At 67.6% G+C, this 56564-nt stretch carries 51 protein-coding genes, 2 tRNA genes and 2 pseudogenes (1 of these 55 running past the window's edge); 23 read left to right on the forward strand and 32 right to left on the reverse strand.

What is annotated here, in order from left to right; all coding sequences use genetic code 11:
* From ACLBYA_RS19695 to ACLBYA_RS19705, 3 genes and pseudogenes are all read right to left on the reverse strand, one after another.
* Positions 1-430: pseudogene (locus ACLBYA_RS19695) on the reverse strand (hypothetical protein); the annotation flags it as partial.
* On the reverse strand, positions 376-777 hold the full coding sequence (locus ACLBYA_RS19700) for a hypothetical protein (RefSeq protein WP_447711125.1): 402 nt from the start codon (positions 775-777) through the stop codon (positions 376-378). The gene ACLBYA_RS19700 and the pseudogene ACLBYA_RS19695, both read right to left, overlap by 55 nt.
* A gap of 33 nt (positions 778-810) precedes the next feature.
* Complete coding sequence (locus ACLBYA_RS19705) at positions 811-963, reverse strand: hypothetical protein (RefSeq protein ID WP_447711126.1); 153 nt, start codon at positions 961-963, stop codon at positions 811-813.
* A 70-nt stretch (positions 964-1033) separates the two neighbouring features.
* On the opposite strand from ACLBYA_RS19705, the gene ACLBYA_RS19710 reads away from it, so the two are divergent.
* On the forward strand, positions 1034-2473 hold the full coding sequence (locus ACLBYA_RS19710; protein WP_447711127.1) for a hypothetical protein: 1440 nt from the start codon (positions 1034-1036) through the stop codon (positions 2471-2473).
* Positions 2474-2700: 227 nt separating this feature from the next.
* Positions 2701-3453 (forward strand): enoyl-CoA hydratase, encoded by a 753-nt coding sequence (locus ACLBYA_RS19715; RefSeq protein ID WP_447711128.1) that lies wholly within the window; start codon positions 2701-2703, stop codon positions 3451-3453.
* Here the strand turns inward: ACLBYA_RS19715 and ACLBYA_RS19720 are convergent.
* The 8 genes from ACLBYA_RS19720 to ACLBYA_RS19755 all read right to left on the reverse strand — a co-directional run bounded on the left by ACLBYA_RS19720 (position 3450) and on the right by ACLBYA_RS19755 (position 12844).
* Entirely contained in the window at positions 3450-4637 is a 1188-nt protein-coding gene (locus ACLBYA_RS19720) for a dihydrolipoamide acetyltransferase family protein (protein WP_447711129.1), read from the reverse strand. The genes ACLBYA_RS19715 and ACLBYA_RS19720 overlap by 4 nt on opposite strands.
* Entirely contained in the window at positions 4634-5665 is a 1032-nt protein-coding gene (locus ACLBYA_RS19725; protein WP_447711130.1) for an alpha-ketoacid dehydrogenase subunit beta, read from the reverse strand. The genes ACLBYA_RS19720 and ACLBYA_RS19725 overlap by 4 nt, the downstream gene beginning before the upstream one ends.
* 1 nt (position 5666) lies before the next feature.
* Entirely contained in the window at positions 5667-6734 is a 1068-nt protein-coding gene (gene pdhA, locus ACLBYA_RS19730) for a pyruvate dehydrogenase (acetyl-transferring) E1 component subunit alpha (protein ID WP_447711131.1), read from the reverse strand.
* A 94-nt stretch (positions 6735-6828) separates the two neighbouring features.
* Positions 6829-7641 carry an HpcH/HpaI aldolase/citrate lyase family protein gene (locus ACLBYA_RS19735; RefSeq protein ID WP_447711132.1) on the reverse strand — a complete coding sequence of 271 codons (813 nt, stop codon included), beginning with the start codon at positions 7639-7641 and terminating at the stop codon, positions 6829-6831.
* Positions 7641-8138, reverse strand: coding sequence for a MaoC family dehydratase (locus ACLBYA_RS19740; RefSeq protein ID WP_447711133.1), 498 nt, complete (start codon positions 8136-8138; stop codon positions 7641-7643). The genes ACLBYA_RS19735 and ACLBYA_RS19740 overlap by 1 nt, the downstream gene beginning before the upstream one ends.
* Entirely contained in the window at positions 8135-9319 is a 1185-nt protein-coding gene (locus tag ACLBYA_RS19745; protein ID WP_447711134.1) for an acyl-CoA dehydrogenase family protein, read from the reverse strand. The genes ACLBYA_RS19740 and ACLBYA_RS19745 overlap by 4 nt, the downstream gene beginning before the upstream one ends.
* Entirely contained in the window at positions 9316-11298 is a 1983-nt protein-coding gene (locus ACLBYA_RS19750) for an ATP-binding protein (RefSeq protein WP_447711135.1), read from the reverse strand. Before ACLBYA_RS19750 ends, ACLBYA_RS19745 begins: the two co-directional genes overlap by 4 nt.
* Before the next feature lie 7 nt (positions 11299-11305).
* Positions 11306-12844: a carboxyl transferase domain-containing protein gene (locus ACLBYA_RS19755; protein ID WP_447711136.1), complete on the reverse strand. Its 1539-nt coding sequence runs from the start codon at positions 12842-12844 to the stop codon at positions 11306-11308.
* Between the two features lie 66 nt (positions 12845-12910).
* Between ACLBYA_RS19755 and ACLBYA_RS19760 the strand changes: the two genes are divergently transcribed.
* Together ACLBYA_RS19760 and ACLBYA_RS19765 are read left to right on the forward strand one after the other, a co-directional pair.
* Complete coding sequence (locus ACLBYA_RS19760; RefSeq protein WP_447711137.1) at positions 12911-13519, forward strand: SACE_7040 family transcriptional regulator; 609 nt, start codon at positions 12911-12913, stop codon at positions 13517-13519.
* 45 nt (positions 13520-13564) lie between these two features.
* Entirely contained in the window at positions 13565-14299 is a 735-nt protein-coding gene (locus ACLBYA_RS19765; RefSeq protein ID WP_447711138.1) for an MmpS family transport accessory protein, read from the forward strand.
* Here ACLBYA_RS19765 and ACLBYA_RS19770 read toward each other — a convergent pair.
* Positions 14296-15591, reverse strand: a complete 1296-nt coding sequence (locus tag ACLBYA_RS19770; protein ID WP_447711139.1) for an MFS transporter — start codon at positions 15589-15591, stop codon at positions 14296-14298. The genes ACLBYA_RS19765 and ACLBYA_RS19770 overlap by 4 nt on opposite strands.
* A 34-nt stretch (positions 15592-15625) precedes the next feature.
* On the opposite strand from ACLBYA_RS19770, the gene cmrA reads away from it, so the two are divergent.
* Positions 15626-16432 (forward strand): mycolate reductase, encoded by an 807-nt coding sequence (gene cmrA, locus ACLBYA_RS19775; RefSeq protein ID WP_447711140.1) that lies wholly within the window; start codon positions 15626-15628, stop codon positions 16430-16432.
* On the opposite strand, the gene ACLBYA_RS19780 is transcribed toward cmrA, so the two are convergent.
* Entirely contained in the window at positions 16429-18021 is a 1593-nt protein-coding gene (locus ACLBYA_RS19780; protein WP_447711141.1) for a helicase HerA-like domain-containing protein, read from the reverse strand. The two genes, cmrA and ACLBYA_RS19780, sit on opposite strands and share 4 nt — an antisense overlap.
* Positions 18022-18102: 81 nt before the next feature.
* Between ACLBYA_RS19780 and orn the strand changes: the two genes are divergently transcribed.
* From orn to ACLBYA_RS19795, 3 genes are all read left to right on the forward strand, one after another.
* Positions 18103-18732: an oligoribonuclease gene (gene orn / locus ACLBYA_RS19785; RefSeq protein ID WP_447711142.1), complete on the forward strand. Its 630-nt coding sequence runs from the start codon at positions 18103-18105 to the stop codon at positions 18730-18732.
* A 46-nt stretch (positions 18733-18778) separates the two neighbouring features.
* A tRNA-His gene (locus ACLBYA_RS19790) sits at positions 18779-18851 on the forward strand.
* Between the two features lie 106 nt (positions 18852-18957).
* The gene (locus ACLBYA_RS19795) at positions 18958-20079 is read left to right on the forward strand and encodes a hypothetical protein (protein ID WP_447711143.1); all 1122 of its coding nucleotides are present in this window, start codon (positions 18958-18960) and stop codon (positions 20077-20079) included.
* Here the strand turns inward: ACLBYA_RS19795 and ACLBYA_RS19800 are convergent.
* Positions 20076-20831: an SDR family oxidoreductase gene (locus ACLBYA_RS19800; RefSeq protein ID WP_447711144.1), complete on the reverse strand. Its 756-nt coding sequence runs from the start codon at positions 20829-20831 to the stop codon at positions 20076-20078. The two genes, ACLBYA_RS19795 and ACLBYA_RS19800, sit on opposite strands and share 4 nt — an antisense overlap.
* Positions 20832-20958: 127 nt before the next feature.
* Here ACLBYA_RS19800 and ACLBYA_RS19805 point away from each other — a divergent pair, with 127 nt between their 5' ends.
* Together ACLBYA_RS19805 and ACLBYA_RS19810 are read left to right on the forward strand one after the other, a co-directional pair.
* Positions 20959-21645 (forward strand): DUF899 domain-containing protein, encoded by a 687-nt coding sequence (locus tag ACLBYA_RS19805; RefSeq protein ID WP_447711145.1) that lies wholly within the window; start codon positions 20959-20961, stop codon positions 21643-21645.
* On the forward strand, positions 21642-22118 hold the full coding sequence (locus tag ACLBYA_RS19810) for an SRPBCC family protein (protein ID WP_447711146.1): 477 nt from the start codon (positions 21642-21644) through the stop codon (positions 22116-22118). Before ACLBYA_RS19805 ends, ACLBYA_RS19810 begins: the two co-directional genes overlap by 4 nt.
* A 34-nt stretch (positions 22119-22152) precedes the next feature.
* Here the strand turns inward: ACLBYA_RS19810 and ACLBYA_RS19815 are convergent, their stop codons facing one another.
* Entirely contained in the window at positions 22153-23373 is a 1221-nt protein-coding gene (locus ACLBYA_RS19815) for a L,D-transpeptidase (protein WP_447711147.1), read from the reverse strand.
* A gap of 161 nt (positions 23374-23534) precedes the next feature.
* Between ACLBYA_RS19815 and ACLBYA_RS19820 the strand changes: the two genes are divergently transcribed.
* From ACLBYA_RS19820 to ACLBYA_RS19830, 3 genes are all read left to right on the forward strand, one after another.
* Positions 23535-23607 (forward strand) — tRNA-Lys (locus tag ACLBYA_RS19820).
* Positions 23608-23887: 280 nt separating this feature from the next.
* Positions 23888-24265: a hypothetical protein gene (locus ACLBYA_RS19825; protein ID WP_447711148.1), complete on the forward strand. Its 378-nt coding sequence runs from the start codon at positions 23888-23890 to the stop codon at positions 24263-24265.
* Between the two features lie 342 nt (positions 24266-24607).
* A complete protein-coding gene (locus tag ACLBYA_RS19830) occupies positions 24608-24790 on the forward strand; it encodes a hypothetical protein (protein ID WP_447711149.1) in 183 nt (60 codons plus the stop codon).
* Here the strand turns inward: ACLBYA_RS19830 and ACLBYA_RS19835 are convergent.
* Positions 24777-25004, reverse strand: coding sequence for a DUF3618 domain-containing protein (locus ACLBYA_RS19835; RefSeq protein ID WP_447711150.1), 228 nt, complete (start codon positions 25002-25004; stop codon positions 24777-24779). The genes ACLBYA_RS19830 and ACLBYA_RS19835 overlap by 14 nt on opposite strands.
* Positions 25005-25095: 91 nt before the next feature.
* On the opposite strand from ACLBYA_RS19835, the gene bcp reads away from it, so the two are divergent.
* Positions 25096-25569: a thioredoxin-dependent thiol peroxidase gene (bcp, locus tag ACLBYA_RS19840; protein WP_447711151.1), complete on the forward strand. Its 474-nt coding sequence runs from the start codon at positions 25096-25098 to the stop codon at positions 25567-25569.
* Between the two features lie 6 nt (positions 25570-25575).
* Here bcp and ACLBYA_RS19845 read toward each other — a convergent pair whose 3' ends face one another.
* Both ACLBYA_RS19845 and ACLBYA_RS19850 read right to left on the reverse strand, forming a co-directional pair.
* A complete protein-coding gene (locus ACLBYA_RS19845; RefSeq protein ID WP_447711152.1) occupies positions 25576-25869 on the reverse strand; it encodes a hypothetical protein in 294 nt (97 codons plus the stop codon).
* A 63-nt stretch (positions 25870-25932) separates the two neighbouring features.
* Positions 25933-27285: a M20/M25/M40 family metallo-hydrolase gene (locus tag ACLBYA_RS19850; protein ID WP_447711153.1), complete on the reverse strand. Its 1353-nt coding sequence runs from the start codon at positions 27283-27285 to the stop codon at positions 25933-25935.
* Positions 27286-27418: 133 nt separating this feature from the next.
* Between ACLBYA_RS19850 and ACLBYA_RS19855 the strand changes: the two are divergent.
* The 3 genes and pseudogenes from ACLBYA_RS19855 (at position 27419) to ACLBYA_RS19865 (ending at position 30242) form a co-directional block, all read left to right on the forward strand.
* A pseudogene (locus ACLBYA_RS19855) lies at positions 27419-28071 on the forward strand (transposase).
* A 168-nt stretch (positions 28072-28239) separates the two neighbouring features.
* Positions 28240-29082 carry an SDR family NAD(P)-dependent oxidoreductase gene (locus ACLBYA_RS19860; RefSeq protein ID WP_447711154.1) on the forward strand — a complete coding sequence of 281 codons (843 nt, stop codon included), beginning with the start codon at positions 28240-28242 and terminating at the stop codon, positions 29080-29082.
* Positions 29083-29264: 182 nt separating this feature from the next.
* On the forward strand, positions 29265-30242 hold the full coding sequence (locus ACLBYA_RS19865; RefSeq protein WP_447711155.1) for a hypothetical protein: 978 nt from the start codon (positions 29265-29267) through the stop codon (positions 30240-30242).
* Positions 30243-30350: 108 nt separating this feature from the next.
* Here the strand turns inward: ACLBYA_RS19865 and ACLBYA_RS19870 are convergent, their stop codons facing one another.
* Positions 30351-30770, reverse strand: a complete 420-nt coding sequence (locus ACLBYA_RS19870) for an organic hydroperoxide resistance protein (protein ID WP_447711156.1) — start codon at positions 30768-30770, stop codon at positions 30351-30353.
* A gap of 98 nt (positions 30771-30868) precedes the next feature.
* Here ACLBYA_RS19870 and ACLBYA_RS19875 point away from each other — a divergent pair, with 98 nt between their 5' ends.
* Entirely contained in the window at positions 30869-31327 is a 459-nt protein-coding gene (locus ACLBYA_RS19875) for a MarR family winged helix-turn-helix transcriptional regulator (RefSeq protein ID WP_447711157.1), read from the forward strand.
* 530 nt (positions 31328-31857) lie between these two features.
* On the opposite strand, the gene acpS is transcribed toward ACLBYA_RS19875, so the two are convergent.
* The 4 genes from acpS to ACLBYA_RS19895 all read right to left on the reverse strand — a co-directional run bounded on the left by acpS (position 31858) and on the right by ACLBYA_RS19895 (position 42977).
* Complete coding sequence (acpS, locus tag ACLBYA_RS19880) at positions 31858-32247, reverse strand: holo-ACP synthase AcpS (protein ID WP_447711158.1); 390 nt, start codon at positions 32245-32247, stop codon at positions 31858-31860.
* A gap of 29 nt (positions 32248-32276) precedes the next feature.
* On the reverse strand, positions 32277-41510 hold the full coding sequence (locus ACLBYA_RS19885; protein WP_447711159.1) for a fatty acid synthase subunit beta domain-containing protein: 9234 nt from the start codon (positions 41508-41510) through the stop codon (positions 32277-32279).
* Between the two features lie 583 nt (positions 41511-42093).
* Positions 42094-42837 (reverse strand): MerR family transcriptional regulator, encoded by a 744-nt coding sequence (locus tag ACLBYA_RS19890; RefSeq protein ID WP_447711160.1) that lies wholly within the window; start codon positions 42835-42837, stop codon positions 42094-42096.
* Positions 42828-42977 carry a hypothetical protein gene (locus ACLBYA_RS19895; protein WP_447711161.1) on the reverse strand — a complete coding sequence of 50 codons (150 nt, stop codon included), beginning with the start codon at positions 42975-42977 and terminating at the stop codon, positions 42828-42830. The genes ACLBYA_RS19890 and ACLBYA_RS19895 overlap by 10 nt, the downstream gene beginning before the upstream one ends.
* Before the next feature lie 72 nt (positions 42978-43049).
* On the opposite strand from ACLBYA_RS19895, the gene ACLBYA_RS19900 reads away from it, so the two are divergent.
* Positions 43050-44330 (forward strand): MFS transporter, encoded by a 1281-nt coding sequence (locus ACLBYA_RS19900; protein ID WP_447711312.1) that lies wholly within the window; start codon positions 43050-43052, stop codon positions 44328-44330.
* On the opposite strand, the gene ACLBYA_RS19905 is transcribed toward ACLBYA_RS19900, so the two are convergent.
* Complete coding sequence (locus tag ACLBYA_RS19905; RefSeq protein ID WP_447711162.1) at positions 44327-45580, reverse strand: low temperature requirement protein A; 1254 nt, start codon at positions 45578-45580, stop codon at positions 44327-44329. The genes ACLBYA_RS19900 and ACLBYA_RS19905 overlap by 4 nt on opposite strands.
* Positions 45581-45646: 66 nt before the next feature.
* Here ACLBYA_RS19905 and ACLBYA_RS19910 point away from each other — a divergent pair, with 66 nt between their 5' ends.
* Entirely contained in the window at positions 45647-46354 is a 708-nt protein-coding gene (locus tag ACLBYA_RS19910; protein ID WP_447711163.1) for an IspD/TarI family cytidylyltransferase, read from the forward strand.
* On the opposite strand, the gene ACLBYA_RS19915 is transcribed toward ACLBYA_RS19910, so the two are convergent.
* The 8 genes from ACLBYA_RS19915 to ACLBYA_RS19950 form a co-directional block, all read right to left on the reverse strand.
* Positions 46338-46940 (reverse strand): 2-C-methyl-D-erythritol 4-phosphate cytidylyltransferase, encoded by a 603-nt coding sequence (locus ACLBYA_RS19915; RefSeq protein WP_447711164.1) that lies wholly within the window; start codon positions 46938-46940, stop codon positions 46338-46340. The two genes, ACLBYA_RS19910 and ACLBYA_RS19915, sit on opposite strands and share 17 nt — an antisense overlap.
* A 5-nt stretch (positions 46941-46945) precedes the next feature.
* Positions 46946-47968 (reverse strand): patatin-like phospholipase family protein, encoded by a 1023-nt coding sequence (locus ACLBYA_RS19920; RefSeq protein WP_447711313.1) that lies wholly within the window; start codon positions 47966-47968, stop codon positions 46946-46948.
* Positions 47953-48621, reverse strand: a complete 669-nt coding sequence (locus tag ACLBYA_RS19925; RefSeq protein WP_447711165.1) for a hypothetical protein — start codon at positions 48619-48621, stop codon at positions 47953-47955. The genes ACLBYA_RS19920 and ACLBYA_RS19925 overlap by 16 nt, the downstream gene beginning before the upstream one ends.
* Positions 48618-49463 (reverse strand): hypothetical protein, encoded by an 846-nt coding sequence (locus tag ACLBYA_RS19930; RefSeq protein WP_447711166.1) that lies wholly within the window; start codon positions 49461-49463, stop codon positions 48618-48620. The genes ACLBYA_RS19925 and ACLBYA_RS19930 overlap by 4 nt, the downstream gene beginning before the upstream one ends.
* Before the next feature lie 129 nt (positions 49464-49592).
* Positions 49593-51050 (reverse strand): FadD3 family acyl-CoA ligase, encoded by a 1458-nt coding sequence (locus ACLBYA_RS19935; protein WP_447711167.1) that lies wholly within the window; start codon positions 51048-51050, stop codon positions 49593-49595.
* Positions 51047-52237: an amidohydrolase family protein gene (locus tag ACLBYA_RS19940; RefSeq protein ID WP_447711168.1), complete on the reverse strand. Its 1191-nt coding sequence runs from the start codon at positions 52235-52237 to the stop codon at positions 51047-51049. The genes ACLBYA_RS19935 and ACLBYA_RS19940 overlap by 4 nt, the downstream gene beginning before the upstream one ends.
* A gap of 125 nt (positions 52238-52362) precedes the next feature.
* Positions 52363-53904: an AMP-binding protein gene (locus ACLBYA_RS19945; RefSeq protein ID WP_447711169.1), complete on the reverse strand. Its 1542-nt coding sequence runs from the start codon at positions 53902-53904 to the stop codon at positions 52363-52365.
* A 69-nt stretch (positions 53905-53973) separates the two neighbouring features.
* On the reverse strand, positions 53974-54507 hold the full coding sequence (locus tag ACLBYA_RS19950; protein ID WP_447711170.1) for a VOC family protein: 534 nt from the start codon (positions 54505-54507) through the stop codon (positions 53974-53976).
* 174 nt (positions 54508-54681) lie between these two features.
* On the opposite strand from ACLBYA_RS19950, the gene ACLBYA_RS19955 reads away from it, so the two are divergent.
* The 3 genes in view from ACLBYA_RS19955 to ACLBYA_RS19965 are tightly spaced (each overlapping or abutting the next) and all read left to right on the forward strand, a layout consistent with a single transcriptional unit that may run on beyond the window.
* Complete coding sequence (locus ACLBYA_RS19955) at positions 54682-55401, forward strand: hypothetical protein (protein WP_447711314.1); 720 nt, start codon at positions 54682-54684, stop codon at positions 55399-55401.
* A complete protein-coding gene (locus ACLBYA_RS19960) occupies positions 55398-56132 on the forward strand; it encodes a hypothetical protein (protein WP_447711171.1) in 735 nt (244 codons plus the stop codon). Before ACLBYA_RS19955 ends, ACLBYA_RS19960 begins: the two co-directional genes overlap by 4 nt.
* A protein-coding gene (locus ACLBYA_RS19965; RefSeq protein WP_447711172.1) for a cytochrome c oxidase subunit 3 crosses the window boundary here: on the forward strand, positions 56129-56564 show its 5' portion. 152 nt of this gene lie beyond the right edge of the window; only the first 436 of its 588 coding nucleotides appear in the window; its start codon is at positions 56129-56131; its stop codon lies off the right edge, out of view. Before ACLBYA_RS19960 ends, ACLBYA_RS19965 begins: the two co-directional genes overlap by 4 nt.

Below are 56564 nucleotides of genomic sequence, written 5' to 3' on the forward strand. Positions count from 1 at the left end.
CCGCAGCACGGCCACCCCCGCCACCACCGCCTGCCGCGCCGCCACCGCCGGCGCCGCCGCCCGCTCCGCCGGCACCACCCGCGCCACCACCGGCAGCGCCACCGCCGCCCGCACCGGCACCACCCGCACCGCCACCGGGGATCGCGACCGCGGCGGCATCCTCAAGCGGAGCGCCGACAGGACCCGCGGCGGCCGCGCGTGCGGCCGCGTCGTCGAGCACGCCGGCAGCCGGGCCGGCGGCTCCGGGAACACCGGCGCCCGGAGCACCCGCTCCGCCCGAACCCGCGGCAGCAGCCGCGTCGACCAGGGCCGCGGCCGGTCCATCGCCGTTGAGGCCAGTACTGGCCAGCAGCGGGCCGACACCCGCGGAGTCCATCAGCGGCGCACCGCCCGACGCATCGGCCAGTGGTGCACCGAGTGCCGACGGCACGCCGGCTCCTGCGGGTGCGCCGCCACCCACCGGAGCACCGCCACCCACCGGAGCCCCACCACCAACGGGAGCCCCACCACCGACCGGAGCACCGCCACCAACGGGAGCGCCACCACCGGCACCACCGGCCGCGGGGGCCCCACCACCGGCAGCCCCACCAGCCGGGGCACCACCACCAGCGGCACCGGCCGCGGGGGCTCCGCCACCTGCTGCACCACCGGCTGCCTCACCGCCACCTGCTGCGCCACCACCGGCGCCTGCGCCACCGGCGCCGCCACCGGCGCCGCCACCGGCAGCGCCGGCACCACCGGCCGCACCGCCACCCGCGGCACCACCACCTGAAGCACCGCCGCCACCCACGGCCGGGGCAGCCGCCTGGACTACTGCGGCACCCGGTGCCGCGGCCGCCGCGCCGGCATCGACAACTGCGGCCGCCGGAGCGCCACCCACCACCGCGCCGGGAGCACCGCCACCGACGACACCACCGGGCGCGCCGACGCCCGCGGGAATGTCGATGCCAGGAATGCTGACATCGGGCACATCGATGTCGATATCCGGCAGGGAAATCTCTGCAGGCGGACCCGCAACCTGGACGGGGGGCGCGTGCACCTCAACGGGTGGAGCAGCCACCTCGATCGGCGGGGCATGTACCTCAACCGGCGGAGCGGCCACCTCGATGGGAGGTGCTGCGACCTCCGCCGGCGGCAGCGCGACCTCCACCGGAGGAGCAGCCACCTCGACGGGCGGCACGGCGATTTCGACGGGCGGAGCCGCGACGGCCAATTCGACCGGCGCACCGGCGACACCGCCGCCTTCGACAACACCACCGGCGGGGACTGCACCCGCTGCGCCGCCGCCGGTTCCACCACCGGCAGCGCCACCACCACCTCCGGCACCGCCACCGGCACCGCCACCGGCAGCGCCACCACCACCTCCGGCACCGCCACCGGCAGCGCCACCACCTGCTCCACCGGCACCGCCCGCGCCCGCACCACCGGCACCGCCGCCAGCAGCGCCACCACCGGCACCACCTGCGCCACCTGCGCCACCTGCGGCCTCCCCGCCACCGACTGCCGCGGCCGGGGCAACCGCATCCCCGCCACCGATAACCGGCGCAGCGGCAGCCGCCGGCGCCGCGCCCGCTCCGGCACCATCAATCACCGCAGCGGCAGGCACCGGTACCTCGACAATGGGTGGCGCCACCGCGGCGGCATCCACGATCGCACCTGCCGGGGCACCAACACCCGCAGCATCGACCAACGGCGCACCGCCACCGGCGGGACCACCAACACCTGCGGCGTCGGCCAGGGGCGCGCCGGCTCCGGCACCTTCCCCACCACCGGCACCCGGGGCTCCACCCGGGCCTGCGTGCGCAGCGGCGTCGGCCAGCGGTGCACCCGCCGGCGCCGCCGCAGCAGCGTCATCCACAACTCCTGCCGCAGGCCCGCCTGCTCCGCCCGGGCCACCGGCCCCAGCCGGCGCTCCGACACCCGCGGCATCGATCAGCGGCGCGCCGGCGGCGGCCGGGCCGCCCGCACCTCCGGCACCACCCACGGGCGCACCGCCACCGGCACCACCGGCACCACCAGCTCCAGCGCCGCCAGCTCCAGCGCCTCCCGCTCCGCCAGCGCCGCCCGCACCGGCACCACCGGCACCACCAGCGCCCCCGGCACCAGCGCCACCTGCTCCGGCAGCGCCAGCCGCGCCCGCGCCACCGGCGCCGGCAGCCCCGGCTCCCGCTCCACCAGCAGCCCCGCCACCGCCCGCACCGCCACCGGCGGCACCGGCCGCCGGGATTGCACCTGCGGCGGTGGCCGGCGGCACCACAACGGGTGTGGCCGAACCGGTGAACGGCGCGACGATGCCTGGCAGCGCCTGGCCGAGATCAGGCGGTGTCGCAGCCAGCTGCTGGACCATGCCCACGCAGGGAACGCCACCCGCACTCGACTGCAACGCAGGTTGGGCCTCGGCTGTCGCAATCAGCAACAACGGCGGCGTGCACAAAGCCGCCGCAGCAAAGATGCTGACAGCCAAACGATTTGACTTACTCACCATGTCATCCCCAAGCGTTTCTATATTGACGTCGCAGTCAGAGAAGAAGGTAAATGACACGGATGAAACTCCCCGGCGCGGCAAACGGGACGGTTACCGTTCCGATGCAAAGGAGATCCGAGCCTGTGACAGAACCCGGGCAAACCCGCAGCACGCTGCCCGAACACGCGTCCCTACCTCGAGGACACGGCGACGACACCCATCCGTAGCCTGAGGTCATGTCTGATCTCGTCCTCGTCGACATCGCCGACCACGTCGCCACCATCACCGTCAACGACCCCGACCGACGCAACGCGGTCACGGCTGAGATCTCCGCGGCCCTGCGCGCCGCGGTCGAAGCCGCCGAGGCAAACGCCGACGTACACGTGGTGATCGTGACCGGGGCGGGTAAGGCGTTCTGCGCCGGCGCCGACCTGACCGCCCTCGGCGCGGCCGCCGAGGACGGACTGCGCATCATCTACGACGGCTTCCTGGCCGTCGCCAATTGCACGCTGCCGACCATCGCCGCCGTCAACGGCGCCGCTGTCGGCGCGGGACTCAATCTGGCGCTGGCCGCTGATATCCGAATTGCCGGTCCCGCAGCACTTTTCGACTCACGATTCCAGAAGCTGGGCATCCATCCCGGCGGCGGCGCCACCTGGATGCTGCAGCGCGGGGTCGGGCCCCAGGTGGCGCGGGCTGCACTGTTGTTCGGCAAGCGCTTCGACGCCCAGGAGGCGGTCCGCTACGGTCTGGCCCTCGAGGTCGCCGATGACGCGGTCGCCGCGGCCCGCGAACTCGCCGCCGGCCCGGCCGCCGCGCCGCGCGAGGTCGTGATCGCCACCAAGGCCTCGATGCGTGCGACGGCCAATCCCGGGTTCGTCGACAGCGACCAGCACGCTATCGCCGTCGACGTGGAGATCACCCCGCAGGCGCGATCCATCGAATCGCCGGAATTCCAGAGCCGCCTCGCCGCGGCCAAGAACCGCTAGAGATCGGCCAACGCCAACTCGGGTGCCTCGACCAGATCACGCAGATCGGTCAGGAACGCCGCAGCCTGCGCGCCGTCGGCGATGCGATGATCGAACGCGCAGGTCAGCTCCATCGTCGGGCGCGCCACCACGGCACCGTCGACGACGACAGCGCGTGACTTGAGTGATCCCATGCCGAGAATCGCCGCCTCCGGATAGTTGATCACCGGCACACCCGCGTCCAGGCCCAGGGCACCGAAGTTCGACACGGTGAACGTCGAGCCCATCAGTTCGGCCGGCCGCAACCCACCACCGCGGGCACCGTCGATCAGGCGCGTCACCTCATCGGCCAACGCGCGTGTGGTGCGCTGCCCGGCGTCGGCGACCACCGGCACCAGCAGCCCGCGCGGGGTGGCCACCCCGATACCCAGGTGCACCGCCGCATGCTGGTGGATGCGCGGCCCGTCGGCGGTGTCCACCCAGGTGGAATTGAGCAACGGGTGACGTCCCAACACGGCCACCAACAGTCGCAGCGTCAGTACGAAAGGGGTGACCGCAAGCCGCGTGGCGAGCCCTTGCAGGGCTGAGCCGTCGACCACCACCGATGCGTGCGCATCGGGAATCCTGCTGCGTGACAGACTCATCCGCTTGGCCATCTCGGCCTGGACCCCGCTGAGCGGCGCCATGTCCGGGGTCGCCGACGCTGCCAACACATCATCGCGGGTAACGATCCCGTCCGGGCCGGTCGGGGCGACGGCGGTGATGTCGACCCCGTTGTCGCGGGCCAGCTTCCGGGTCGATGGCTTGGCCCGGGCCCGCCGGGAGCTGTCCATACGGTCGTCCGCGCCGTAGCCGACAAGAACCGCGCCCGAGTTCGATACCCCCGCGATGCGCACCAGAACCGCCCCGACGTCGAGGGTATCCCCGACCGCCCCACCCAGTTCGGCGATCCGCCCGGCATGCGGGCTGGGGATCTCCACCTCGGCCTTGTTGGTCTCCAACGTGCACAGCACCTGGTTGAGCTCGACCGTGTCACCGACGGCCACCGACCAGCCCGTGATGGTGGCTTCCTCCAGCCCCTCGCCGAGGTCGGGCACCCGGAACTCGAAAGAATCGGTCTGCGCACCAGCGTGTTCCGTCGCCGCACCAGCGTGTTCCGTCGCCGCACCAGCGTGTTCCGTCGCCGCACCAGCGTGATCCGTCATTGCCCCATCACCTTCTCGACACAATCCAGCAGGCGGTCCACCCCGGGCAGCCACAGCTTCTCCAACCGGGCCGGTGGGTACGGGGTGTCGAATCCGGTTGCGCGCAACACCGGAGCCTCCAGGTCGTAGAACAGCTCCTCGGAGATCCTGGCGGTCAACTCGGCACCGAATCCCAAGGTGCGCGGTCCCTCATGCATCACCACACACCGCCCGGTGCGCCGCACCGACTCGGCGATGGTGTCGAAATCGAGCGGGTTCAGTGTGCGCAGATCCACGATCTCGACGCTGACATCACGTTCAGCGGCCAGCTCGGCGGCATTGGCCGCGGTGTCGACCAGCCCACCGTAGGTGAGTACGGTGACATCGGTTCCGCTGCGGCGCACCGCGGCACGTCCGAACGGTAGTGGCGCGGACTCGGTGTCGACGGTGCCCCGGGTCCAGTACCGCCGTTTGGGTTCCAGGTAGATGACCGGGTCCCGGCAGGTGATCGACTGGCGCAGCAACCAATACGCGTCCGCAGGCGTCGACGGCACCACCACTTTGAGCCCGGCGGTGTGCAGCCAGTAACTCTCGGTGGATTCCGAATGATGTTCCACCGCACCGATCCCACCGAAGGACGGTATGCGCACAGTGACGGGCATGTCGACATCACCGTGGGTGCGCATCCGGTACTTGGCCAGATGACTGACCATCTGGTCGAAGGCCGGTGCGGCGAACCCGTCGAACTGGATCTCGGGCACCGGGACGAACCCTCGGACGGCCATCCCGATCGCGATCCCGATGATCGCCGATTCGGCCAGCGGGGTGTCGAAACAGCGCTGGCCGCCGAAGGTTTCGGCAAGACCATCGGTCACCCGGAACACCCCGCCGAGCAGGGCCACGTCCTCGCCGAACACCAGCACCCGATCGTCGGCGGACATCGCGTCGTGCAGTCCCTGATTGATCGCCTGGGCCATGGTCAGCGTCAGCAACGACGGGCGAGGCTCGGGGAAGTCCCCCATCGGCGGCCGCTCGATGATCTGCGTCATCTCAGGACTCCTTCCCCAGTTCGACCAGTAACTCGTCACGTTGGCGGGCCAGTTCGGGGGTGATGTCGTGGTATACGGTGTCGAAGACCTCGGCGATATCCGGGTCGACCGCGCCGACCAGTGCGGCGCGCAGGTCGGTGCGCATCCGGGTGGCCTTGGCCGCCACCCGTTCTGCGATCCGGTCGGTGAGCACACCGGCGCCGCGCAGATACGTGTCGTACCGCGCGATCGGATCACGCGCGGCCCACTGTTCGACATCGGCCACGGCGCGATACCGGGTGGGGTCATCGGAGGTGGTATGCGGACCCATCCGGTAGGTGAGCGCCTCGATGAAGGTCGGCCCCCCGCCGTCGCGGGCGCGCTGCGCGGCCTCGGCCATCACCGCGAAACAGGCGAGCACATCGTTGCCGTCGACGCGCACCGCAGGCATGCCGTAGCCGGCGGCGCGGTCGGCCAGCGAGGCCGCCGCGTGCTGGTGGCTGACCGGGGTGGAGATGGCGAACTGGTTGTTCTGGATGAGGAAAACGGTGGGCACCGCGAACACCGCGGCCAGGTTGAGTGCCTCGTGGGCATCACCCTCGGAGGTGGCGCCGTCACCCATGAACGCCACGGTCACCGAATCCTCGCCGAGGCGTTGGGCGGCCATCGCCGCACCGACGGCGTGCAGGCCATGGGTGCCGATCTGGATCGAGATCGGGGCCACGCACTTGTCGGTGAACGACAACCCGCCGTGCCAGGACCCGCGCCATACCGCGCCCATCTGCGCCGGGGTGATACCCCGGACCAGAAACGCGCCGAGTTCGCGGTACTGCGGGAACAGCCAGTCGGTTTTGCGCAGGCACGCCGCCGCGCCGATCTGGGCGGCCTCCTGCCCGCGACAGGAGGCGTACAACGCCAGCTCACCCTGGCGCTGCAGGTTCACGAACTCGGTGTCGAGTTCGCGGGTCAGCACCATCAGTTCGTAGAGCCAGGTCAGGGTTTCGGGCGGGAGATCGCGTCGATAGCGCGTCTCGGCGGTCGGGGCGCCGTCCGCACCGACCAGTTGCAGGGGTGCCGAAAGACCAGCCATACCGCCTCCTTGAGGTGGGCGGCATGTTCGGCCGCCGTTCCGCGAGGTGCTCGGCACGGTGGCGGTCGGCGCGACCCCTGGTCAGGGGTGCCGGCTAGTGACCGGGGTGAGGCGCAAGCTGGACGATCCGCTCCGCCCGCCGCAGTACCGGGGCATCCACCATTATGCCCTCGAACGCGAATGCTCCCCGGTGGTTTGCCGCAGCTGCCAACACGTGTCGCGCCCAGTCGACCTGTTCACCGGTCGGCGAGTAACCGTCGCGGATGACGGTGACCTGGGTCGGGTGCAGCGCCACCTTGATGTCGAAGCCGACGGCGACGGCGTCATCGGTCTCGACCCGCAGCCCGTCGAGATCCTTGATGTCGATGTACACCGAGTCCAGCGCCAGCTTCCCGTGGGCCTTGGCCGCCAGCAGCGACTGCGAGCGCACGTGTTTGGCGACATCCCGGTAGGAGCCGTCCGGCAAGCGGTTGGTGGTACCGCCGAGCGACCCGAACAGGTCCTCGGCACCCCACATCACGCCGATGGCGTTGGCCGCGGTGGCGGTCTCGGTGACCTTGAGCGCGCCCAGCGGGGTTTCGACGATCAGCACCACCTCCAGCGGTGCCAACTCGGTCACCTGCTCGACGGCCTCGCACTTGGGCAGCATGACGGTGCGGTAGGCGGTCCGTCCCAGCGCCTCCAGGTCCAGGCGCTGGTCCTCGGTGCCGTGTGGGTTGACCCGAATGACGGTGCGGGACGGATCAAGCGGAGTGCTTACTATTGCCTCACGGGCCGCGGGCTTGTCACCGGCGCCGTCCTCCAGATCGAGAATGACGACGTCGGCCGCGGCGGCCGCCTTGGCGAATCGCTCCGGCCGGTCGGCAGGGCAGAAGATCCACGCCGGTCCGTTGTTCGCAAGCGCCACTAGCCCTCCTGAGGCTTTTTGCGCACCATGGTCTTTCGTGACGCGGTCGCCACGATGTCGCCGTGCTGGTTGCGGCCGACGTGCGCGAACGTGACGATACCTTCGCCGGGGCGGCTCTTGGACTCCCGCTTCTCCAACACCTCGGACTCGGCGTAGAGGGTGTCGCCGTGGAACAGCGGCTTGGGGAAGGCGATCTCGGAGAAGCCGAGGTTGCCGACGATGGTGCCCTGGGTCAGCTGGGTGACCGACAGACCGACCAGCGTCGAGAGGGTGAACATCGAGTTGACCAGCCGCTGGTTGAACGGCGGCAACGCATCGGAGAACGCGGCATCCAGATGCAGCGCCTGGGTGTTCATGGTGAGCGTCGTGAACAGCACATTGTCGGCCTCGGTGATGGTGCGGCCGGGCCGGTGCAGGTACAGCACCCCGGCCTCGAACTCCTCGTACCAGAGCCCGCGCTGCTCGACGACTTTCTTGGCTCCCTCGGCGCCCGTCACAGATCCAGTCCCCGCGCGATCAGCATCAACTGCACTTCGGTTGTCCCTTCCCCGATTTCGAGAATCTTGGAGTCACGGTAGTGCCGCGCCACCGAATACTCGTTCATGAAGCCATACCCCCCGAAGATCTGGGTGGCGTCACGGGCGTTGTCCATGGCGGCCTCGCTGGCTACCAGCTTGGCCACCGACGCCGCCTTCTTGAACGGCTTGCCCGCCAACATCAGTGCGGCAGCGTCATAGTAGGCGGTGCGCGCCACGTGCGCGCGAGCCTCCATGCGCGCGATCTTGAAGGCGACGGCCTGATAGCTGCCGATCGCGGCGCCGAAGGCCTCGCGTTCCTTGGCGTACTTCACGCTCTCATCGACGCAGCCCTGCGCGGCGCCGACCGACAGCGCGGCGATCGCGATCCGCCCCTCGTCGAGGATGCTCAGGAAATTCGCGTATCCACGTCCCCGCTCGCCCAGCAGATTTTCCTGCGGCACCCGCACGTCGTCGAAGCTGAGCGGGTGAGTGTCCGAAGCGTTCCAGCCGACCTTGTTGTAGGCGGGTTCGGCGGTGAACCCAGGGGTGGGCACCGGCACCAGGATGGCCGAGATCTCCTTCTTGCCCCGACCGTGTCGCACGTCGTCGCGGTCCATACCGCCGGTCACGGCCGTGACCGTCACCAGCTTGGTGATATCAGTGCCCGAGTTGGTGATGAACTGCTTGCTGCCATTGATAATCCAGTCCGACCCGTCCTGTCTGGCGGTGGTCCTGGTCGCCCCGGCATCACTGCCGCCGCCGGCCTCGGTCAGCCCGAAGGCGCCGAGCGCTTGACCGCTCGCGAGCAGTGGCAGCCACTGCTGCTTCTGCTCCTCGGTACCGAACCGGTAGACCGGCATGGCGCCCAGCGACACCCCGGCCTCCAGGGTGATCGCCACGCTCTGGTCGACCTTGCCGAGTTCCTCCAGGGCCAGGCACAGGGCGAAGTAGTCGCCGCCCATACCGCCGTACTCCTCGGGGAACGGCAACCCGAACAGTCCCATGTCGGCCATCCCCCCGACCACTTCGTAGGGAAAGCTGTGCTCGGCATCGTGTTTGGCGGCGACCGGCGCCACCACGCTGGTGGCGAAATCGCGGACGGTCCTGGCCAGTTCGGCGTACTCGTCGGGCAACGCGCCAGTCGACAGATAGTCAGTCACTCCTGAGTCTCCTTGTTTGCAGCGGTGATTCGGGCCAGCGGCTGGCCTACCTTGACCTGGTCGCCGACGGCGACGAGTACCGCGAGGGCGCCGTCGACGGGCGCCTTGAGGGCGTGTTCCATCTTCATGGCCTCGACGGTGACGACGACGGCCCCGGCGGTGGCCTCGGCGCCGTCGGCGACGGCCACCACGGTGCCCGGCATCGGGCTGACCAGTTCGGCATCGCCGGCATGCTCGTCGTCGGGACGGACCGGCGCTTCGCGCACCTCGCGCACCTCGACGGTGCGGTTCGGGCCGGCCAACCAGATGTGGGCACCGTCGGTCGCGACGATGTATTCGGTGCGCACCCCGTCGAGGACGAGGGTCAGGGTGCGGCCGGTTCGGCTGGCGCTGATCTGGTGGGTGCCGCCGTGTTCGACGCTGGCGGTGGCCGATTCGGGTGTGCCGGACAAACTGATGTGCTCGGTGCGCTCACCCGCGGTCAGCCGGGCGATGACGGGCGCGTGCGCCCCGGTCCGCCACCCCGACGGTTGGGTCCACACGTTGTCATCCGCGGCAGCCCACACGGTCAGCCAGCGGACGGCGGCGGCGGCGATCAGCTCCGCGTCGGTGGGTTGCGGGGCGCGGTAATCGGGCAGTCGACGATCCAGCAGTCCGGTGTCCAGACGGCCCGCCTGCACATCGGGATCGGCGAGCAGAAAGCGTAGGAAGTCGACGTTGGTCGTCACGCCCAGGACGGCGGTCTGGGCCAATGCACGGTCGAGCCCGCGCAGTGCGGCGTCCCGGTCGGGAGCGTGGGCGATCACCTTGGCCAGCATCGGGTCGTAATCACTGCCGACCACCGTGTCCGGGTAGATACCCGAATCGACCCGCGCGCCAACGGCCTCGATGACGTCGAGCACCCTCCCACCGGTCGGCAGGAATCCGGTGCCGGGATCCTCGGCGTACACCCGCGCCTCGATCGCATGCCCGGTCAGGGTGATGTCGGACTGACCGATGTCCAGACGCGCGCCGGCGGCGATGCGCACCTGCTGTGCCACCAGGTCCACCCCGGTGACCATCTCGGTCACGGGGTGTTCCACCTGCAGGCGGGTGTTCATCTCCATGAAGAAGAACTCGTCGGGCCGGTCGGCGGAGACGATGAACTCGACGGTGCCCGCGCCGCTGTAGTCGACGCTGCGGGCGGTGTCGCAGGCGGCCGTCCCGATACGCGCCCGGGTGGCCGCGTCGAGCAGCGGTGACGGCGCCTCCTCGATGACCTTCTGGTGTCGGCGCTGCAGGCTGCATTCGCGCTCGCCGAGGTGGATCACGTTGCCGTCCCCGTCGGCCAGCACCTGGACTTCGATATGCCTGGGATTCAACACGAACCGCTCCAGGAACAGGGTGTCGTCGCCGAAGGCCGACGCTGCCTCGCGCCGCGCCGAGGCCAGCGCGGCCGGTAGCTCGGCCGCATCGTGCACCACCCGCATGCCCTTACCGCCGCCACCGGCCGACGGTTTCACCAGCACCGGGAAGCCCACCTCGGGAGCACCGGCGATCAGGTCCTCGTCGGTCAGGCCCGGACGCGAAATCCCCGGTACCACCGGGACATCGAAGGCTGCGACGGCCGCCTTGGCGGCGATCTTGTCCCCCATGGTCTTGATCGCGGCAGTCGGAGGGCCGATGAACACGATGCCCGCGGCCTGCAGAGCGGACGCGAAATCGGCGTTCTCCGCCAGGAATCCGTAGCCCGGATGCACCGCTTGCGCACCGGTCCGGCGGGCGGCCTCGACGATGGCGTCGATGTCGAGGTAGCTCTGCCGGGCCGCCGACGGACCGATCCGCACGGCGGTGTCGGCCTCGGCCACGTGGCGTGCGCCGGCGTCGGCGTCGCTGTACACCGCGACCGATCGGATCCCCATCTCGCGCAGGGTGCGGATGACCCGCACCGCGATCTCGCCTCGGTTGGCGACGAGCACGGTGTCAAAGAACTGTGTCATATCGAGCTCACATTCTGAACACGCCATAGGACACCGGCCCCAGCGGAGCCTGTGCGACAACTGAAAGGGCCATTCCCAGAACAGTTCTGGTGTCGGCCGGGTCGATGACGCCGTCATCCCACAATCGGGCCGTCGAATAGTACGGGTTGCCCTGCTGCTCGTACTGGGCACGGATCGGCGCCTTGAACGCCTCTTCCTGCTCGAGGGTCATCTCGCCACGCACCGTCGCGAGCACCGAGGCGGCCTGTTCGCCGCCCATCACCGAGATGCGGGCGTTGGGCCACATCCACAAGAAGCGTGGCGAATACGCCCGGCCGCACATCGAATAGTTACCGGCCCCATAGGATCCGCCGATCACGACGGTCAGCTTCGGGACCCGCGCGCAGGCCACCGCGGTGACCATCTTGGCGCCGTGTTTGGCGATGCCGCCGGCCTCGTAGTCGCGCCCGACCATGAACCCGGAGATGTTCTGCAGGAACACCAGTGGGGTGTTGCGCTTGTCGCAGAGTTCGATGAAATGCGCACCCTTGACCGCCGATTCACCGAACAGCACACCGTTGTTGGCGACGATGCCGACCGGGTGGCCGTGGATCCGGGCGAACCCGGTGACCAGCGTGGTGCCGTATTCGGCCTTGAACTCCGCGAACTCGCCGTCATCCACGACGCGGTGGATGACCTCGTGCACGTCGTAGGGCACCCGGGCGTCGACGGGCACCACGTCGTAGAGCTCGGATTGATCGGCCACCGCCTCGACTGTCGGCCGCACCTCCCAGGGCGGGTCCAGCCGCGGCGCCAGGGTGCCGACGATTCGCCGCACAATGCGCAGCGCATCACGGTCATCGGCGGCCAGATGGTCTGTGACGCCGGAGATCTTGGAATGCAGGTCACCGCCGCCGAGCTCCTCGGCGGTCACCACCTCGCCGGTGGCGGCCTTCACCAGCGGCGGCCCGCCCAGGAAGATGGTGCCTTGGTTACGGACGATGATCGCCTCGTCGCTCATCGCCGGGACATAGGCACCGCCGGCGGTGCACGAGCCGAGCACGGCCGCGATCTGCGGGATACCGGCCGCACTCATGGTCGCCTGGTTGTAGAAGATCCGGCCGAAGTGATCACGGTCGGGGAACACCTCGTCTTGGTGCGGCAGGAATGCGCCGCCGGAATCCACCAGATAGATGCACGGCAGGCGGTTCTGCGCGGCGATCTCCTGGGCCCGCAGGTGCTTCTTGACGGTGATCGGGTAGTACGTGCCGCCCTTGACCGTCGCATCGTTGGCCACGACCATGCATTCACGCCCGGACACCCGCCCGATACCGGCGATCATGCCCGCACCCGGGCATTCGTCGTCGTACATGCCGTCGGCCGCCAGTGGCGCGACGTCGAGAAAGGGACTGCCCGAATCCAGCAGGGTGTCGACCCGGTCCCGGGGTAGCAGTTTCCCGCGTCCGACATGACGTTCGCGCGCCCTGTCGGATCCACCGCGCGCGGCCACGGCAAGTTTCGTGCGCAATTCGGTCACCAGGGCGGTGTGTGCCTCGCGGTGTGTCATTGCCGAACCCGTTCCAGTTGAGTTAATGATGATTAACTCGTACGATGTTAATTGGCATTAACTCGAATGTCGAGGGGGAACACCTTGTCCGCTGAGAGTGCACGCAGCAGAGCAAAATCCGATCGTCGGACCCAACTCATCGCCGCCGCTGAACGACTGGTGGCCGAGCACGGCTACCTGTCGGTGCGGCTTGAGGATATCGGTGCCGCGGTGGGCATCAGCGGGCCGGCGATCTACCGGCACTTCCCCAACAAGGAAGCACTGCTGGTCGAATTGCTGGTCGGCATCAGCACGCGGCTGCTCGACGGCGCGCATGCGGTACTGGCGCAAACCCCCCATGCCGATGCGGCACTCGACGGACTGATCGAGTTCCATCTCGACTTTGCGCTCGGTGAATCGAACCTGATCCGCATCCAGGACCGCGACCTCAGCCATCTGCCTGCGGCGGCCAAACGCCAGGTGCGCAAGGCGCAGCGGCAATATGTGGAGATCTGGGTCGACGTGCTGCGCCGGATCGATCCTGCCCTGGACGAGGCCGACGCGCGAGTGCAGGCGCACGCAGCATTCGGGCTGCTCAACTCCACCCCCTACAGCCTCAAAGCGCCCAGCCGGACGCACTCGTCACGGCCGGTGCTGCGGGCGATGACCGTTGCCGCCCTGACCGCCGTGCGCTGACCCAATCCGAGGGCACGCGGGTACCGTGGGGCTCATGAGGTGGGCATGACCGAATATCCACGGCGGGACGAACCGACCCAACGGTTCGATGGTGGCTATTCCGGCTATACCGATCCTGCGTACGCCGGCCAGTCCCCGTACGGCATGCGTCCCACCGAACCGATGCCCGCCTACCCCGCGTACGGCTACGACCCCTACACCGGCCAGTACGGGAGCCCGCCCCCACCGCCGCCCGGCGCCCCCGAACCACCGGAGCCCCCGCGCACCCCGCGCTGGCTGTGGATCGTGGCCGGCATCGCCGTGCTCACCGTCATCGGGCTCGTCATCGCCCTGGTGATCGTCAACAGCTCCCAGCAACAGACCGTCGTCGCCCCGGTGCCCTCGCTCAGCGAACCGGCCGAACCGACCGCACCGCCGACCACCACCCGCCGCCCGACCACCACGACCACCCCGCGCCCGACCGTGCCGCCCGCCACGACACCGTCGACCACCGCGCCGTCCACCACGCCGGGGGCCACCGAGCCGGTGACCTACAACGTCGACGGGCAGGGCCGGGCGATCAACATCACCTACGTGGACAACGGCGGCGTACTGCAGACCGAGTTCAACGTGCTGCTGCCGTGGAGCAAAGAGGTGGCGCTACCGGAGCCGGCCAAGCAGTCCGCCAGCGTCAGCATCATCAACGTCGGCCGCGAGGTGACCTGCTCGATCAGCATCGACGGGGCGCAGGTGCAGCAGCGCACCGGATCGGGCCTGACGATCTGCAGCCCGCTGGGCTAAACCCGGCGCGGTGTGCGGACCCCGAGCATCAGCACCAGGCCCAGCGCCAGTACCAGGCACAGCCCGCCCATCCCGGCACGGTCGGTGCCGAAGATGCCGATGAAAAGCGCGAACAGCCACGGCGCCAGCGGTGCCGCCGCCCGCCCCGTCGTGGTGTACAGGCCGAAAGCGATGCCCTCCTTGCCCTCGGTCGAGATCCGCAGCATCTGCGTGCGGGCCGCCGACAGCGTCGGGCCGATGCACAGGCACAACAGCAGGCCGCACACCCAGAACGCCAGCGGGCCCGACAGCGTCATCAGGGTCAACCCGATCACGATCATCGCGCTCAGCGCGCACACGATCACCGGCTTGGCGCCGAACCTGTCGTCGAGGTGGCCGCCGACCACCGCGCCGACTGCGGCCACCAGGCAGGCGCACACCCCGAACAGCAGCACGCTGGCCGGCGAGATGCCGTACACGCTGACCCCCAGCACGGCACCGAAGGTGAACACCCCGGTGAGCCCGTCCCGGAAGATGGCGCTGGCGATCAGGTAGTAGACGACGTTGCGGTCGCGGTTCCACTCGTACTTCACCTCGCCCCACAGCTTGCGGTAGGAAGCGAAGAATCCGACCGGGCGGTGTGCCGCGTCGGCCGGCGCGCTCGGCGCGGTCAACAGCAGCGGGAGCGCGAACACGACGAACCAGACCGCGGTCAGCAGCATCGCGGCCCGCACGTTCTGCCCGTCGTCGGTCGGCAGACCCAGCAGGCCGCCCTCGCCGGACATGAACCCGGCGTAGACCAGAAGCAGCAGGCCGACGCTGCCGCCGTAACCGACGGCCAGCCCCGCCCCGGAGATCCGCCCGGAAGTCGCCGGGGTGGACAGCTGGCTGAGCATCGCGTTGTACGGCACGGTCGCCAGGTCGTTACAGGCCGCGGTGAAGGCGAGCAGCGCCAGCCCGGCCCACAGATACGTGTAATCCGTTCGGATGAAACTCATACACGCCACCAGCACCACGACGGCGCCGGTCAGCAGCACCAGCGCCCGGCGCCGCCGGTGCGGTGCGTCCACCCAGATACCGGTCACCGGCGCCAGCAGCGCCACCACGATGCCGGCCGCGGTCAGCGCCCAGCCCAGCCAACTCGACGGTGTTGTCGCCCCCGGCAGCCCGGCACCGACCCCGTCGGTCAGATACACCGAGAAGACGAAGGTGACGACGATCGCGTTCACCGCGGTCGCGCCGCAGTCGTAGAGGACCCACGATCGGACCTGGGACCGCCGGGCCGTTACGGGCGCCGACCCGGGGCTGCTCATGGCCGCCACCCTAATGGTCCCTACGATTTCTTCCATGCCCGTACCTGCTCCGCATCCCGACGCCCGCGCGGTGGTCACCGGCGCCTCACAGGGCATCGGTGAAGCGCTCGCCTTTGATCTGGCCGGACGCGGCCACCACCTGATCGTCACTGCCCGCCGCGGTGACGTGCTCGACGATCTCGCCGCCCGCATCACCGCGCGCCACGGTGTCACCGTGGAGGTCCGCGCGGTGGATCTCGCCGACCCGGCCGCCCGCGATGTGTTGTGCGCCGAACTGGCCACCCGCAACATCTCGATCCTGTGCGCCAATGCCGGCACCGCCACCTTCGGGCCGCTGGCCAATCTCGACCCGGCCGGCGAAAAGGCCCAGGTCCAGCTCAATGCCCTTGCGGTGCATGATCTTTGCCTTGCAGTGCTGCCGGGCATGTTGGAACGCAAGGCCGGCGGCATCCTGATCTCCGGCTCGGCGGCGGGCAACTCGCCGATCCCGAACAACGCCACCTATGCGGCAACCAAGGCATTCGCGAACACGTTCAGCGAGTCGCTGCGCGGGGAGGTCAAGAAGGACGGCGTGCACGTCACGCTGCTGGCGCCCGGGCCGGTGCGCACCGAACTGCCCGATGTGTCCGAGCAGTCCCTGGTGGAACGGCTGATCCCGGATTTCCTGTGGATCAACACCGAGTACACCGCCAAGGTGTCCCTGGACGCGTTGGAAGCCAACAAGATGCGCATCGTACCGGGTCTGACGTCCAAGGCGATGTCGGTGGCCAGCGGGTACGCACCGCGGGCGATCGTCACGCCGATCGTCGGTGCGGTCTACAAGAAGCTCGGCGGCGACTAACGCCGCCGGCGCCGGCCGGTGCCGAAGATGCTTCGGGTGATCTCGCGGCCGATCACCGTGCCGGCCGAGCGCATCGCACTCTTGAACGCCGGACTGGCGGCCATCTTGTCCAGGAAGCTGGGCTCGGCGGTGTCGCGCGCCTTGACCGAGCCGCCCGCGGTGGCCGCACCCTCGACCGGGGGCAGCGGCGGCGGCAGGTCCGGGACCGGCGTCGGTGCGGGCTCGGGCGGGGCCAGCCGGGCGTTGAGCCGCTCATAGGCCGACTCGCGGTCGATGGTCTGCCCGTAGGTGGCCTGTAGCGGGCTGGCCGCCGCCGCAGCCTTGATGGCGTCGGGGCCGATGGTGTCCATCAGCGAGCGCGGCGCCCGCATCCGGGTCCATGCCACCGGGGTCGGCGCACCCTTCTCCGAGAGCACCGTCACCACCGCCTCGCCGATGCCCAGCGACGTCAGCGCCGACTCCAGGTCGTAGATCTTGGTCTTGGGGTAGGTGCGCACCGTCTTGGACAGCGCCTTCTGGTCGTCGGGGGTGAACGCACGCAGCGCGTGCTGCACCCGGGCTCCGAGCTGGCTGAGCACATCGTTGGGCACATCGGTGGGCAGCTGGGTACAGAAGAACACCCCGACGCCCTTGGAGCGGATCAGCTTGACGGTCTGTTCGACCTGGGCCAGGAAGGCCTTGGAGGCGTCGTTGAACAGCAGGTGCGCCTCGTCGAAGAAGAAGACCAGCTTCGGCTTGTCGAGGTCCCCCTCCTCGGGCAGCGTGGTGAACAGATCGGCCAGCACCCACATCAGGAATGTCGAGAACATCACCGGCCGGGCCGCCTGGGCACCGAGTTCCAACAGCGTGATGACACCGCGGCCCTGCGCGTCCAGGCGGATCAGGTCCTTTGGCTCAAGTTCGGGTTCGCCGAAGAAGGTGTCCGCGCCCTCGGCCTCCAGGTTCACCAGGGCGCGCAGGATCACCCCGGCCGTCGTCGTCGACACCGCACCGAGCGCCTTCAGTTCCGGCTTGCCCTCATCGCTGATCAGGTACTGGATGACCGCCCGCAGATCCTTGAGATCCAGCAGCGAAAGCCCCTGCTGGTCGGCGAAGTGGAAGATCAGGCCCAGCGTCGACTCCTGAGTGGCGTTGAGCCCCAACACCTTCGACAGCAGGATCGGACCGAAGCTGGTGATCGTGGCACGCACCGGAACGCCGATACCGTCGGTGCCCAGCGACAGGAACTCCACCGGGTAACCGGTGGCCGTCCAACTGTCGCCGGTATCGGTGGCGCGCTGCGCGGTGCGGTCGCTGTTCTCCCCCGGCCGGGACAGGCCGGACAGATCGCCCTTCACATCGGCCATCAGCACCGGCACGCCGGCGGCCGAGAGCTGCTCGGCCATCACCTGCAGCGATTTGGTCTTACCGGTGCCGGTGGCGCCGGCGACCAGGCCGTGCCGGTTGACCATGGACAGCGGAATCCGCACCGCAGCGGCCGGGTCGACGACCCCGTCGACGACCACGGTGCCTAGTTCCAGCGCCTGCCCGGCGGCCGCGTAACCTGCGGCGATCTGCTGTGCGGGGGTCTGCGCCGATTCGGAGGTCATCTGCCAGACCTTACTGAACCGGACCCCGTCGGGGCGGGTGCAGGCAGCCAATAGCCGCGGGTGGGAATACTGTGGATCGCTGTGCGCGAAGAACTGGTGTGGATCGACTGCGAGATGACCGGGCTCGACCTGAAGTCCGACAAGCTCATCGAGATCGCAGCGTTGGTCACCGATGCCGACCTCAATGTCCTCGGCGAGGGCATCGACGTGGTGATCCACGCCGACGCCGACGATCTGTCCGGCATGGTCGAGGTGGTGGCCAAGATGCACCGCAGCTCCGGGCTGGACAAGGAGGTGCTGGCCTCCGAGGTCGACCTGGCCACCGCGGAGACGCTGGTGCTGGATTACATCCGCAGCCACGTCAAGAGCGCGAAAACCGCTCCGCTGTGCGGGAACTCGATCGCCACCGACCGCGGTTTCATCGCCCGGGACATGCCCACCCTCGACGAGTACCTGCACTACCGGATGATCGACGTCAGCTCGATCAAGGAACTGTGCCGGCGCTGGTACCCGCGGATCTACTTCGGCCAACCCGAGAAGGGCCTCGCCCACCGCGCACTTGCCGATATCCACGAGTCCATCCAGGAACTCAAGTACTACCGGCGCACCGCGTTCGTGGCCGCGCCCGGCCCCACGACCAGCGAAATCGCCGCCGTCGCGGCCGAGCTCGGCCCGGCGGGCAACGATCAGAAGGAAACCGATTCGGTGTAACGCCGGTGATGCGGTTAAGATCGTCAACGCCGCGCGAGCGGTGATGGTGGCTGTAGTTCAGTTGGTAGAGCACCAGGTTGTGATCCTGGCTGTCGCGGGTTCGAGTCCCGTCAGCCACCCCGATATCGGGAACGCCGTCCACGGATGTGGGCGGCGTTCTCGCATTTCGGCGCGTTTCCCGGAATTTCCAAGAATCCGCCAAGCCTCCGCAGCATGATTTGGCACGTGGGGACCTCCAAGACCGTCGCCGGCCTGGCGTGCGCGGCACTGTTGTCGGCCGGCTGCGCCACCGCGGTCTCCGGCGGTCCCCCGGTTGCCGTCGACACCCCGACCGTGCTGATCGACCACAATGTGCCCTGGTCCGATGTCGGGGCCGGGTGGACGCTGGCCACCTGGGCCGAGACCGACGAGAAGACCACGCTGACGTTGGTCAGTCCCACCGGTGAGCGGCATCCGATCACCGAGGTGTCGGGCCAGCGGCGGCTGACGGACTGGTCCGGCGACGGAAAACGCGCCCTGTTCGCCGCGAACGACTACGACTACGGCACCACCACGCTGACCGAGATCGATCTGCGCACCGGCGCCACCGCGACCATCACCCTGGAAGGCAGGCAGACTGCCCGCTACACCCGCCCGACGGGCAAAGCGCTGCTGGTCACCGACGAGGACGCCACGACGCTGCGCCGCGTCGACCTGACCGGCATCGAGCAGCTCAGTTACGCGACCGACCGGCTGGGTGCGGCGGGCCGGTACAACGGTCACCACCTGGCCAGCATCGACGGCACCCTGCTGGTGCTCGGGGCCGGTAAGGGGTTGGCCGTGGTGGGCAACAACGGCCGACTCCGCGACCATCTGCCGCTACCCGGCCCGAACACCAACTGCGTACCGGTGCGCTGGTGGAGCACCGGGGCCGTGCTGACCCGTTGCTCCGATGCCGAGCTGATGGGCACCCAGTTGTGGCAGGTGCCGCTGGACGGCACCACCCCCGCGGCGCTGACGGCATTCATGTCCGGCCGCGGCGACCAGTACGGCGATATCGCGGCCTGGCGGTTACCGGGCGGCGCGTTCGTGCAGTCGCTGGGCCCGTGCGGTGCCGCGGAACTGACCCGCGTCACGCCGGACCGGCGCACCGAGGTGCTGCATGTACCCGGTGTCGCCGGCGACCAGTCGGTGGTGGTGGTCGGCGCCGCCGGTGGCACGCTGCTGCTGCGGGTCACCCAATCCTGCGGCCCCGGAGTCGCACTGGTGGCCTACGACCCGACCGCCGCCCGGTCCCGGGTGCTGCTGGGACCGCCGGTCACCGGTGGCGGGGTCACCGCGGCGCTGGCGTTCGGCGACGATCGTTAGGAACGCCGGATGCGGGGGGCCAACTGCACGATCTCGGGCACCACGGTGGGATTGAGATACGCGGTCGACACCAGCGAAACCAGGGTGTTGGCAACGTCATTGAGCGCCGACATGTGCTCGGGCAGCTGCCCGTGCGCCGTCCACGACTTGAACAGCTGGGACAACAGATCGCGGTCCGCGCCGCGCAGGATCTCGGTGTTGTCGGTCGGGCCGATACCCACCCGCATCAGCGACAGGTCGGGGTGTTCGCTACGCCACGAGTGCAGGATCTCGTCGAGTGCGGCCTTGCTGGCGTTGTAAGCGGCCGCCCCCGCGTGGGGCCGGCCGACATCGTGGCTGGACGCCACGACGACCACACCGTTGTCCGAGAGGTGCGGTGTCGCGGCACGCAGCACGTTGTTCGCGCCGAGGGCGTTGACGTTGAAGGCGTGCAGCCAAGTGGCGACATCAGTGTCCTCGATATAGGCCAGCGGCGCGACGGTACTGGTGAACACCACGGCGTCGAGTCCGCCGAGACCCTCGACGGCGGTGTCGATGACCCGTGGGATCGACGCCGGGACCTCGACATCGAGTTCGTGGGCGGTACCGCCGATCTGCTCGGCCAGCCTGGTCAGCAGGTCGGTGCGACGGGCCGCGACGGCGACCTTGGCCCCGCGCTCGGCGGCGCGGGTGGCGACCGCGTGCCCGATACCCGACGAGGCGCCGACGACGAGGAGCCGCAAACCCGCGACATCGGAACCTTCACCACTCATGTCGTGTCCATCCCGCTTTCTGTGTGTTAGGTCACCCTTTGTTCCGTCGGACAGTACCGCGCGCGATGAGTTCCGGACGCACCGTGGGTCAGTACAACGACCAGATGTTGTGGAAAAGGAGACTGCGATGACCGGGAAACCACCTGTGGTGGACGAGGGCGTGTGGCGCACGGCTCTCGACGATCTACGGCGCCGCGAGAAGGCCGCCACCCGTGAGCTCGATGCGATCGCTGCGCAGCGGCGCCGACTGCCGATGGTGCAGCTGCCCGAGTACACGCTGACCGGGGCCGACGGGCCGGTCCGGCTGGCCGACGTGTTCGACGGCCGGTCCCAACTGATCACCTATCACCACATGTGGAACGACGGTGCCGAGTGGCAGTGCGGTGGCTGCACCGGTTTTACCTCGCAGTTCACCCGGCTGGAGTTCCTGGAGAACTACGACGCGCGGTTCGTCATCGTGACCAACGGGCCCATCGACGAGGCGCTGGCCTACCGGGAGAAGGTGGGCAACAAGATGGACTGGTACTCCGCCGCCGGCACCAGCTTCGGCGCCGACATGGATGCCGCCCCGGGTGAGGGCTTCGCGGTCAATGTCTTCCTGCGTGACGAGGACACCGTCCATCGCACCTGGCACACCAATGGTCGCGGCACAGAACAACTGAGCCACAGCTTTCCGCTCATCGACCTGCTTCCGTGGGGTAGGCAGGAGGAGTGGCTCGACTCGCCCGAGGGGTGGCCGTCGCGGCCCACCTATTCCGGCTGGCTGGACAGCCCCGATATCGCCCGCGCCTATGGAAAGGATGCCGCCAAATGAGCAGCACCATCGCGCGTTTCATCGTCACCCGCACCATCCCGGCGCCGCCGAGCGCGGTCTTCGCGGTGCTGACCGACCCCACCCGTCATCAGGACACCGAACCCGGCGACTGGGTGCGCGATGCAGTCAGCACCGATCGGATCACCGCGGTGGGCCAGATCTTCGTGATCAACATGTTCCTGGAGTTCGCGGGCGGCCATTACGTGATGCACAACCTGGTGACCGATTTCGAGCCGGACCGCACCATCGCCTGGTTGCCCGGTCAGCTCGATGAGTCGGGCACCCATCAGCCCGGCGGCTGGTGGTGGCGTTACGACCTTGCCCCCAATGGTGACGGCACCGATGTCACCATCACCTACGACTGGACCGATACGCCGCACAGCTTCCGCAATCAGGTTGGCGGCATGCCACCGTTCCCGCAGCAGTACATCGAGGAATCCCTTGCCGCCCTGGAGCGTTCAGCGACCCAATAATCGAGAGCGTTCGGCGACCTAGGATCGCCGAGGGTTAGGTGCTGGCGTTGCCGGCCTTCCACTGCGACCACGGGATGTTCCAGTCGCCGAGGCCGTCGGTACCGGGCAGCGGTGATCCGACGGTGCCGACCACTTCGACAATGTCACCGCGCTTGGTGTTCTCGTAGAACCACAAGGCGTTTGCGGTGCTGACATTCAGGCAGCCGTGGCTGACATTGCTGTAGCCCTGGCTGCCCACCGACCACGGGGCACCGTGCACGTAGATACCGCTGTAGGACATCTGCGTGGCGTAATCCACCTCGGTGCGATATCCGTTGGGCGAGTTGACCGGAACGCCGTAGGTCGACGAGTCCATCACCAGCTCGGCGTAGCGGTCACCGATGATGTAGACGCCGGTGTTGGTCGGTGAGCTGTCCTTGCCCATCGAGATCGGCATGGTCTTGACAACCTCACCGTTGCGCCGGACCGTCAATGTCTTGGTCGCATCGTCGGCGACGGCGATGAGCTGGTCACCGATGGTGAAGTTGGTGCTGACGTTCTCCTGCCCGAACAGTCCGTCGCCGACCTCGACACCGTAGGTGTTGACGTCGACCTGGACCTTGGTGCCCGGCTTCCAGTATTCAGCCGGCCGCCAACGCACCTCGCGGTTGTTGAGCCAGTAGAACGCACCGTCGACCTTGGGTGTCGTGGTGATTTTGATCGCCTTCTCGGCCGCCGCGCGGTTGGTGATGTTCTCGTCGAACCGGACGGCGACAGGCTGGCCGACGCCGACGACCTCACCCTCGTTTGGCAGCAGGTAGGGCATCGTCAGGTTCTGCGGCGAGTGCGTCTCGAACGACATGTGGCTGGTGGCCGCCCCGGCCAGGCCCTGCGAGCTCGCGGTCAGGGTGTAGCTGGCGTTGTAGTCCAGCGGATCGGTGGTCGACCACGTCAACCCGTCCTTGCTGAGGGCGCCGGCGACCTGGTCGCCGTTCTCGTCGACCAGGGTGATCGGCCCCAGCACACCGCCCTCGGTGCTGACCGTGACGGGCTCGTCGACGGTGACCCCGACGGCGCCATCGGTCACGGTGGCGGTCAGCTTGGGCACCAGCAGGTCGCCGTAGGGGGTGCCCTTGTCGGCGATCGTCTTGGGCTGTTCAGTGGCCTGTTGGCTGCTGCAGGCGCTCATTGCCAGCGCAGCGATCGCCGCCAAGGCGATCGCGGTCGACCACGTCTTTGCCCGGCGCGCGCCCACCCTCGGCGAATCCAGCACCATCTACTTGCCCCACCTCATGACACGGACCCACAGGGGTCGCAGCTTCTTGGCGATAGTCTAAGGGAAAGTCCCGACACCGGTCGCCTCGTCGAGGCTCAGAAACCCCCGCTGTCATGCGGATTTCACCTCTACGCGCCTCGGCTGTTATTGTTTCTCCCGCCGCGCCGTTAGCTCAGTTGGTAGAGCAGCTGACTCTTAATCAGCGGGTCCGGGGTTCGAAACCCTGACGGCGCACTGCAGACGCCCCCTTCATCGAAGGGGGCGTTCGCATTTTCCGACGCGAACAGATTCGTCGATATCTCCTGCGCAGAATGCCGCTTCATGACACGATCACATCTACGCAGCAAATTGGTGACATCCGAATTTAATTTGCATGTTCGTTAATTAGTCCAGGCGTCTTTCTCCGTTCGTTTATCGACTGTTGGACATCAACCGACAGTGAACACAAAACGTCCGCCGGGGTACCGAGAGGGAACGACGTCAAATGACATCCCATCGCACCCCTGCGCGCCGAGTGACCTTGCCACTGCTCATGATTGCCTGCGCCACCGTCAGCGCGTGCGGCGTGCGCTTCGAGGCCATCGCGGCGCCACCACCCCTGCCTGCGCCGTCCGCGATGCCATTCGTCACCGCGGAGCAAGCCAGCCTCATATTCACACCGTGTATTCGAGAGGGCGCCCGGTCGCACGCAGTTTCCGAGATCAGCAATCGACTCCTGGGCAAAGATCCATTTGCCGTCGATTGCGGCCACCGTGCGAATGTGGTGGCACGCCCGGAGCCCGTACCCAACCCGCACATCAACGCCGACATGGTGGTCACCGACGAATTGGTCAGTGCGGTGCTGACCGGCACCGGCGAATATTGGCATCAACCCGTCATCGGGCCCGCCTGACGAACGTCACGGGTGCGGTTTCAACGGTTCTCGGGTAACGCAGAATTCACCAGGAATGGTGGCAAACCCTGCTGCACCGATGTTAGCGTTGCGATCGACGTTGACGTCAATTTGCTAGCCAACCAGCCTCTTCGCTTCGGCCAATGTGCTGAGATCGCGCTCTCTGGACGAGTTCAGTTGTGTGACTGGATCAAAATACCCAGACCTACACGCCAAATCTGCAGGTAGATTCAAGATCCAGAATTGACCGCAGATCGCCCAGGCGTGCTACTCTCAAGTTAGCTGTACGCCTCAAGGTCTGGCGACAGCAGTCCGTCGGGGGCCGAAACGAGGTATTAGCTGATGTCAGCCGAGAGCGCATCGAGGTTCGGGGCCGCAATCCCCGATGGTGCCGCGCCCGGCGACGGCGTGATCGACGTCATCAGCTGCAGCCGCCTCGGCCGTACCGCAAACCCGCCGACCCGATCGTTCACCGATTGGCTGCGCCCGCGGCGGCGACGTCTCGATACCGTCAGCGGCGCCTGATCCGACGGATCACCAGCACCACCACGACCGTTCCGACGCCCGCCAGCGATACCAACACCGGCGGCTTGGTCACGAATGCCACCACCTGAGTCTTGACATCGTCGGCGATCCGCTGCGGGTTCGCGCGCACGGCCAGGGAGTCCACCGTTGCGGCCAGCTGATCGCGAGCCTGGTCGATGTCCTTCTTGATCGCGTCGGGATCCCGATCAGCCACTGTGTCCTCCAAGTCGTCGGCGTACCGAATTACCCTAGAGCAGCCGGAGCCGACCACGCTGCCCCGGTCGAGAAGAAAGGCGTATCCAGGCATGGCACAGACCCCGCGGTTGGCAGTCGGCGACAAGGCACCGGCCTTCAGCCTCCCCGATGCCGACGGCAACACCGTCAAGCTGTCCGACTTCAAGGGCCGCAAGGTGATCGTGTACTTCTACCCGGCGGCCTCGACGCCTGGCTGCACCAAACAGGCCTGCGATTTCCGCGACAGCCTCGCCGAACTCAACGACGCGGGCCTCGACGTCATCGGCATCTCCCCCGACAAGCCGGAGAAGTTGGCCAAATTCCGCGAAGCCGAAGGACTGACCTTCCCGCTGCTGTCGGACCCGGACAAGAAGGTGCTGACCGCCTACGGCGCGTTCGGTGAGAAGAGCATGTACGGCAAGACCGTCACCGGTGTCATCCGGTCGACCTTCCTGGTCGACGAGAAGGGTGTCGTCGAGGTCGCCCAGTACAACGTCAAGGCCACCGGGCACGTCGCCAAGCTGCGCCGCGACCTATCGGTCTAGCCGACATCACGGATTCCGTAGGTCGTGTCGCGGAGCTGAATAGGTCCCCGCGCTCACCTCGGCGGTGATCGACTCGATCAGGCCAACGGAGGCGGACCATCCGCGGACCTGCTCGGTGGTCCTCCACTCGTCGCCGCGTTCGATTTCGATTTCCCATCGCTGTAGGGCGCACAGCTTTGCGAGGATCGACAACGGCAACAGCGCGATGAGCGGCGCCTCGATCAGCGCGGCGACAAAAAGGACCAATCGGTCATGCCGCGAGGAAAAGGACAGCCTACCAACGGCGTTGATCTTGTCCAACCTGGGTATCCATCAACGGCGCACGGTCCACCAGGCGCCGTCCGGCGACTGCGCGGCCTGCCATCAGCCCAGTTCAGGCGCGGGTACGGACGCGCCCAGCGCTTCCAGGAACAACGCCTCGGAGACTGCGGCCCGCTCCAGCACACCCAGGTGCAGGCTCTCGTTGATGCTGTGTGCCTGGGTGCCGGGGTCCTCGACACCGGTCACCAGGATCTTCGCCTCCGGGAAGGCCGCAGCAAACTCGGCGATGAACGGGATGGAACCACCCATGCCCATATCGATGGGTTCCCGGCCCCACGCGACCTCGAAGGCCCGTCGCGCCGCGTCGTACACCGGGCCGCCGGCGTCGATCGCATAGGGCTGCCCCACATCGCCGGGTGTCACAGTGACCCTCGCGCCCCACGGAGCGTGGGTTTCCAGGTGTCGTGTGAGCGCCGCCAGGTGCGCCCGGGCATCCCCGCCGGGCGCCACCCGCATGCTGACCTTCGCCCGCGCGCTGGGCACCAGCGTGTTGGACGCCTTGTTGATGGGCGTGGTGTCGATACCGATGACGGTGATCGCCGGGCGGGCCCACATCCGTTGCACCACCGGACCCGAACCGATCTGTTGCACCCCGTCGAGCAGACCGGCGTCGGCCCGCACCCGATCCTCGGAGAACTCGACCTCGGCGGCGCTCGCCTCGTACAGACCCGCGACCGCGACGTTGCCGTCGTCATCGTGCAGGCTGGCCAGTAGCCGGACCAGGGCGCTCAGCGCGTCCGGCACCACCCCACCCCACAGCCCCGAATGCAGCCCGTGGTCCAGCGTCGCGACCTCGACCACACAGTCGGCCAGCCCGCGCAGCGACACCGTCAGCGCGGGAATGTCCACGCTCCAGTTGTCCGAATCGGCGATGACGATGACATCGGCGGCCAGCAGATCATGATGTGCGGCCAACAACGCCGTCAAAGATGGCGAGCCGGATTCCTCCTCACCCTCCACGAACACCGTCACCCCGACCGGCAGATCACCGGAAAACGCCCGGATGGCCGCGAGATGTGTTGCGATACCGGCCTTGTCGTCGGCGGTACCGCGTCCGTAGAGCCGGCCGTCCCGTTCGGTCGGCTCGAACGGCGCCGACTGCCACTGCCCCGGATCGCCCTCGGGTTGCACATCGTGATGGGCATATAGCAGTACCGTCGGTGCACCCGCCGGAGCCGGGTGGCGGGCGATGACGGCCGGTGCACCTCCGGCCTCGACCGTACGGATATCCGCAAAACCGGCCTCTGACAACAGTTTCGACGTCAGCTCCGCGCTGCGGTACACCTCGGGTCGCCGTGCCGGATCGGCCCACACCGACTCGATGCGGACCAGGTCCTCGAGATCGGCCCGCACCGAGGGCAGCAGTTCGCGGACACGTGCGGCGATATCACTCATACCCCAAGGCTAGCCCGGATTTTTCGCGCAATGTTGTGATTTTCGGGGTGTAGATACGCGAAAGCGCCTGTCCTGCAAGGAATAATTTGACTTCTCTACGGTTCAATCGTTCCCACGGGAAGGCACTTCGCAAGTGAAGAGTATCGCGACCGCATCACGGGTGAAAGTGTCGGCGGATGGCCACGGGGTCGTGTCCCAGCCGGGATGGGTATGTTGCGTGAGCTCGCCGACCGAACCGGGCTATCTGGGCAGGTCAGCGCCGCTTTGGCGGATACCTACCGCGGCCCGTGGGTGTATGCCCCCGGTGATGTGTTCGCGGATCTGGCTGCGGCAGCGCAGTTGCGGTTCACCGACACCGACGGCATGCGGGTCACCGCGTTCATCACCGACACACCGCCCGGTGTCGTGGCAGGCCAAGTCGCCGGCCTGGAACTACGCCACCGCCAACACGCCCGCGTCGAAGACCACAGCGGCGAACTCAAGAACACCGGCCTGCGCAACCTGCCGTGCCATTCATTTTGGGCCAACGCCGCCTGGCTGGAAATCGTTCTGACCGCCGCCGACCTGGTGACCTGGGCCCGCCTGATTGGCTTCGCCAACCACCCGAGCCTGGCCCGCGCCGAAATCAACACCTTCCGCTACCGGGTCCTGCACGTCGCCGCCCGCATCACCCGCATCACCCGCCAACTGCGACTACGCATCGATGCCACCTGGCGCTGGGCCGCCCAGATCGCCACGGCCTGGCAGACCATCCGCACCCGCCTTTGGATGACCGACAGCCCCTGACCAACCGACCACAAAAAGCTCACTGGCCCCAACTCGAGCTCCATCGGCGGACTCTCGCCGAATGTCGGTCAAGTTCCGCCGAATGCGCCGTATCTGGCGGTGTCCTCAGGTGGTGTTCGGCACAGATTATGGATAAGGACACTCCGTCAACAGTGAGGAAGAAGAATCATGACCTGGCCCAGTGGAGAAGCCGCCTTCGTCACCGGAGCGGCCTCGGGTATCGGACTCGGGATCGCCAAAGCGCTCATCAGCGGAGGCGCGAAGGTCGCCCTCGCAGACCTCGACGCTGACAAGCTCGCGACGGTCGCCGAGGAACTCGGCGGCACCGGTGCCACCGTCGTCGCAGTCCCGCTCGACGTCAGCAGCGAGGACCAGTGGCTCGGTGCAGCCGATCGCGCGGAGGCCGCACTCGGTCCGATTTCGATCCTGGTCAACAACGCCGGCATCGTGACGAACGCACCCATCGTCGACACAACCTCGGAGCTTTGGCATCGCCACTTCCGGGTCAACGTCGACGGTCAGTTCCTCGGCGTCAGGACGTTCCTACCTCGCTTCCTGGAGCGCGGGGGTCGGGCCCACATCCTCAACACCGCTTCCATGGGCGCCCTGATGCCCATTCCGGGAGTCGGCGCCTACTGCGCGTCGAAGTTCGCCAGCATGGGCCTCTCCCTCACCTTGCGCGAGGAACTCAAGGCCACTGCCGTCGACGTATCGGTTCTCACCCCGGGCACTGTGGCGACTGGTCTGACGTCGGCCGAAGCGTCGGGTGACCGGCCCGCGGGCGCGGACCCGGACCGGGTCGGCGAGCAGGTGGTCGAGGCGCTGCAGGCCCAGCGATTCCTGATCCCCACGCACGGCGACTACGAGCCGCTCGTCGCCGGGCTGCATCGCGAGATCGAACAGGCCTTCGCCGACACCGACGACCGGCACGGCCCCGATCCGTCGCTGCAGCTGATCCTCGCCGGTTCGGATCCTCTCGACGAGATTCTCCGTCAGGAGGCCGAGCGCTAACGATCGCCCGCCCAGCGCACACAGGGAGTCACGCCTGCGTCTGTCGGATTCGGCAGTTCGCTATGATCGGAATTCCCACCGTGGTCGGCCAGGTGTCCAGTGTGGCGGAATAGCTTGGCCGCACTGGGCACCTGATGTCGGCCCAGGGGCGGTATGTCGCAGTAGCAGCACCTGGAGCACAGATGTACGAACTCGTCGGCAGGCTCCCCGTCCTGGACCCGGAATCGAACGAGACGCTCAAGGTCATCGCATACTTCGACACGCTGGCTGTCGCCAGGGTCAGCTTCGACGGGCTGCTGCATGGGGCAGCGGCGCTCGCCGGTACCGTCGCCGGTGCACAGCGGCACGGCCGAATCAGCAGGTACGACGCCACCGGGCGCCGGCTCGATGCCGACGAGACGGGCCCGCGATCCCCCGAGCGCAGCTGCGGCAGCGCGCGTGTATGGCTCGAGCGCAACGGCGCGCTACACACCAACGACGAGATCATCGTCGAGCGGCTCGCCTTGACGGTCGAGCTCGTCGAGACCCATCGGTGGACCGGCGGCGGCTTGGACATCATCGTGGACTCCAACCGGGAGGCGGCCGAGCGCAGGGAGTCCCTCGCCCTCCTCGGCATCGACAGGAACGCACGGATCCGTCTCCTCGCCACGGGGGTCGGGCCGGCGCCTCCCGGTGTGCTGTCAACCATGGTGCCGACGCGCTACGGGATGATGCGCGCAACGGTCGACACTTCGGGAAGCGTTTCCCCCGCCGAGCGCACCGGTCTTGGCACCTGGGTCCGCGCCGACCGCGCGCCGGACTCTTGGGAGGCGGCTGTCATCGCCTACCAGCTCACCGATACGGCCGATCCTGTCGTCGATGCGACCGATCTCGGCGCCGCGTTGCTGATGGTTCGCGCCTACGATCCCGACACTCCGCACGACGACGTGACGAGACTCCAAGGCCTGGACACTTTCGAATCCAGTGTCCTACGCGCCCTGGTCGAGGCCGACAGCATCCGATCTGCGGCAGTACGGCTCGGAATGCATCACTCCAGCGTCCAGGCTCGGTATGAGGCCCTGATGCGGGATATCGGCTACGACCCGCGCACCCCCCTCGGCCGACTCCGGTACTCCGCCGCCGTGCTCCTGCTGCGTCTCGAACACCCCACCGAGAAGTGACCGTCCGCTCTCGCCGACGGTAGCCGGACAGGCTGCTTGCACCTCCCCGACCGAGTGTCCGCAGACGCAGCAGGTTCTCATCGCTGGGCGGGCACAACCGCCGCGCGATCAGACCACCGTCAGCACGACGTCCATGTTGCCCCGGGTGGCATTCGAGTACGGACACACCTGATGGGTGCGTTCGACCAGCGTGATGGCGGCTTCACGGTCGACGTTGGGGATGTGGACGTCGATTTCGGCGGAGAGACCAAACCCGCCGTTGCCCAGCGGACCCATCGAAACAGTGATCGACACCGCAGAATCGCTGAGATCGACCTTGTCTTCTGCGCCGACGTGTTTGAGTGCCGAATGGAAGCATGCGGCGTACCCACCGGCAAACATCTGCTCCGGGTTGGTCGCACCTCCCGCGCCACCCATCTCCTTGGGGATCTTGACGTCCAGTACGAGGAGTCCGTCCTCGCTTTCGATATGGCCGTTACGGCCGTTGCCGGACGCCGTCACCGTGGTCGTGTAGATCGTGCTGCTCATGAGCTTCCCTCTCGTCGGGTTTCCATTCCAGGCTTACATCACGCAACTATATTGCGCACAATTAAATTGTGCAAAACTCACTGCTAGAATCGCCTGCGATGGTCGAACGGATCCCCGAGCTCGAGTTGGACAACCAACTGTGCTTTGTGCTGTACCGGGCAAGTCGCGCGATGACCCGCGCGTACGGCCCATGCCTGGCCGAACTCGGGATCACCTACCCCCAATACCTGACCATGATGGTGTTGTGGGAGGCCGATGAACCGCTCTTCGTGAGTGAGATCGGCGATCAGCTTCACCTTGACAGCGGAACCCTGACCCCGTTGCTCAAACGGTTACAGGACCAAGGGTTCATCGACCGGAAAAGGGACGCCGACGACGAGCGGCGAGTTCGCATCGGTTTGACCCGTGCCGGCCGAGAACTGCGTCGGGCAGCGACCATCGTTCCGCAGAAGATGGCGCGTCAGTACGATCTGACCCCGGCAGCGATACGCGAGTTGATGGCCGAACTCGGCGAGCTCGCCGATATGTTGGAGGGCACCACACCGGCCCTGGAGTGACCGCCGCACCCTCGCCCCCGAAAGGGGATTCGTCACCGGTGAGGATTCCCGATTGCCGGTTTCCTGGCGGGGCACGGTGTCGTCACATCCGGCGCCGAAATACGTGGTGTCCGGCGCGGACTGGCCGGCCCTGGTGGAGGCGCTGGGCTTGCGCCCGTCCCTTGATCTGCGCCGGAACCAGCCCGGACCCGCCAACTGCGACTACGCATCGATGCCACCTGGCGCTGGGCCGCCCAGATCGCCACGGCCTGGCAGACCATCCGCACCCGCCTTTGGATGACCGACAGCCCCTGACCAACCGACCACGAAAAGCTCACTGGCCCCGGGAAAGCCCACTCCACCCGGCGACCCGGGACCAATCAACCACGCCAACACGCCGAACCCACTACCCAGCAACACAATTCACCAGCAGAACGACGCCACCATCAACTCCGATGCAAAATCGAGGCTAGTGACCCGCGAGCGTACGTGAACTCCGGACCGCGAGCGGCGTGTCGACCAGCAGACGCGCACGCTCGCGGCGAAGGATCTCAGGCTTCCAGGACCGCCACTGCGGCGGCGGTGTCCTTCTCATGGGTCAGCGACAGGTGGATCGTCACGTCCTTGAGGTGCTCGGCGATGGCTCCGGTCAACCGGACCTTCGGCCGGCCCCACATGTCGGTGACCACCTCGATATCGCGATGGATACCCTCGGGCAGCATCGGCCGCTTGGAGAACCGTGATCCCGACCAGGCCTTGATCACGGCCTCCTTGGCCGCCCACCGCGCCGCGAGGTGACGCGCCGCCGACGAACTCTTGTCCGCGGCGTCGCGCCTCTCCCCCGGCGTGAAGGTCTCGGCGAAAACCGTTCCCGGCTGGTCGACCTGCTCGGCGAAATCCGGAATCGACACCAGATCGATCCCTACTCCAACGATGCCCATGCCCGAAACGGTATCCGACTGTCCTTCGCTCACTTCGAGTAGTGGTCGTCGGCACCCAGGCGTGCCTCGGGATCCAGCAGCATGGCCGCTTCCTGAGGCTTCTCCGGGCTGTCGCTGCCGAACCGGCGGTCGGCCGGCTTCTCGTACAGCGCAGGCCCACCGGCGATGGCCGAGGCCAACCGGTGCTGACCGTCCAGCACACGGGCATTGGCCCGGGCCTGGTAGTCGGTACGCTGATCGGCCGGTAGCGCGGCGATCAGAGCCTGCGGGTGCACCAGCGCCACCAGACCGGACACGTGGCCGAACCCGAGGCTGGTCACCAGACCGGCCTTGATCGGGAACTTCTCGCCCAGGTGCAGGGTCTCACGGACCCAGACGAAGTGCTGCGCATGCGACAGTTCGTCGTCGACACAGTCCAGGCTGCGGTTCGGCGGGATGACGCCGTCGCGCAGGATCTGGCACAGGCCCATCATCTGGAAGGCCGCCGCGCCGCCCTTGGCGTGCCCGGTCAGGCTCTTCTGGCTGACGATGAACAGCGGTGCGCCCTTCGACCGGCCCATCGAGGCCGCCAGCCGCTCGTGCAGCTCGGTCTCGTTGGGGTCGTTGGCCAGCGTCGAGGTGTCGTGCTTGGACACCACGGCGATATCGTCGGCGGTCACGCCGAGCTTGGCCAGCGAGCGGGCCAACCGCGACTGCGCGCCACCGCGACCCGCGCCCAGGGCGCCCAGGCCCGGAGCCGGGATCGAGGTGTGCACACCGTCGCCGAACGAGGAGGCGTAGCCCACCACGGCCAGCACCGGCAGACCCATCTGCACCGCTAGGTCACCGCGGGTCAGCAGAATCGTTCCGCCGCCCTGGGATTCGACGAACCCGAGCCGGCGACGATCGTTGGCGCGGGAGAACTTCGAATCGCTGATGCCCTTACCGCGCATCACCTCGGTGTCGGCGGTGGCCGACATGTCGCCGAAGCCGGTGATGGCCTCCAGCGTCAGGTCGTCATAACCACCGGCGACCACGAAATCGGCCTTGCCCAAGGCGATCTTGTCGACGGCCTCCTCGACCGACACCGCCGCCGTGGCACATGCCGCGACCGGGTGGATCATCGAGCCGTAGCTGCCGATGTAGGACTGCACGACGTGGCCCGCGAAGACGTTGGGCAGCACCTCCTGCAGGATGTCGTTCGGCTTGCTGCGTCCCAGCAGGTTGCCGTGGTACATCGTCTGCATCGAGGTCATGCCGCCCATGCCGGTGCCCTGGGTGCTGGCCACCAGGCTGGGGTGCACCCAACGCATCAGCTCGGCCGGGCTGAAGCCCGCCGACAGGAACGCATCGACGGTCGTCACCAGGTTCCACAGCGCCACCCGGTCGATCGAGCTGGCCATATCCGGCGTGACGCCGTAGACCTGCGGATCGAACCCGGTCGGGATCTGGGCGCCGACGGTGCGCGACAGCTTCACCTTGCGCGGCACCCGGATCTCGGTGCCGGCCTTGCGGGTGACCTGCCAGTCCGCGCTGTCCGGCACCGGGGCGATGATCGTGTGCTCCGGGTCGTACTTCACGAACTCGCGGGCGTCGTGCTCCGAGGACACCACGAAGGTGAAGTCCTTGTCCAGGAACACCGAGACCAGCAGCGGCGCAGCGTGATCGGGATCGATCGCGCCGTCGTCCACCCACTCGCGGATGCCGACCTTCTCGACCACGGCATCGTGGTAGCGCTCGACCAGTTCGGACTCGTCCACCAGGTCACCGGTCTCGGTGTCGTACCAGCCCGGCTTGGGATCGTCCTCCCACTTGACCATGCCGGTGGTCCACGCCAACTCCAGGACGCCGGCCGCGGACAGCTCGCCGGCGACCTCCATCTCGAAGCGGGTGCGCGACGAGCCGTACGGGCCGAGTTCGGCACCGCCGACGATCACCACCATGTCGGCCGGATCGATATCCAGGTCGTCCCAGGCCGGGGCCGGGGCTGCCTGGTAGCCACGCGGGGGCGACGGCAGCGCCCGGATGACACCGGTCTGGTCGTCCTCCTCGGACTCGTCGGCGGCGGAACCGGCCATGTCCTCGCGGGCCTTGGCGGCCAGCTCGGCCATATCGATGGCGATCTCGCCCAGCCCACCGGTCATGTCGACCTCGATCGGCTCGCGGGCGGCGGCCACCTTGGCGTCGATATCGCACAGCGACAACAGCATCGAGGCCATCTCGGCGGTCGTGTAGGTGGTCAGACCGGCCTCTTCGACGGCACCGACGATGGCGTCGTTGTGGCCCATCAGCCCGGTGCCCTTGGTCCAGCCGATCAGCGCGTGCGCCAGCGAAACCCGCTGGCTCCACGAGGATTCGGCCTTCCACCGGGTGACCACCGCATCGAGTGCGGCCTTGGCCTCACCGTAGGCGCCGTCACCGCCGAACATGCCGCGGTTGGGCGAGCCCGGCAGCACCACGTGCAGACGCGAGGCGATGTCGCGCTCGGCACCCAGATGCGACAGCCCGGCGATGAGCCGCTGCACGGCCCACAGCAGCACCTTCATCTCCATCTCGGAACGCGCACCCGCCTCGGACAGATCCCCGCCGACACGCGGTGCGGCGAACGGGAACAGCAGCGTCGGGTTCTGCGCATCCTTGAGGTGGATGGCCTTGGGGCCCAGGTTCTCGGTCTGCTCGCTACCGACCCACTCCACGAGCGCGTCGATATCGGAGTACGAGGCCATGTTGGCCGGCACCACCCACAGCGTCGCGCCGAAGCGGGCGCTGTCGCGGTACAGGTTGCGGTAGAACGCCAACCGGTCGTCGTCCAGGCGCGAGGTGGTCGCGATGACGGTCGCACCACCACCGAGCAGCTGGGCCACCACCGAGGCAGCGATAGAACCCTTCGAGGCACCGGTCACGACGGCCACCTCGTTGGCGTAGCCACCCTTGTCCGGGTTCTCCGCACCGGCGGCCGCGCGGCCGTACAGCGCGGCGTGCACATTGCGACCGGCCGCCAGCGACTTGCCCTGCCACCAGGTGGCCTGGGTGCCCACCACGTTGCCCGCGCCCTCGAACCGCTCCGACAGGCGCTGCCAGTCGGCATCGATCTCGCTCTCGTCGAGCAGCCACAGCCGGGCCAGATCCTCACGGGCACTTGCCCACCGGTCGTCGAAGACGACGGCCTTGCGGGCGTCGAACACCGGCGAGACCAGCCGCGGCCAGTCCGAACCGAGCTCGGTGGTCACCAGGTCGATCAGGTCGGCATCGCTGACGGTGTCCGGTGCGCTGACCGGGTTGTCGAGCCCGAGCTGGCCCAGGATGGTGCGGGCCGCGTTGGCCAGCACACCGTTGGGCCCGGTGACCTGCTCGGCGAATTCGCCGAGGGCCGCCGAATCCACCACACCGCCACCGGCGGCACCGGAGGACGGCAGGCTCACCGGGATGCCCTTACGCGCCCCGACCGCCTGCACGGCCGCATCGATGACCTTGTCGACCGAGGCCGCATCGGCGAGCGCACCCTCGTGTAGGCCGCCCATGTTGCCGCCGCGGACGCTGGAGCCCTCACGGGTGCCCAGCGCGACCTCGGCGGTCACGTGCTTGGCCCAGCCCGGTCCCAGTTCCCATGTCTTGGAGACACGTTCGGCGATGTAGGCCGGGCGCTTACCCGACGGGCCGAACACCGTGCGCAGCTGATCGTTGATCGAGTCGGACAGCACCGGGCCGAACGGCTTGTACGTACGGGCCAGCTTGGTCACCTGTGCCTTGAGGCCGGCCAGATCGGCCTCGGCCGCACCGTCGATGGCGCCGAGGTTCAGCTCGGAGCCGAGGTCCACCAGCATCTGGTTGCGCCGCGAGGACGCACCGTCGGTGATGGATTCGATGGAGTCCAGCGGCTCGATCTGGTCGAGGCGCATCTTCGCGGCCAGCGCGATCAGCACCAGCGTCGCATCGGAGGCGTCGAAGGTGATGTCGTCCGGTCGCGGGCCACCCGACGGCGCGACCGCGGGGGCCGGTGCCGCGGCGGGAGCCGCCGCTGCCGGCGCGGCCGCCGCCGAAGGCTCCGGTGCCGCAACCTCTTCGGGCTCGGGCTCCGGGTCGGTGTCCGTCGCGAAGAGCACCGCGGCGTCACGCTCGGCGTTGAGCACCTCGGTGGTGTTGTGCGAGTACTCCGGCAGCTTCAGCGTGTTGGTCGCCAGGCCCGCCACCGTCGGCGCGGTCTTCACACCGATCTCGACGAACCGCTCGATACCGAGGCCGCCGGCTGCTTCTTCGATGAACAGCAGGTCCTGGGTCTCGATCCAGCGCACCGGGCTGGCGAACTGCCAGGCCAGCAGCTCGATGACGACCTTGCGCATCAGCTCACGCGGACGCTCGTTACGCCAGGTGTCGTAGTCGGCGAGCACCTCGTCGAGCGGCTCGGCCGGCACCAGGTCCCGGATCTCCTGGATGAAGTCACGGTCCAGCGTGAACGGCCGCGGCACCAGGTTCGGGATGTACTTGCCGATCAGCAGATCCGGGTCGGCGTCGGTCGGCATGACCCGCTCCAGAGAGCGGCGGAAGTCGGCGACGCCGACCCGCAGCACCTCGGAGTGGAACGGCACGTCGATACCGGGCACAAGGATGAACGACCGCTTGCCACCGCTGATCTCGCGGCGCCGCTCGATCTCCTCCTCCAGCGCCTCCAGACCGCGCACGGTGCCGGCGATCGCGTACTGCGAGCCACGCAGGTTGAAGTTCACGATCTGCAGGAACTCACCGGTGCGCTCGGCGATCTCGGCGACGAACGCGGTGACTTCGTCATCGGGCAGGTCGATCTGCGACGGCCGGATGGCGGCCAACCGGTAATCCGAGCGGCCCTTGGCATCACGCGGAACGATGTCGTGCATCTTGGAGCCGCGGTGGAACACCACCTCCAGCAGCGCGGGCAGCTCGTACACACCGGAAACACAAGCCAGCGCGGTGTATTCACCGACGGAGTGACCGCAGGCGATGGCACCTTCGACGAACGCACCCTGCTCACGCATCTCGGCCACCTGGGCCGCCGCGACGGTCGCCATGGCGACCTGGGTGAACTGCGTCAGGTACAGCACGCCCTCGGGGTGGTGGTAGTGCACACCGGAGGCGATCAGGCTGGTCGGGTTGTCCTTGACCACATGCAGCACCGAGAAGCCCAGGGTCTCCCGGGTGAACTTGTCGGCGATGTCCCACACCTTGCGGGCGGCCTTGGACCGGGCGCGGACCTCCATGCCCATGCCCTTGTGCTGGATGCCCTGGCCTGGGAAGGCGTACACCGTCTTCGGCGCGGCCAGCTGGGCCGAGGCGGCCATCACCAGATCGCCGCCGACCTTGGCGGTCACCTCGATGATCTCCGCACCGCGGTCGATGCCGACGCGGTCGACGCGGAACTCGATCTCGTCACCGGGCAGCACCATGCCCAGGAAGCGCGAGGTCCAGCCGACCAGGCGGGCGGGCGGGGTGGCCCGGCCGTCGGTGGCGGTGACGACGTGCTGGGCTGCGGCCGACAGCCACATCCCGTGCACGATCGGGCCCTTGAGCCCCGCCAGCAGAGCTGCGGCCCGGTCGGTGTGGATCGGGTTGTGGTCACCGGAGACGACAGCGAACGCGCTCATATCGGTGGGCGCGGTCATCGTGACATCGCGGCGGCGACGACGGGGGGTGTCGGTCGCGTTGTCGGTCATCGCGCCACCGGCACGGACCGGATCCTCCAGTTCGGCCGCACCGGTGCGGCCGCGGATGGCGAACCGCTCCTCGAGGCGGGCCAGCTCGGTGCCCGCCGCGTCGGAGATGGTCACACTCACCGGGACGACCCGGCCGACCTCGGTGTCGACCGCGGCCGAAGCCGTTGCGGTGACGGTCAATTCGGCGGCGTCCTTGGGCATCGGTGCCAGCAGGTGGGCCGCGTGGTCCAGGTGCACCAGGCTCAGCAGACCCTCGATGACCGGGAAGCCGGCATCGGTGGCCGCCGAACCGATGGTGGCGAACACCGCGGGCCAGCAGCGGCCGACCAGGGCGTCGGGCACCAGGGTCAGGCCCGGGGCCAGCGGGGCGCCGAAGGTGGCGGTGACGCCGGTGTGGTCGGCGACCTCCTCCGGATCCCAGCCGACGGTCACGGTGGCGGTGTTGTCGACGACGGCGGGCAGCGAGTCCACCCCGTCGACGCCGGCCGCGATGGCCAGCACGGCGCGCATGGCCGCGGCGGCGTCCTCGGTGGTGACCACCGGCATACCACCGTTGACGGTGGCGGCCGGCAGCGTCAGCTTGATGTCGATCCAGATATCGGACAGCGGGACGCTCAGCGTCACACCCTCGTCGGTGAGCTCCAGGCGCGATCCGGTGGACGGGTGGGTGGCGGCGCGATTCTCGTTGATCTGCCACTCATCCGGGGCACCGATGCGGTGCACCGGGTTGATGGCGGTGCGCCCGGCCCACAGCACGTCGGGCGAATCCAGCACCACGGCGATCGGACCGGTGGCACCCGGGTTGGCCTGGCGGCGCGACACCACCGGAACCGGTGTGACGCCGGTGGCGACCACCTCGTCGATGGCGGCCTGCTCGAACCGGTCGAGCAACTCCCCGACGGGCTCGTCTACGCGGGTGATACCCGCGACGGCGGCGGTGCCCGGGATGATGCACACCTGATCGGCGGTGTAGCGGGCGTCATGCGCCTGCCACAGCGAGTCACTACGCCACCAGCGGCGGACGTCCTTGTCGATGACCGGGACGAAGTTGACCGGCTTACCCGGCGTCTTGCACAGCGTGACGAAGAACGGGACATCGGCCGGGTGCAGCTTGAGGGTCTCGGCGTCCGGGTAGCGGTTCAGCAGGGTGTCGACGGCTGCGGCCGGATGTTCCAGCAGCGCTTCGCCTTCCGGCGTCGCGGCGAACAGCGTGTCGATCGGGCCGGAGTCGTTGGGATGCAGCCGGGCCTCGGCACGCTTGAGCATCTGCTCGAAGCGCTCCCGCCAGGTGATGTCCAGCCAGGGTGAGTCGGCGGCCTTGGTGTCGGCGGTCGAATCCCCTTCGCCGATGGCCAGTTCCACGTAGCGGTCCAACCACTGCAGGTAGGTCATGCCGGCCACGTCGCCGAAGTACGGCTTCGCGGTGTCGGCCATCGCGGCGATGATCTCGTCGCGGCGCTCGGCGACGGCATCGGCGTCACCGGCGACCTCGTCGAGCAGGCGGCCGCAGCGCGATGCGGTGTTGTCGATCTCGTGGATGTCGGCACCCAGCTGGCTGCGCCCGGAGGCCATGCCGCCCTGGGCTTTTCCGGCACCGACCCACACGTCGGTGCCCTTGGTGTCGACCAGCAGCTGCTTGACGGCGGGTGAGGTGGTGGCCTCCAGGGTGGCCATCGCGGCGGTGCCGACCAGGATGCCGTCGACCGGCATCAGCGGGAAGCCGTAGTCCTGCGCCCAGCGACCGGCCAGGTAGTCAGCGGCTCGCTCCGGGGTGCCGATGCCGCCGCCGACGCAGATGGTGATGTTGGACAGCTTGCGCAGGTCCGCGTAGGTGGCCAGCAGCAGGTCGTCGAGGTCCTCCCACGAATGGTGACCACCGGCGCGGCCGCCCTCGATGTGGGCGATGACGTCCTTGCCCGGGACCTCGGCAGCGATCTTGATGACCGCCTTGATCTGGTCGATGGTGCCCGGCTTGAACACCACATGCGTGATGCCGATCTCGTTGAGTTCCTCGATGAGCGCAACGGCCTCGTCGAGCTCGGGGATACCGGCGGTGACGATCACACCGTCGATGGGGGCACCGGACTGGCGGGCCTTCTGCACGATGCGCTTGCCGCCGAGCTGCAGCTTCCACAGGTACGGGTCCAGGAACAGCGAGTTGAACTGGATGGCACGGCCCGGCTCGAGCAGCTGGGTCAGTTCGGCGACCCGGTCCTCGAAGATCTTCTCGGTGACCTGGCCACCGCCGGCGAGCTCGGCCCAGTGCCCGGCGTTGGCGGCGGCGGCGACGATCTTGGCGTCGACGGTGGTCGGGGTCATGCCGGCCAGCAGGATCGGCGAGCGTCCGGTCAGGCGGGTGAACTTGGTGGACAGCTTCACCGAGCCGTCGGGCAGGGTGATCGTGGAGGGCGCGTAGCTGGTCCACGGGGCGGGCACCTCGGGCACCGCGCCGACGGTGAACAGGCTGCGCTGACCGGAGCGGGTGGCCGCGGGCACGATGCCGATGCCCAGGCCGCGAATGACCGGCGCGGTCAGGCGGGTGACGGTGTCCGCGGGGCCGAGGTCGATGATCCAGCGGGCGCCTGCGGTGTGCAGGGCCTCGACATCGGCAACCCAATCGATGGGGCTGACGAAGATGGACTCGGTCATGCGGTGCGCCAGCTCGGTGTCGATACCGCACTTGGCGGCCCAGCGATCGACGAGTGCGACACCGTCGGCCAAGCGCGGGGTATGGAAGCCGACCTCGACCTGGATGGGGTTGAACACCGGGGAGAACACCGCGCCGCCGCGCGACTTGTTCTTGCGCTCGGCCTCTTCCTTCTCGGTGATCTTCGAGCAGTACAGCTCGAAGCGGCCGAGCTGTTCGGGCGTGCCGGTGATGACGACCGAGCGGCGGCCGTTGCGGATGGACAGCACGGGCGGCAGCACGGTGCGCACATCGGTGGAGAAGTCTTCGAGCAGCTCGACGATGCGGTCGGGGTCGACATTGGTGACCGACACCATCGGGCTCTTGTCACCGCGGCCGACCATCCCGCGACGGCGGGAGATCAGCGAACCGGCGGCGCCGATCAGCTGCAGCAGGGCGAGCAATTCGGCGTCCCGGGTGCCCTTGGCCTTCAGCGACTCGACGCCGAGGATGCCCTGCGAGTGGCCGGCCATCGCGACCGGCGGGGTGCCCATCAGGTCCAGGCCCTGGCGGGTCAGCGCCCGGATCGCGGCCATCTGGGTCAGCAGGATGCCGGGGCCGGAGATGGCCGCGGTGGTGAGCTGCTTGGTGTCGGGCAGCGGTTCCTCGGCGGCCAGCGCGCGCACCCACTGCAGCGGCTCGAAGCCGATCGGGCGCACCACGACGAGTTCGCGGGCCACCGGCTCCAGCAGCAGGGCGGCTTCACCGACGAGTTCGCTCAGTTCGGACTCGATGCCCGCGGAGCTGACGAGCTCCTCCAGGCTTTCCAACCAGGCACCGCCCTGACCGCCGAACGCGACGGCATACGGCTCGCCGGCGTTGAGCAGATCCACCAGTGCATGCGCGCCCCCCAAGGACCCTTCGTTGAGTCCGTTCTTACCGGCTGCCACCCTGTCGTGTTCGTTGATCGTCACGTCGTGTCTCTCCCTCGGTGCAGTCTTGTCACGCGATATCACTGGTCGTACTGGTCTGCCGCGTCGTCGCGGCGAGGAGGCCATCTGGGTCCCCCGGACCCAGATCTCCGAAAAGTCTGCGGTGATTCGGCGTTGAATCTCGGCTGGTCGGTGCTCGCCCCGACGGTCCGGGGACCCGCGCTACCGATTCCCGGGACAGTCCAGCGGACAGCCCAACCCCACTAAGAGTGTCATAAGAGCTAGAGCCATTTTCCGTCCCCAAATGGTTACTGGCGAGTTCTACGCCCGGGTAACCATGAGTTGCGTTACAGACGCCCGAACGACCGTGAAAGCTCAGCGGGACAAACGTCCTGCATGCAGGTGGTTACGGTCGAGTAGCTATAACTTCCCAGATCAAGGCGATGTTGTTATCAAATCGTTATATAAGAATTTGGCGGTTGGAACGCCGCTGGCGGGCCCGCGAGCGAGCCCGAAAAGAGGACACTTCGACCAGAAGTGTTCACCGATCCGCCGGGTGGCGCCGAAAAAGTTTGCTGGCAATTATTACTGATCAGTAAGTTTTGCCGGTTCGCATACCGCGCGATCAGGACTCCTCGCGCTGCTGCCACTGGCCACTGGCCATCAGGCTGGCGTTGAAATCGGAGATCTCGGTCACCAACCTGCGACGGAGGGCGCGTTCCACCTGATCGGCGATGACCGCGCGGGTGAACCCGGCAAAGTCGGACACCAGCCGGGTCATCTCGTCGATATTGCCCGCACTGGGCCGCATGGACCCGTAACTCTGCGCCACCGCCTGCTTCAGCGCGGTGATCGCCCCGGCGGCCATCACCTCGATGCTGCCGTGGGTGGCGTCGACAAGCTGCAGCACCACCTCGACATAACCGACGGGATCGGGTGAGCGTGCGATCGCCCGACCGATGACGTCACTGGTGAACTCCAGACCAGATCCGGCACGCTGCGCCAACCCCAGTTCGATCAGGCGTTGCCCCGCCGCACTGCGCGGGTCGATGTCGACCCGCGGTCCTGCCGCACCGTCGGACTCGGTGCCGGTGCGCAGGATGGCGTACTGCAACCCGAGCACCTCGGTCAGGTTGCGACCGGACCGCATGGTCTCGAAGAACTCCGCTATGTGCGCCGAGGTGAAACCGCGTGCCAACAGGTCGTTGATGGTCTGCAGCTGGGCCAGGTGGTACGCGTCGTAGAAGGCCGACCGCCCTTCGCGGCGCGGCGGGTCGAGTAGTCCGCGTTCCCGGTAGGCACGGATGTTGCGCGCACTGACCCCGGAGATCCGCGCGAGGTCCTGCAGACGGTATTCGGTCAGCGCCATGCGGCCGCCACCGCACGATAGCCCCCGAGATACACGGTCATGATCACACTGTAGCGCGCGATGGTGCAGTTTGAGCAAACTGAGAAACTGCTTTGAAACAGCAGTGATGCAAATTCAGGCAACGCGGTGAGCGATGTCACCGGAAAATGATTGGCAATTCATCCCACGAATTTGGGACCATGGACGGACTTCCCGCGACGAAAGGCCCCGACGTGCGTCCGTGGATCATCTGGGCGACCGGGCTCCTCGCCTATATCGTCGCGGTGCTCAACCGGACCACCCTCGGCGTCTCCGGCCTGGAGGCCGGCGAACGCTTCCATGCCGGCCCCAGCGTGTTGTCGACCTTTGTGGTGCTGCAGATCATCGTCTACGCCGGCGCGCAGGTGCCGGCCGGCGTGCTGTTGGACCGGTACGGATCCAAACTGCTCATCGTGACCGGCGGCGCCCTGATGGTCGCCGGCCAGCTCGCGATCGCCGTCACCGATTCGCTGGCGCTGGCGCTGGCCGCACGCGCCGTCGTCGGCCTCGGCGATGCCGTCACCTTCATCTCGGTGCTACGGTTGGTGCCGCACTGGTTCCCGGCGCGCCGGGTCCCGCTGCTCACCCAGCTCACCGGGATCAGTGGGCAACTCGGACAGATCCTTTCGGCGGTGCCGTTCCTGGCCCTGCTCGGCATCGGTGGGTGGACTTCGGCCTACCTGACGGTCGCCGCCTTCGCGGTGATCGCTCTGGTGCTGGCCGCCACCCTGGTGCAGAACACCCCGGACGGCAAGCTGGTCACCACCACCACGATGAGTGTGCGTGGGTCACTGGCCAGCGTCCACAACGTCTGGATGCGGCCCGGCACCCGGCTCGGGTTCTTCACCCATCTGGGCACCCAGTTCTCGGTGACCACCTTCTGTCTCATGTGGGGTGTCCCATACGTGACCACCGCACAGGGCCAGCCGCGCAGTGTGGCAGGCATGTTGCTGACCATCTCGGTGGTGACGGCGATTGCCGCCGGTGTGGTGCTGGGCATCCTCTGCGGCCGGTTCCCGCACCGCCGATCCTGGTTCGTGCTGGCGATCATCGGCAGCAACGCATTGATCTGGACGATCGTGCTGGCACTGCCCGGTGCGGCACCGCTGTGGTTGCTGATCACGCTGGTCGTGGTCATCTCGGTCGGTGGGCCCGGTTCGATGGTCGGATTCGATTTCGCCCGCACCTTCAATCCCAGTTCCACGCTCGGCACCGCGCAGGGCATGGTCAACATGGGTGGGTTCCTGGCCTCGTTGCTGCTGATGCAGGCCATGGGCCTGATCCTGGACGCCGCCGGTGGCTACTCCCCAGAATCCTTCCGGTTGGCGTGGACGCTGCAGTACCTGGTGTGGGCGCTGGCCGTCGTCGGCATCCTGGTCACCCGGCGTAAGACCCGGCGACAGCTGGGACTGCAGGGCAACGCGTCGGACCGCATCCTGCTGGAGACCTTCGAACCGCAGGCCGCGGGACGCTAGCCGGTCGCCTCCGTCACCGCGGCCGCGGTGTCGCAGTGCCCGATCAGCTCATGGCCGACGACCACGATCACCGGCGCCAGCGTCGTCACCAACAGGCATACCGAGATCGCCACCCCGGATGCCGCGAGCAGCACGGCACCGGCCAGCACCGCAGTGGCCAGCAGATTGAGCCCCAGATGTACCGCGCTGTGCGCCTTGAGCAGCAGGGCGTGCAGCAGGTAGACCAGCCACAGGTACACCCCGACCGGGACGGCGACGGTGGCCACGCAGGCCGCCGACCCCAACTCCGAGTGCTCCTCCAGGTAATAGGCGGCCAGGTGCAGCCCCGCGCCGGTGCCCACGATGGCACCGAACAACACGATCGGCAGATAGCCGAACCAGAACGACCGCTCCCGGTGCGCATGCAACAACTCGCCCGTCGGCACCATGAAGTACAGCCACCACATCCCGAAGGTCAGCCCCACCCCGGCGACCGCGACCAGAATCGCGTCGGTGCTCCAGCCGTGGTCATGCACGGCGGCCGTCAGGGTCGCCACGGTCCCGACGACCCCTTCGCCGAGGGCGATGATCGCCATCAGTCCGTACCGTTCGGCCACGTGATGGGCATGCCACGGGGTTCCGCCACCGCGCCGTTCGGCGATCACCGGACCGGCCATCTCGACCAGCGTCAGTCCGATCACCAGCAGGGCGGTCACCAACAGCCCGGTGTTGGCGATGATCACCGCGATCCATCCCACCTGGGCGATCGAGATGGCGGCGGCGTAGGTCAGACAGGCCTTGCGCCGGGCCGGATCCTGGCGGGCGGCGCGCAGCCACTGGGCGACCATCGCGACGCGCATCACCACATAGCCGGCGACCATCACCCGGTTGTCGACGTGCCCACCGTGCTCCAGCGAGGCGAACATGTCCGGCAGGCCGAGCGCCAGGATCACCACACCGACCATCTGCAGCATGGTCGTCAGCCGGTAGACCCAGTCGTCGGTGTCATAGGCCGACGCGAACCAGGTGAAGTTGATCCACGCCCAGCACACCGCGAAGGTGGCGAAACAGAACCCGGCCAGGCCCACCGCCACGTGACCGGCGGCGAACGCGTGCGCGAACTCCGAGGCCGCCACCCCGAACGCCACCACAAAGGTCAGGTCGAACAGCAATTCCAGCGGGGTCGCCACGCGGTGCGACTCGTGCGGATCGCGCCCGGACATGACGACGATGCCACTCGGCCGCGAACGCTGCACACCAGATGACGTCATATGCGCCCCCTCATCCCCGGCCGGCACCGGCACACCGATGCAACACGCTAGCGTGAACGGGTGCCGGTGACCGATCGAGCTCCCACCGCAGTCGGGGTCGTGCTGGCGGCCGGGATCGGCGCGCGGATCGGCGCCGACGGCAACAAGGCCTATCTGAGTCTGGCGGGCCGCCCGATGCTGGCCTGGTCCGTACAGGCCGTTGCCGACACCCCCGAGATCGACCGCGTCATCCTGGTCCACCGCCGCGGCGAATTCGACACCGCCGACCGCATGGTGCGCGAGGAACTACCCGGGCGGACAATCGAACTCGTCTCCGGTGGTGACAGCCGCCACGAATCGGAGTTCAACATGCTGCGCCATATCGCCCCCGATATCGAATCCGGCGCCGTCGACATCGTGCTCATCCACGATGCAGCGCGGCCGTTGGCCGGGCCGGCGATGATGCGGTCGGCACTGGAGACCGCGCGGCGCTTCGGAGGTGCCGTCCCCGCGGTCGAAGCCGTCGGGTTGGCCCGACCGACCGGCACCGGGCTGCAACCGCTGACCGAATCGGTGGTCCGGGTGCAGACACCGCAGGCCTTCCGCGCGGCCCCGCTGCTGGCGGCCTATCGTCGCGCCGACACCGAGGCCTTCGACGGCACCGACACGTCATCGTGTGTGCAGCATTTCACCGACACCGATGTACGGGTGTTCCCCGGCGCTGCAACCAATCTCAAGGTCACCTATCCACCGGATATCCGGCTGGCCGAGCATCTGCTCACCGGCACGCGATAACCGCCGCCAGCAGCGCTGCGTCATCGGGCAGGTCCGCCGCGACGGCATCGGCATCACCGGGCACCGTGACGGCGTCGGCCAGGTCGCCGGCGAGCAGCCGACCGATCGCGAACCCGTGCGGGTACTGCACCGACCGCAGCTGCGAACGATCCACCGTCGAGGTGATCGTGCCCTGCCTGTCAACCACTTTCACGGTGTCGGTCACCGGCAACACCGGGACCACCACTTCGGCTCCTCCGACGAGTGCCTGCACCACCCTGTCGACCAGGGACGCCGCCAGCAGCGGGTACCGGTGGTCGGCCAGCAGCACATGGGTCGTCCCGCGTTGTTTCAGCAGATCCGCCGTGGACACCAAACACTCTGCCCGGCTTGCCGATTCATCGACCGCGACGATCTCCACGGCGAATCCCGACAGCGTCGTATCGACCTCGTCGGCCAGTCCCGCCGCGACCGGCACCACGATCTCGTGCACCACCGGGGCCAGCGCGCCGACGATCCGAAGCAGCGCGGACTGCCCCGCCAGCGGCGTGAACACCGCGGCCGGACGGTCCCCCGGCGGCAACGGCAGGATGGCGGAAAGTCTCACGGCGGTCAGGGTAGCCGGTGACCGGCCCGGAACCGCTGCAGGTATGACTGCCAGCTCCACCCGGCCAGGAAGTCGGCGGCCGCCCGGTACCCGTTGTCGAACAACGCCTCGACCTCGGCGTCGGTGATCCCGAAGTCGAGAAAACCGATATCCGTCGAGTCGACCCTGATCGTCCGCGCGCTGACCCACGGCTGGTTGAGATAAGCCTGATCGCGGCCGACCAGTACGGTGGTGATGACATCGTCGAGCATTCGGGACGGCCCCAACCGCCGCAACGGCGCCCAGGCCGGCAGCAGATGATCGGTGTCATTGGGCAGATTCGGCAGCACGGTGACACCGAAGCTGGGCCACCGCGGTGCGGCACCGTCGGACCGGTCCAGGGAGTCGATCGGGAAGTTGGACAGCAGCCCGCCGTCGACGAGCGTGGACACCCGCCCGCGGACATCGGCCAGCGGCACCGGGCGAAAGTAGAACGGGATGGACATCGATGCCCGCACCGCATCGGCGACCGACTGCTCGTCCGGGTCCAGACCGTAGACCCGGCGATAATCCCAGGGCAGCCGCACCAACTGTCCGGTGGTGATATCGGCGACGGTGACCACCAGCTTGTAGCGCTGCTCGGGTGCGAGCTGGTCATCCTCGATCGCCAGATCCCCGAAGGTACCGACGCCGAGGTTGCGCAGTTGGCCGCGCAACCAGTCGTGCGCGTAGTCACCCTTGTAGATGCCGCGCCCGCGGGCCAGCGCCAAGGACGGGCCCACCACCGGAACACGGCCGATCAGCGTCGGGTCGCGGAACTTGCGGTACTTCAATTCCAGCGCAATCTCTTTGAACTCACCGCCGGACAGTTGCGGTCCCGCAGCGACAAGAGAACCCACGATCGAGCCCGCCGATGTCCCGGACACCCGCTGGGCAAGGCAGCCCGCGTCCAGCAGTGCCGCGACGGCACCGATCAGACCGATACCCTTGACTCCCCCGCCGGAGAGGACGAGGTCGGCCCGGGAGGCGCCGGCTACACCGGGTCGAATGCCGAGATCAGCCAGCTGTCGTCGACCTTCTTGAGCCCCACCTTGACCGCACTGGTGGAGAACGAACCGTCCGGGTTCTCCGTGCTGGTGGTGGTCTGGTTGAGGAACACCAGCACCACTGCCGAATCGGGCTGCAGCTCGACCAACGCGGCATTCACGATCGCGGCCGTCGTCGAGACCGACTTCTTGGTCGCCGCCGGCGCGACGATCTGCTCGGTGAATTGGTTGTAGTAGTTCAGGAAATCACCGGTCAGATGTGTTTTCGCATCGGTGAAATCCTGATCCAGGCTCTCCGGGGCATAGGACAACATGGCCACCGTGCCGTCCTTGGCCGCGGTCAGAGCGGCATCGGCGGCGGCGGCGTTGGTCGCCCGGTCCGGCACGAACTGGGTGGCGTAGAGCCAGCCCGTCACCCCGCCGGCCACCGCGAGCAGTGCAACCAGCACCAGTGCCACGATATGGCGTCGGGCCTGCTGCAAGACTTTTCGGCCACCCCGCGCGGGAACGCGCGCTGCGGGCACGGTGGTCGGGCCGGTGTCCTCGGCCTCGTCCGCCGCGGTGTCGTCCGCTTTATCCGCCGCGACGTCCTCGATACGGTCTGCCTCGATATCGTCGGCGTCGAGGCGGATGTCCTGGTCATTGGGCACGGTCACGGCGCAAACTCGACTTTCGCCATCTTGATCTGGTCTCCGTCGCGGGCGACGCTGACGATCAACCGCCAGTTGCGCGGATTCTCTTTGGCACCTTGGGCATTGGTGATCGTCGAATTGGCCGCGACCAACACATCGGCGGTGTCCTCGGTCTTGGACTGCACGGCGGTGGCGGACACCGTCGCCTCCGTCACCACCTTCGAGGACTCGGCCACCTTCGTGAACTCCTCGGCCTGGCTCGCGAAATCCTCGCGGAACTGTCCGGTCGAGTTGTCCAGGATGCGCTGCACATCGGCCCCGGCGCTGGTGAAGTTCAGCGACATCAACGACACCACGCCCTGCCGGGCCGCCGCCGAGAAGTCCGCGTCGAGCTGGCGCTGGTGGTCGGCCGCTCGATGCTGCCAGACGATGAAACCACTGAACGCGGCCAGCCCGGCGATCGCCACCACCGCCAGGACGACCGCGGCGACCTTGGCCAGTCCCGGCAGCCGCCCGGAGCGCGCAGAGGATTGCGGCTCATCGGGTTCGGCGACGTCGATCTCAGTGGCATCGACCTCGGTGGCATCGACCTCGGTGGCATCGACCTCGGTGGCATCGACCTCGGTGGCCGACTCGGTGAGTTCGACCGCGGAGCTGCCGTCCTCCGTAGACCCTCCGACCGCGGGCTCGGCCTTCGCCGCCTCTTCAGCCTCTCGACGCAGCTTGATGGCGCGCGCGCGGGCCCTTGCCGCGACGGCTGCCGCCTCGGCTTCGGCGGCCTCGGCCTCCGCCTCCTCGGCAGACAGGGTGAGGGCATCGGCCTCGGTGGCGTCGGGCGACGTTGCCCCACGCTTTCGGCTCAGCATCCTGTCCTCCAACAGCAAACGAGAATGACATTTCCAATCTCGACCATCAAACCGACGATACCTCATGGCTGAACCGCCGGAAAATGTCTTTCTTCCTGCGGAAATACTATTCACAAGCTGTGCGTACGCTCAGCTTTTCCCGGCCTGCAAGCGATCCTTCATCACCTTGCCGGTCGCGTTCAGCGGCAGCGTCTCGAGAAACTCTACGTACCGCGGGACCTTATATCCCGCCATCCGGTCGCGACTCCAGCCGATCAGATCGGCCTCCGACAGTCCGGTCTCACGCAGGACCACGAAGGCTTTGCCGACCTGACCCATGCGTTCATCCGGCACCCCGATCACCGCGGCCTGCCGGACGGCGGGATGTTCCAACAGGAAGCCTTCGATCTCGGCGGGGTACGCGTTGAATCCCCCGACGATGAACATGTCCTTCTTACGACCGACGATCTTCAGCCGTCCGGCCACGTCGAATTCGCCGAGATCCCCGGTGTGCAGCCAGCCGTCGGTATCGATGGTGTCCGCGGTGGCCGCCGGGTCGTCCAGATAGCCCTGCATGACGCTGTACCCGCGCACCAGCACCTCGCCATCGTCGGCGAGGCGCACCTCGACACCGTCACACGGCAGACCGGCGGTGGTGGCGATATCGGTGAACGAGTCGCCAGGGCGCGACAGCGTCACCGTGCCGGCCTCGGTCAGTCCGTAACCGGTGGCGAGCGTCTGGAACGGCAGTTCCTCGTGGACGCGGCGGATCAGCTCCACCGGGATGTCAGCCGCTCCGGTCACACCGGCACGCAGGGTGGCCAGTCGCTGTTTGTCCTCGACGGCCAGCAGCGAGTGATATAGCGTCGGCGGGCCGGGCAGCATGGTCACCCGCTCGGTCTCGATGAGATCGACGACGGCGGGCACATCGAGCACCGAGACCGGCAGGATGGTCGCGCCGCGGATCAACGAGGAGATGCACCCCGCCTTGTAACCGAATGTGTGGAAGAACGGGTTGACGATGAGGTAACGGTCACCCTCGCGCAGATCGGCCAGATCGCACCATTCGGTGTAGAGCCGAAGCGTCTGTCGATGATTCATCATCACGCCCTTGGCCCTACCGGTGGTGCCCGACGTGTAGATGATGTCGGCGGTATCGGTACCCCGCAGCCCGGCTGCCACGTACGGGCGCCCACTGCCCAGGAAGTCCGAGGTGATCTCGATGGCCGGCACGCTGTCGGGGACAGCGAATTCCTGTCCCAGGAAACCGTTTTGACGCAGTACCGCCTTGGCGCCGCTGCGGGTGATGATATCGGCGGCCTCGTCGGCCTTGAACCGGGTATTGACCGGGACGACGACACCGCCGGCAGTGACGAGGCCGAACGCCGCGATCAACCAGGCTGCGGAGTTCGGCGCCCAGATCGCCGCCCGGTCACCACGCTCGATGCCGAAGTCAGCGAAAGCGCCTGCCGCCGTGCGTATCCGGTCTGCCAGTTCGACGTAGCTGAGCCGGAGCGGTCCGTCGACGACCGCTTCGGAGTCACCGAAGCGGTCGCCGACGCTCAAGACCATCTCGGGGATGGTCTCCCATTGCTGGTGGTAGGTCACGCCGTGATGAGTCGACCCAGGTTGCCACCCATGATCTTGGCCTGGTCCTCGACGGCCAGGTGCTCAAGAGCGGTGATGTAGTGGGTGGGCTCGGCCAGGCCCTCCGGGTGCGGCCAGTCGGAGCCGTACAGCACCTGATCGACACCGATCAGGTTGATCAGATCGTCGATGCCCTCCTCGTAGAACGGGCTGACGTAGATGCGGTTCTTGATCTCTTCCATCGGGTTGCCCAGGAACGCCTCGGGGGCCTTCTTGTACACCTCGGACATGGAATCCAGTAGCGGGAACATCCATTTCGAGCCGGCTTCGACGATGCCGACCTTGAGCTTCGGATGCCGGAACAGCGCACCGTGGATGACCCAGGACGCGACGGCATCCTGAATCGGGCGCCATTCGTTGAGGATCGACATGGCGTTGGTCTGGAAGGGCAGCATCTCCTGTGCGGCGCCGTCCCATTCGGAGGTGTAGCGCGAGTAGCCGCTGTCGGACGAGTGCATACCGACGAAGATGTCGTACTCGACACAACGCTCCCAGAACGGGTCGAACTCGGGCAGCGCGAACGAGCGCGGGCCGCGGAATCCGGGCACCGGAGCGGGACGGATCAGGATGGCACGGGCGCCACGCTTGACCGCCCATTCCAGCTCGTCGATCGCCTTCTCGACGATCGGCAGAGTGATGACCGGCGTGGTGTAGATGCGATTCTGGTAATTGAAACCCCACACCTCGTGCAACCACTCGTTGAGGGCGTGGACGATGACGTGGATGGCGACCGGGTCGTCGGACAGCCGCTCCTCGATGAGGCTGGCCAGGGTCGGAAACATCAGGCTGCGGTCGACACCGAGTTCGTCCATCACCTTGATGCGGGGCTCGGGCTCGAAGAAGGCCGGGATCGCCTTCATCGGCTCACCGAACAGCTCGCGCTTGCTCTTGCCGTCGGGATTGCCGAACTTGAAGTATTCCTCCCAGGCGCCCGGCTTGGCGACGACCGAGAAGGTGGGGTTGGGGATGTAGTTCGAGATCTGCCCCTTGAGCGCGATCTTGGTGCGCCCGTTGATCTCGACGTACTGGACGATGTCCTTGTACTCCTTGGGGAGGTACTTGGTCATGGCCTCCGGCGGCTCATACAGATGGTTGTCCGCGTCAAAAAGCGGAAACGGAACGTCGACGCGATGCGACAGCTGACCCATGAGATGCTCCTTTTCGGTTCATGAGAATCATATTCTCAATCTCGCGCGATCGCAATGCCCGGACGCCTCGCGGCACGCGCGGTAATGACGTTCCGCTGCATCGACACCGCCGACCCGGCAGGCGGTCAGGCCCGCACGCTCTGCCGGACCAGATATTTCTGCACCTTGCCGCTGGCAGTGCGTGGGAGGTCGGCGCCGGCAGCGACCTCGTGCAGTTCCTCGGGCCATTTCTGCCGCGCCACCCCGGATCGCTCGAAGTGTTCGCGCACCTCGCCGAGGCTCGGCATGGCCGCGCCCGCGCGGATCCGCAATACCGCGGCAACCCGTTCGCCAAGGCGGTCATCGGGGGCGGCCACCACGACGGCCTCGATGACGGCCGGCATGGCCAGCAGGACCTCCTCGACCTCGAGGGCGCTGATGTTCTCCCCGCCGCGGATGATCAGATCGGCGGTGCGGTCGGTGATGGTCAGATAACCGTCGGCATCCAGGACGCCGATATCGCCGGTGCGGTACCAGCCGTCCTCGTCGAACGCTGTGGCCGTCAGCTCATCGTCGGTGTAGCCCAGACACAGATCGGGCCCTCGACTGAAGATCTCGCCATCGGGGCCGAGCCGGATCTCGACCCCGGGCCGCACATCGCCGTCGGTGAAAAGCCGCTTGTCCTCCGGCGCCGAGGCTCCCGAGCCGGTGATCGACGGGTGCTCGGTACTGCCGTAGGCGCGGAAGACGAACAGGCCCAGATCGGCCAGCCGTCGGGTGACGGTCGCGGGTACCGTCGACCCGCCGAGGCCCACCGTCGTGAACTTCGCCAGGTGCGCCTCGGTGAACCCGGGGTGGTCCATCAGGCTGGTGACGAAATAGGGCGGACCACCACCGATGGACAGTCCCTCGCGCTCGATCAGGTCCAGCACCTTGCCCGGATCCCACACATCGCACAGGTCGATCGGCGCGCCTTCCAGCACCGGGATCAGGAACGCCCCGAGCATGCCGATGAAGTGGCCGACGGGTGTGGCGGTGAGCTGGCGCCCCCGGTCGGGTGGGTAGTTGTCCAACAGTTGGCGGGTCTCGAAGGCCAGTGTCTGGTGACTGTGGATGACCCCCTTGGGCTGTTTGGTGGTACCCGAGGTGAAGGCGATGAGCGCCGGGGACGACGGGTCCGCGGGCAGCGCACCGGTCAGCGGTTCGTCGGCGAACAGCTCATCGAACGAGGCCTGCCCGACCAGCCCGACGATCGGGATATCCGCGCACAGATCGGGTTGGAACGTCATCCGGCCGAACTGCTCGGTGGTCAGGAACACCTTGGGCCGCGCGGTGGCCAGGATGTGACCGAGTTCCTTGCGCCCGTAGAAGTGCACGATGGGCACGGTCACCGTCCCCAGCAGCGCCGACGCCCAGAAACAGACGGCAGCCTCCATCCAATTGGGCAACTGCATCGCCACCACGTCGCCCGGCCGCACACCGCGGTGGCGTAGCCCGCCGGCAAGGAAGCGGGCCCGTCGTTCGACATCGGCGAAGGTGCCGCGGTACGGGCGCACCTCGGAGTGCACACAGAAGCCGGCGTCAGGACTGGCCGACAACCCCTCGGCCAGCATCTGGCCGAGCGTCTCGGGCCGCCACCAGCCCTGCTCGATATAGCGTTCGGTCAGCTCCGCGGGGATGCAACGCACGCCGGTGATGCTATTCTCAGCCTACGAGAATGCCAATATCGCATTCGGAGAACATAATGGTTCGGCAGGTCAGCCGGTGGCCAGTTCCCTGATCGGATCGGCACCATCCCAGCCTTGGGCGGCCTGCCGGACGAATGCCGCCATACCCGCGGACGCCTCGGTCAGTTCCATGATCTCGACGATCGCGGAGGGCGCACCGACCGGTTCCACGTAGGCGAAGCGGACACCCTGCCCCTGACCGCCGGACCAGACCACCGGCCAACCGGCTGCCTCGACGGCCTCCATGGTCGCGTCGAAATCCTGGGTCCAGTAGGCGAGTTGGTGGAACTCGCCGGCACCGGCGGCCAGGAACTCGGTGAAGATGCTCGGGGTGTCATCGGCCTGCTGAATCACCTCGATCTGCAGATCGCCGCTGTTGGCCAGCGCCAGCGACAACGTCACCGCGCAGGGATCGCCACGGTAGGTGACCTGCTGGGGTAGACCCCGCATCACGAACCAGGGTCCCACTCCCAGCGCCACCCACCCGGCCAGTGCCGCATCGAGATCGCGGACGACATAACCGATCTGGCGCACCGGACCGGGTAGGACGGGAGATGGCGGCATATCGGCACGCTAACCCACGCAGGCGCGCTCCGTGCCGAATCGCTTGAGCCGAGATAGCCGATCGGCTACCCTGAAGCAATCGAGTAGCCGAACGGCTACCCCGCCGTGGTGCTGCGAGAACCCTTGCGGCCCATGGTGACAGCTTGATGCGACGGGCAGGTGCCGATGACCACCATGACCACCCGCGGCCAGCGGATCATGCTGTGGACGGCCCCGCCGGCCATGGCGCTGTTCGCACTCGCCTTCGTCCTGTTCCCGGTGTTCTCCCCACCACTGTCACCGACACTGACCCCGGAGGAGGTCGCCGCCTTCTTCCGGGACCACAACACCGGCATTCTGGGCGTCGTGATCCTGTGCAACCTCATCGCCGGATCCCTCGTCCCGATCTTCGCCGTGACCGCGGTCCAGATGTCACGAACGGCTACCTCCAGCAGCGTGTTCAGCTATGCCTACATCATCTGCGTCGGGGCCGGCACGACATGTTTCATCCTCGCCGACTATTGCTGGGGGGTCGCCGCCTTCCGGCCCGATCGCGACCCACAGTTGATCAGCCTGCTCAACGATATGGCGTGGTTCTTCTTCATCGCACCGGTCGGCACGTTCGTCGTGCAGAACCTCTGCCTGGCGGCGAGCATCTATCTCGATGCCCGGCCGGACCCGGTATTTCCCCGCTGGGTGGCCCATTTCAACATCGCCACCGCGGCACTGCTGGTGCCCGGCGCGTTCTCGGTGCTGTTCACCTCGGGCCCGCTGGCATGGAACGGTGCACTGTCGTTCACCGTGCGCACCGCCGTGTTGGCGACCTATCTGACGGTGATGTTCCTGGTTCTGCTGCGCGTCGTCGACCGCCAAGACCAGGAACACCAACCCCGCGAACAGGAAACCCTGGTATGAGCCAGGTCATCACCACCGTGGGGCCGGTGTCCGGCCACCGGAACCCCAAACTCGACCAGTGGCTTGCGTTCTGGACGGTGCCGTTCTTCTTCACCCTGTTCGGAATCGTCTTCGTCCCGCTGAGCTGGATGATGCCGCCGCGCTCACCGAGCGGTTCGCAGGCACAGATCGTCGAGTTCATGCAGTCACCCAACCTGCTGATCGCCTGCGCCATCCTGACGGTGTCGTTCGGCCTCGCTCCGCTGTCCAATGCGGTGTATCTGAGTCAGATCAAGCGCATGTCGGTCAGTCCGGTGCTGCGCTACTCCATGATGGTCGGCTCCATGACCGGCGCGATCGTCGGGATGTTGTTCCCGATGTTCTGTTTCGGCCTGGGCGCGTATCGATCCGGCTACGAACCCGAGATCCTGGCCATGCTGTACGACTTCGGTTACCTGGCGTACATCGGTTCGCTGGGCTGCTTCTGCGTCATGTGGATGGCCTTCGGGCTGGCCATCATCCTGGATCGTAATGGCGTGCTGCCGAAATGGCTCGGGTACTACACCGTGTGGCAGTACGTCACCGAACTCATGGCCGCGCCGGTCTGGATCTCCAAGTCGGGCCCGTTTGCCTGGAACGGGTTGATGACGTTCTGGTTCGCGATGGTGCTGTACGTGTCGTGGCAGATCATCGTGTACGTCTGCATCTATCGGTCGATCAAGAACCAACCCACCGCGAGCGTGGTCGGATGACCGAGGTCGCGGTCGACAACGCGCCACCGAAACCGCAGCTGCGCAACCGCATTCCCGGCGAGTCGAGCATGTGGTTCTTCGTCATCGGCGACCTGCTGATCTTCGGCGCCTACTTCGTCGCCTACGTGTATTACCGCGGGCAGGATCAACAGCTCTTCCTGGAGAGCCAGGCGCGCATCAATCTGGACATCGGCGCGGCCAACACCGTCGTCCTGCTCACCAGCTCGCTGTTCGTCGCCCTGGGCACATCCGCTGCACGTGCCGGCCGCACCGCAGATGGTGTGCGGCTGTTCGCAATCGCGCTGGCCATCGGGGCGGTGTTCCCGGTGCTGAAGATCTTCGAGTACGTGCCCGAGATCGCCGCAGGCGTCACGCCGGGCACCAACCTGTTCTTCATGTACTACTTCGTGATGACGGGACTGCACCTGTGTC

Source organism: Mycobacterium sp. C31M (assembly GCF_053345865.1).

What these genes read in the sequence shown, in the direction of transcription:
- ACLBYA_RS19705 (WP_447711126.1), bottom strand. Translation starts at nt 963, where the DNA reads ATGTCAGCATTCCTGGCATCGACATTCCCGCGGGCGTCGGCGCGCCCG.
- ACLBYA_RS19875 (WP_447711157.1), top strand. Translation starts at nt 30,869, where the DNA reads ATGGTCGAACGGATCCCCGAGCTCGAGTTGGACAACCAACTGTGCTTT.
- acpS (WP_447711158.1), bottom strand. Translation starts at nt 32,247, where the DNA reads ATGGGCATCGTTGGAGTAGGGATCGATCTGGTGTCGATTCCGGATTTC.
- ACLBYA_RS19940 (WP_447711168.1), bottom strand. Translation starts at nt 52,237, where the DNA reads ATGGGTCAGCTGTCGCATCGCGTCGACGTTCCGTTTCCGCTTTTTGAC.
- ACLBYA_RS19760 (WP_447711137.1), top strand. Translation starts at nt 12,911, where the DNA reads ATGTCGAGGGGGAACACCTTGTCCGCTGAGAGTGCACGCAGCAGAGCA.
- ACLBYA_RS19780 (WP_447711141.1), bottom strand. Translation starts at nt 18,021, where the DNA reads ATGACCTCCGAATCGGCGCAGACCCCCGCACAGCAGATCGCCGCAGGT.
- ACLBYA_RS19815 (WP_447711147.1), bottom strand. Translation starts at nt 23,373, where the DNA reads ATGGTGCTGGATTCGCCGAGGGTGGGCGCGCGCCGGGCAAAGACGTGG.
- bcp (WP_447711151.1), top strand. Translation starts at nt 25,096, where the DNA reads ATGGCACAGACCCCGCGGTTGGCAGTCGGCGACAAGGCACCGGCCTTC.
- ACLBYA_RS19950 (WP_447711170.1), bottom strand. Translation starts at nt 54,507, where the DNA reads ATGCCGCCATCTCCCGTCCTACCCGGTCCGGTGCGCCAGATCGGTTAT.
- ACLBYA_RS19890 (WP_447711160.1), bottom strand. Translation starts at nt 42,837, where the DNA reads ATGGCGCTGACCGAATACCGTCTGCAGGACCTCGCGCGGATCTCCGGG.
- ACLBYA_RS19850 (WP_447711153.1), bottom strand. Translation starts at nt 27,285, where the DNA reads ATGAGTGATATCGCCGCACGTGTCCGCGAACTGCTGCCCTCGGTGCGG.
- ACLBYA_RS19720 (WP_447711129.1), bottom strand. Translation starts at nt 4,637, where the DNA reads ATGACGGATCACGCTGGTGCGGCGACGGAACACGCTGGTGCGGCGACG.
- ACLBYA_RS19905 (WP_447711162.1), bottom strand. Translation starts at nt 45,580, where the DNA reads ATGACGTCATCTGGTGTGCAGCGTTCGCGGCCGAGTGGCATCGTCGTC.
- ACLBYA_RS19765 (WP_447711138.1), top strand. Translation starts at nt 13,565, where the DNA reads ATGACCGAATATCCACGGCGGGACGAACCGACCCAACGGTTCGATGGT.
- ACLBYA_RS19750 (WP_447711135.1), bottom strand. Translation starts at nt 11,298, where the DNA reads ATGACACAGTTCTTTGACACCGTGCTCGTCGCCAACCGAGGCGAGATC.
- ACLBYA_RS19725 (WP_447711130.1), bottom strand. Translation starts at nt 5,665, where the DNA reads ATGACGCAGATCATCGAGCGGCCGCCGATGGGGGACTTCCCCGAGCCT.
- ACLBYA_RS19800 (WP_447711144.1), bottom strand. Translation starts at nt 20,831, where the DNA reads ATGAGTGGTGAAGGTTCCGATGTCGCGGGTTTGCGGCTCCTCGTCGTC.
- ACLBYA_RS19805 (WP_447711145.1), top strand. Translation starts at nt 20,959, where the DNA reads ATGACCGGGAAACCACCTGTGGTGGACGAGGGCGTGTGGCGCACGGCT.
- ACLBYA_RS19810 (WP_447711146.1), top strand. Translation starts at nt 21,642, where the DNA reads ATGAGCAGCACCATCGCGCGTTTCATCGTCACCCGCACCATCCCGGCG.
- pdhA (WP_447711131.1), bottom strand. Translation starts at nt 6,734, where the DNA reads ATGGCTGGTCTTTCGGCACCCCTGCAACTGGTCGGTGCGGACGGCGCC.
- ACLBYA_RS19955 (WP_447711314.1), top strand. Translation starts at nt 54,682, where the DNA reads ATGACCACCCGCGGCCAGCGGATCATGCTGTGGACGGCCCCGCCGGCC.
- cmrA (WP_447711140.1), top strand. Translation starts at nt 15,626, where the DNA reads ATGCCCGTACCTGCTCCGCATCCCGACGCCCGCGCGGTGGTCACCGGC.
- ACLBYA_RS19830 (WP_447711149.1), top strand. Translation starts at nt 24,608, where the DNA reads ATGTCAGCCGAGAGCGCATCGAGGTTCGGGGCCGCAATCCCCGATGGT.
- ACLBYA_RS19860 (WP_447711154.1), top strand. Translation starts at nt 28,240, where the DNA reads ATGACCTGGCCCAGTGGAGAAGCCGCCTTCGTCACCGGAGCGGCCTCG.
- ACLBYA_RS19930 (WP_447711166.1), bottom strand. Translation starts at nt 49,463, where the DNA reads ATGCTGAGCCGAAAGCGTGGGGCAACGTCGCCCGACGCCACCGAGGCC.
- ACLBYA_RS19865 (WP_447711155.1), top strand. Translation starts at nt 29,265, where the DNA reads ATGTACGAACTCGTCGGCAGGCTCCCCGTCCTGGACCCGGAATCGAAC.
- ACLBYA_RS19870 (WP_447711156.1), bottom strand. Translation starts at nt 30,770, where the DNA reads ATGAGCAGCACGATCTACACGACCACGGTGACGGCGTCCGGCAACGGC.
- ACLBYA_RS19755 (WP_447711136.1), bottom strand. Translation starts at nt 12,844, where the DNA reads ATGACACACCGCGAGGCACACACCGCCCTGGTGACCGAATTGCGCACG.
- ACLBYA_RS19960 (WP_447711171.1), top strand. Translation starts at nt 55,398, where the DNA reads ATGAGCCAGGTCATCACCACCGTGGGGCCGGTGTCCGGCCACCGGAAC.
- ACLBYA_RS19715 (WP_447711128.1), top strand. Translation starts at nt 2,701, where the DNA reads ATGTCTGATCTCGTCCTCGTCGACATCGCCGACCACGTCGCCACCATC.
- ACLBYA_RS19770 (WP_447711139.1), bottom strand. Translation starts at nt 15,591, where the DNA reads ATGAGCAGCCCCGGGTCGGCGCCCGTAACGGCCCGGCGGTCCCAGGTC.